We start from the raw sequence: 57,671 nt of genomic DNA, 5'->3' as shown, positions 1-57,671 counted from the left end.
ATCGACACCGCCCACGCCCAGGGCATCCGGGTGATCTTCGACATCGTCATGAACCACCCCGGCTACCTCGACCTCCAGACCGCCAAGGAGCTCAAGGTCGACGTGGTCTACGACGGCTGGGAGAAGACCACCCTCCGCTCGTACCACAACTACATCGACTACAACTCGTTCAAGTTCGCCGACTGGTGGGGCCGCGCCTGGGTGCGGGCGGGCCTGCCCGGCTACATCGACGGCGGCCGGGACGACCTCACCGCCCAGATCGCCTTCCTCCCCGATTTCCGGACCGAGAGCCCGGATCCCGTGAAGCTGCCCAAGTTCCTCAAGGAGAAGCCCGGAACCCGCGCCGTGGACCTGCCCGGCACCACCGTGCGCGGCTATTTGGTTGCTTGGCTTTCCGACTGGGTCCGCCGGTTCGGCGTGGACGGCTTCCGCTGCGACACGGTCAAGCACGTGGAACCCGAGAGCTGGGAAGCCCTGAAGGCCGCCGCCACCCAGGCCCTCGCCGCCTGGAAGGCCGAGCATCCCAAGGAGCGCATCGACGACGCCCCCTTCTGGATGGTGGGCGAGTACTGGGGCCCCAGCGGCCGGGCCCACAAGATGCTCGAGCACGGCTTCGACGCCATGATCAACTTCGAGTTCCAGTCCGAGGAGGGCGGCTTCGCCAAGCCCCGCAAGCTCTTCGCCGACTACGCGAAGCTGGAGTCCGGCCACGCCCCCACCTGGCTCAACTACATCTCCAGCCACGACACGAAGCTCTTCGACCGCGACCGGCTCATCGAGGGCGGCACCGCCCTCCTCCTGTGCCCCGGCGCCGTCCAGATCTTCTACGGCGACGAGACGGCCCGCCCCGAGGGCTTCATGCCGCGGGGGGACACCCAGCAGGCCACCCGGTCCGACATGAACTGGGACAGCGTCGACACGAAGGTCCTCGCGCACTGGCGCAAGCTCGGCACCTTCCGCGCGCGCCACGTCGCCGTGGCCCGCGGGGCCCACAAGGAGCTCTCCGCCTCCCCCTACGTCTTCAGCCGCGTCGAGGGCGCCGACCGCGTCGTGGTCGCCCTGGGCGCCAAGGGCGAGACCAGCGTGCCCGTGGCCGGGGCGTTCGCCGACGGCGACAAGGTCCAGGACGCCTACACCGGCCGCGAATACACGGTCGCCGGCGGCGCCGTGAAGGTCCAGGCCGAGGCCTGCGTCCTCCTCGAACTGATTCGATAAGCAAGGAGAGCCACATGGCAGCCAAACTTCCGAAGGTCGCCTATTTCTGCATGGAATACGCCCTCGAGAGCTCGTTCAAGATCTATGCCGGCGGCCTGGGCATCCTCGCCGGCGACTACTTCAAGGGGGTCAAGGACTACGGATTCCCCATGGTGGGCATCGGCATCCGCTGGAAGCAGGGCTACGGCGAGCAGGTCATCGACAAGGCCACCGGCCGCGTCTACGACGCCTACAAGAACGCCGAACACCCCTTCCTCGAGGACACCGGCGTGACCGTCAAGGTGGAGATCAAGGGCCGGGACGTGGCCATCAAGGTCTGGCGCGTGAAGAGCCACGGCACCGACACCCTCTACCTCCTGGACACGGACCTGGAGGAGAACGACGGCGAGGCCCGGTGGATCACCGGCCAGCTCTACGGCTGGTTCGGCGAGGAGCGCGTGGCCCAGGAGATGGTCCTGGGCATCGGCGGCGTCCGGGCCCTCCAGGCCCTGAAGCTCAAGCCGGACGTCTACCACTTCAACGAGGGCCACGCCCTCTTCGCCGGCTTCGAACTGATGCGCCGCCGCATGGCGCGGGGCGCCGCCTTCCAGGACGCCCTGGCGAAGACCCGCCAGGAGGTGGTCTTCACCACCCACACGCCCATCGTCCAGGGCAACGAGTCCCATCCCATCGAGCGGTTCATGTACATGGGCGCCAACCTGGGCCTGACCCGGGCCCAGCTCGAGCGCCTCGGGGGCTCCCCCTTCAACATGACCGTCGGCGCCCTGCGGCTGTCCCGCATCGCCAACGCCGTGGCCGACCTCCACCGCGTCACCGCCAACGCCATGTGGAAGGGCGTCAAGGGCCGCTGCCCCATCATCGGGATCACCAACGCCATCCACCTGCCCACCTGGGTCGACCGGAAGATGCTCGACCTGGCGGCGGCCGCCACGACCCCGAAGCGGAAGCAGGCCCTCTGGGACCGCCACATGGAGAACAAGCGCCGGCTGGTGGCCTTCGTCGAGGAGCGGAACGGGGTGAAGCTCGATCCCGAGGTGCTCACCATCGGCTTCTCCCGGCGCGCGGCGCCCTACAAGCGCTCCAACTTCATCTTCACGGAGCGGAAGTTCATCGAGCCCCTCCTCAAGGAGGGCCGGCTCCAGATCGTCTTCTCCGGCAAGGCCCACCCCCTGGACGACAACGGCAAGGCCATCGTGGAGGACATCCTCGACATGACCCGCCGGTACCCGGGCCGCGTGGTCTTCCTCGAGAACTACGACATGGAGATCGGGGCCATGCTGACCCGCGGGGCGGACATCTGGCTGAACAACCCCCGCCGCCCCAAGGAGGCCTCCGGCACCTCGGGCATGAAGGCCGCCATGAACGGCGTGCTCAACCTGTCCATCCTCGACGGCTGGTGGCCGGAAGCCTGCCGCCACGGCATCAACGGCTGGAAGTTCGGCGACGGCTTCGAGAGCGCCGACGAGGCCGTCCTGGACCGCCACGACTTCAAGGCCTTCAAGAAGGTCCTGTCCGAGGAGGTCCTTCCGGTCTACTATGGCGACCGGGCCCGCTGGACGGACATGATGACCGCCTCCATCCAGGACACCCGCGAGGCCTTCGGCGTCAAGCGGATGCTCGACGAATACTACCAGCGCATGTACAAGCGCGCCTGATCCGGAAAGGGGCCCCCGATGTCCAGGATCCTCCACCTTCTGGTCGCGGCCGGCGCGGTGCTGGCCCTCATCGGCTGCGGAGGCGGCGGCCCCGGAGGCGGCTCGGCCTCCGGCGGCGGCGGCCTCAGCATCGACGCCGACGCCTCCAAGTCACCGGCCGCGGACGCCGGGTACTACAAGATCCCCAGCACCGTCCTGGGCCCCGTCATCTCCGGCAACACCGTCACCTTCACCTACTGGAACCCCAACGCCTCCAGCGTGACCGCCAATCTCTACAGCGCCTGGGACGATTCCCTGGCCAAGGTCGCGGCCACCATCCCCCTCACCAAGGGGGCCTCCGGCCTCTGGACCAGCGCTCCGGTCGTCCTGCCCGCGCAGGGCTACTACACCTTCAACGTGGGCGGGACGATGGTCCTGGATCCCTACGCCAGGTCCATGGCCCAGTGGTCCCACACCGCGTCCAGCTCCATCTCCGGCGACGCGGTCGGCAAGGGCGCGATCCTCGATCCTGCCCTCACCGGCCCCGACGGGGGATGGGCGGCCACCTCCTACTTCGACGGCTCGCGGATGCGGGACGCCGCGGGCAGCCTGGCCCCCTACGCCTACGCCGGCAACCGGGACGCCATCATCTACGAGGCCGGGATCCGCGACCTCACCGTGGACCCCGCCCTCACGGGCTTCCAGGCCCAGCACCCCTGGGGCACCTACAAGGGCCTCGTGGACATGCTCCCGCACATCCAGAAGCTGGGCGTCACCCACATCCAGCTCCTGTGCCCCCTGGAGAACTACACGTACGACCAGACGAAGGTCGGCACCCGCGAGCTGAACACGGCCCAGGTCACCGGCGCCAACTACAACTGGGGCTACGACCCCCAGGCCTACTTCACCCCCACGGGCATGTACTCCGCCAACCCGAACGACCCGGCGGCCCGCGTCAATGAGCTGAAGACCCTCGTCAACGAGATCCACAAGGCCGGGATGGGCGTGATCCTCGACGTGGTGTACAACCACACCGCCAACGACGCGGTCCTGGGGGACGGCGCCCTGCCCAACTACTGGTACCGCGCCAGCAGCAAGAACGGCGCGGGCAGCCGCGACGTCATGAGCGAGCACAAGATGGTCCGCAAGCTCATCGTGGACTCGGTCGGTTTCTGGACGAAGGAGTACAAGGTCGACGGTTTCCGCTTCGACCTCATGGGGGTGCTGGACACCGTGACGGTCAAGGACGCGTACCTCGCCGCGGCGGCCCTCAATCCCCGGACCCTCTTCCTGGGCGAGGGCTGGAACGGCTTCTACACCGGGGATGCCACCGACTACAACGGCGACCCCGTCGCGGGGGCCGACCAGAACCACGTCTCGGCCTTCGCCGGCCTGAACGTCGCCATGTTCTCCGACAGCTACCGGGACATCTTCAAGAAGGGCGGACTCGCCGAAGGCGCCGCCTTCCTCGCGGACGCCGCCCAGAGCCCGGCGGGCCTCTTCGCCAACATCTCGGGCAGGCCCACCAACTTCACCGCCCCCTCCACCTCGAACGTGGTGAACTACCTGACCTGCCACGACAACCTCTGCCTCTACGACGCCCTCGCCTACGCCCTCAACGCCCCGAAGACGGCCACCGCCGACGCCCAGATCCTCGCCCGGGCCCGCATCGGCTACGCCGCCCTCCTCACCTCCCAGGGCGCCGCCTTCATCCACGCCGGGGACGAGATGTTCCGGACCAAGGAGGCCACCGCGGCGGGGACCACCACCGTCTCCACCACCGGCGGCCGGATCTTCGTCCACAACTCCTACAACGCCTCCGACGCCATCAACCTGGTCAAGTGGTCCAACGTCTACTCGGCGGACCCCATCTCCGGCGCCTTCGCCAACTACGCCACGACCAGCAACGGCTACAAGCTCTACGCCTACGTCCAGGGCCTGATCGCCCTCCGGAAGACCACCAACGCCTTCCGCCTCCCCGACGCCAGCCTCGCCACGAACCTCACGCTCCTCCAGCCCTCCGGCGCGGGCGCGAACATCCTGGCCTTCGGCTACAAGGCGGTCTCCACGGACGGCACGGGCACCTACTACGTCTTCCACAACGCGGACGCGGCCGCCAGGACCTTCACCCTCCCCGCCGCCATCTCCGGCGCCGTCCTCCTCGCCGACGGGGCCTCCGCGGGCACCCTGCCCATCACCGGCTCGACGACGGCCGAGCTCAGCGACGACGGCCTCACCGTCACCGTCCAGCCCCTGAGTTCCGCCATCTACCGGAAATGACCGCCTGAGGGGCTCTGGTATCCTGGGTGCTCCCGCCCACTCCGCCCGACCCCGCCCATGCGCTTACCCGGAATGCCGATCCTCGCCGCCCTGGGCCTCCTGCTGGCCTCCGGGGCGGCGCCCGCCCCCGCCCAGGGGCCCGGGCACGTGCGGGCCCGGGTCTTCGGCTTCCAGGAGGGACTGACGAACCTGTCCGTCCTGGCCGTGGCCCAGGGCAACGACGGCATGATCTACGCGGGCACCGAGGCGGGCCTCTTCCGGTACAACGGGCACCGGTTCGAGCCCCTGGACCTCCCCACCGACTACCGCTTCATCACGTCCCTCCTGCCCGACCCGGAAGAGGGCCTCTGGATCGGGACCCGGCACGGCCTCGGCCTGCTGGATCCCGCGGGCTCCTTCCAGGCCGGCGGAAACCTCCCGGCCGAGCACGTCCGCACCCTCTCCTTCGACGCCCAGGGCGCGCTGTGGGTCCACAGCTTCGGGGCCACCCACCGCCGGGAGCACGCCACCCGGGCCTTCCGGGCCGTGGACCCGCCGAAGGGGGCCGGCCGGATCACCGCCGTGGTGGCCGTCCCGGAGCGCGCCGGCGCCAGGCTCGTGGACCCGGCTGCGATCTGGAACCCGGCGCCGGGCGGCGGGTGGACGCGCGAGTCCCTGCCACCCGGGGCCCGCAACGCCCTCGCCGCCGGGGCCGACGGGGCCGGCTGGACCTGGATCCGCTCCAGCGCCGGCATGTTCAGGCGGGGCCCGGGCGCCGCCGGCTGGGAGCGGGTCCGGGGCGTCTTCGACCAGCCCGCCCCGGACAACCTGCGGATCACCCGCGACCGGGAGGGCTGGCTCTGGGTCAACACCCCGGCGGGCATCGCCCGCTGCAGGGGCCGGGAGGTCCGGCTCGTGAGGCCGGATGCCGGCGGGAACCGGCCCCGGACCGCCATGGTGGACCAGGAGGGCACGCCGTGGCTGGGCGCCACCGGCGTGGTCCAGGTCCTCGGCCGGGGTCTCTGGACCGTCTACGGGGTCGAGGACGGCCTTCCCGACCGGGTGGCCTGGAACGCGGCCCGGGACGCCCGGGGCCGGCTCTGGGCGGCCACGAGCGGGGGCCTCGCCGTCGCCGATGGCGGGCGCTGGCGGACGGTGAGGCTGGGCCATTTCTCCAGGGTCCGGCGCCATCCCGACGGCTCCATGCTGGCGGTGGGCAGCCCCGGAGGCGTCCTCTACCGGGTGGATCCCGACACCCTCGCGGTCGAGGCCCTCCGGGTTCCCAACCTGGCCCCGTCACCCGTCTCCCGCGGCCTGGGCATCGGGGCCGACGGCACCGTCTGGGTCTCCGACTACCAGCAGGGACTCGCCGAAGGCCGGCGCGCCGGCGGAACCTGGACCTGGGGCCCCGTGCGGGTGGACGGCAAGCGCGTGGACGACATCTTCGAGGTGGTCCAGGACGGCCGGGGAGAGGTCTTCCTCTGCACCCGCGCCGGCGTCTATTACCGGGACGGGGGCGCGTGGCGCAGCCTCGGGACCCCCCCCGCCCTCACCCCGCTGGGGGCGGTGCGCGACCCGGCGGGGGACATCTGGGTGGCCTACCTGGAGGACCCCGTCCTCACCCGCCACCGCCGGAGCGGCAACGGCTGGACCTGCGCGGGCACCGTCCGCCCCTTCCTGAACCGGCCCGGCCTCGTGGTCTACGCGCTGGACGCGGACGCCCGCGGCCGCCTCTGGGTCGGGACGAGCCAGGGCCTCGCGCGGCTGGGCCCGGGCGGCACCTCCCTGGAGGCCTGGTTCGCCCCCGGCGAAGGCATCCCCAGCGCCGACGCCACCAGCCAGGGACTCCTCGTGGAGCCGGACGGCTCCCTCTGGTACGGCACCTCCGAGGGCCTCGGCGCCTTCGACACGCGGGCCGAGACGCCCCTGCCGCCCCCGAAGCCGCCCATCCTCCTGGAATGGCGGGCCGGAGGCGCCCTCCTCCCCACCTTCTTCCCGCCGGTGATCCGCGCGGGGCGGCCCCTGGACGCCCGGTTCGGGACGTCCTCCTTCTGCGCCCCCACCTCCCTCACCCTGGAGGCCCGGCTCCCGGGCGTGGATTCCGACTGGGTGCCCGTGGAAGGGCTCCATGTCCGCTACAGCGCCATCCCCCCGGGCCAGCGCGAGCTCGAGGTGCGCCTCGTGCGGAACGGCGTCCCGGCCGGGCGGAGCCTGGTGCTCCCCTTCCGCGTCCTGCCCCACTGGTGGGAGACCTGGTGGGCGCGCGCCGGCGGCGCGCTGGCCGCGACCGCGGCCGTGTGGGCCCTCCTGCGGGCGCGCCACCGCGCCCTCCGGTCCCGGAACGAGGCCCTGGCCTCCGAGGTCGCCCTGCGCACCCGGGAGCTCCGCGAGGCCAACGCGGAACTGGAGCGCGCCTCCCGCGCCAAGGACATGTTCCTGGCCAGCATGAGCCACGAGCTCCGCACGCCGCTGAACGCCATCCTGCTCTACAGCGAGCTGCTCCAGGACGGCGCGCTGGAGCGGAACGACGCGGAGTCCTCCAGCGACCTGCGCAAGATCCAGGCGGCGGGCCGCCATCTCCTGGCCATGATCAACAACGTCCTCGACATGGCCAAGATCGAGGCGGGCATGATGCAGTGCAGCCTCGAGGAGACGGACCTGCCGACCCTGCTGGCCGAGGTCCGCGACACCCTCCTGCCCCTGGCCGACGCCCGGGGCAACCGCCTGGACATCACCTGCCAGCCCGGCCTCCCGGGTCTCGTCACGGATATCACCAAGCTCCGGCAGATCCTCCTCAACCTGGGCGGGAACGCGTGCAAGTTCACCGAGCGCGGCGTGATCCGCCTCGAGGCCCGGGAGGACGGGGACGGCCTCGCCATCGCCGTGGCCGATACGGGGCCGGGCCTGGATCCGGACCAGTTCGGACGCATCTTCGAGGCCTTCGAGCAGGGGGCCCTGGACACGTACCGCCGGCACGGCGGCACGGGCCTCGGCCTCACCATCAGCCAACGGCTCGTCCAGCTCCTGGGCGGCACCCTCGAAGCCTGGAGCGCCCCCGGCGAGGGGGCCCGCTTCACGGTGCGCCTGCCCCGCACCCCGGCCGCGGCCATGGGTGACAAGTAAACATAATTAATAGCAAAAAAAGAGGCTTGCGCAGGCGGGACCCGGGGCCATATTGACCCTGTTCCGCCACCTGACTGCGTCCTCCAGGGCCCGTCCCGGATCCGCGCCCTTCACCGCGAGGCGGTATCCAGCATGGCCACCGCGTTGAAGCCCTCCACCCGGAGGGCGGCCTCAGGCTCATCCCCCCGGACCTGAAGCAGGTGGAGGCCCCGGAAGGGAGGCGTCATGTCCCCTTGGACCGCGAACGTCAGCCTGGGAGCGCCCGTGGCCCGGTCCGGGAACGAAGGCCGGGGCCGCCGCATCCCCATCCTCGCGCCGGTCCCATCCGGGCCGGCCCGGCCGAAACGCCCATGCCCCTGAGCCTCCGCCATGCATCCCTTGGATCTCCTCTTCCGCCGGGTCGTTCCGGCGGCCCTGCTCGGCGGCGCCACCGCGGCCTTGGCCGTGGGCTGGCTCACCCAGCCGGAGGCCCTGCGCCGCGGAGCGGCGCCCGCCCAGCCCCTGCCCTTCTCCCACGAGCAGCACGCCGGCCAGCTGGCGATCCCCTGCCTCTACTGCCACGCCGGGGCCCCGCGCTCGCCGGTGGCCGGCCTTCCGGGGGCCGACCTGTGCATGGGCTGCCACCGGGTCACCCGGGTGGACCGGCCCGCGATCCAGACCCTCGCCCGCATGGCGGAGCGGGGCGAGCCCCTGGCCTGGGTCCGGGTCCACACCCTCCCCGATCACGTGGCCTTCGATCACCGGCCCCACCTGCGCGCCGGCTTCGCCTGCCAGGACTGCCACGGCGACGTGCAGGACATGGTGACCCTGGAACGGCGCATGAACCTGCGGATGGGCGCCTGCCTCGACTGCCACCGCCACCCGGGCCTCCGCGAACCCGCCTCCGGCGCGCCCCCCGCCCGGGGACCCCTTCGGGGACCCGAGCATTGCACCGCCTGCCACCGGTGACCCCATGACCCGACGCGCCCTCCTGCTCGCCCTGGGCTCCGCCCTCGCCCTCCAGATCCTGCGCCGCCTCGGCGGGGAGCCGTCCCCCCCGGCCTCCGAGCCGGCGCCCCCCGCCCCCAAGCCCCGGATCGGGCCCCCCCTCCTCTCGGTGAAACGCCATGCCTGAAGTCATCTCCCGCAGGACCTTCCTGGGCGGCGCGGCCGCGGCGGCGGCCCTCGCCGCGGCCGGCTGCGGGGACCGGCGCCTGGCCGTGCCCCTCGCGCGCCGGACGCCCGAAGCCGTGCCGGGGCTCCCGGTCCACTACGCCTCCACCTGCCCCCTCGGCCAGCGCGCCCTGGCCGTGCTGGTGCGGACCCGGGAGGGCCGCCCCGTCCACATCGCCGGCAACGACGCCCACCCGGACCTGCGGGGCGCCGCCTGCGCCCAGGCCATGGCGGGCATCCAGACCCTCTACGGACCCGGCCGGGTGGACGGCCCCAGGCTGGACGGCGCCCGGGTGGACTGGACCCGCGCGACGGCCGCCCTGCGGGAGGCCCTGGCGCCCCTGCGGGCTGGCGGCAAAGGGCTCCTCCTCATGGGGGCCACCGCCAGCCCCAGCCGCCTGCGCTTCCTCCAGGAGCTGCGGGCGGCGCTGCCGGGCCTGGAGCACCTCGCCTGGGAGCCGGGCCTCGCCCTGGGCGCCCAGGCCGGAGCCCTGGCCGCCTTCGGCCGGGCCGCCCTCCTGCGCCCCGTCCTGGACCGGGCGCGCTGCATCCTCACCCTGGGCGCCGACCCCTTCGACGGGTCCGATCCCGCCGCGGCCCGCGCCTTCGCCGCCGCCCGCCGGGATCCGGCGGCCCCCGTGCGCCTGTGGTCCCTGGAGGGCCCCGTCACCCTCACGGGCTCCAACGCGGACCATCGGCTGGCGGTGCGCCCCTCGCGCCTGGCCGCCGTGGCCTTCGCCCTGGCCCGGGACCTGCACGCGCGCCACGGCCGGCCCCTGCCCCCGGGGGCGGTCCTGCCGGACCTCCCCGCCCCGGAGCTGACGGGCCCGTTCCGGAGCGCCCTCGCGTCGGACCTGGCGGAGGCCGGGCCCCGGGCGGTGGTCCTCTGCGGCGAGGGCCTGCCCCCGGAGACCCAGGTGGCCGCCCACCTCCTCAACGCCATGCTGGGCTCCCGGGCCTTTCGCCTCGAACCGGCCCAGACCCTGGCCGGCCCGGCGGACCTGGACGCCGCCCTGGCCCGGGCCCGGTCGGGGGCCTGCCAGGTGATCCTCGCCTGGGGCGCCAACCCCGCCTACGCCGCCCCGGACGCGGACGGGTGGCGCGCGGCCCTGGCGGCCTCCCCCGCCGCGGTGTGGATCGGGACGGAGGCGGACGAGACCTCCGGGCGCTGCCGCCTCCTCCTGCCGGAGCACCACTGGCTGGAGGCCTGGGGGGACCACCGGGACGGCGGCTACGAACTCCTCCAGCAGCCGGCGGTGGGTCCCCTCTACGACAGCCGCCAGGGGGAGGACATCCTGGCGGCGGCGCTGGCGGAGCCGGGCGCCCCCGCCCCCGCGCACCTGGACCGCATCCGGGCCCGGTGGCGGGCGGAGGTCCACCCCCTGGCCGGGCCCGTGCCCTTCCTCCGCTTCTTCCAGGCGGCCCTCCACGAAGGGGTGGTGGAGGGGCGGCCCGACCCGCCGGCCCCCCCCTTCCGGGGCGGCTGCGTGGCGGAGGCCGTCCGGGCCGCCGCCGCCGCGGCCCCCGCCGGCTTCGACCTCGCCCTCCACGCGGGTCCCGGCGTGGGCGACGGGCGCTTCGGCGCCAGCGGCTGGCTCCAGGAGCTGCCCGACCCCATCCACAAGACCACCTGGGGCGCCCCCCTCCTGATCGCCCCCGCGGACGCCCAGCGCCTGGGGCTGGCCGAGGGGGACCAGGCCTGGATCCAGGCCGGAGGCGTCCGGGTCCTCGCGCCCCTCCACCTCCAGCCCGGCCAGGCGGAGGGCACCCTGGCCCTCGCCCTGGGCTACGGCCGGAAGGCGGGCCCCGCCCGGGGCATCGGCGTCTGCGCCTTCCCCTTCACCGGCCTCCGGGGCCCCTCCCCCTTCCTCGTGACGGGAACGGTCCTCAGCAAGGGCCGCGGCCGCCTGAGCCTGCCCGCCACCCGGGGCCGGGATCCCCTGCCCGGGGAGACTCCCGCCCGCCACCTGCGCCGGGCCGACCTCCCCGGCCTGGTGCGGGAGGACGCCCACCATCCCAGCCTCTACCCTCACCCGGCGCCGGCCGGGCCCCGGTGGGGCATGGCCATCGACCTCACCGCCTGCCTGGGCTGCCCAGGCTGCGTGGTGGCCTGCCAATCCGAGAACAACGTGCCCGTGGTGGGTCCCGAGCAGGTGGCCCGCGGGCGGGAGATGCACTGGCTGCGCATCGACACCGCCTGGGATCCGGAGGGGGCCGTCCACCAGCCCATGCTCTGCCAGCACTGCGGGGACGCCCCCTGCGAGAGCGTGTGCCCGGTCAACGCCACCAACCACAGCCCAGAGGGCCTCAACCAGATGGTCTACAACCGCTGCGTGGGGGTCCGCTACTGCGCCAACAACTGCCCCTACAAGGTCCGGCGGTTCAATTTCCTGGAGTACAACGGGACGAAGGCGGAGCCCGAGCTCCTGGCCTTCAACCCCGATGTCACCGTCCGGCCCCGCGGCGTGATGGAGAAGTGCACCTTCTGCGTCCAGCGCATCCAGGACGCCCACCAGCGGGCCGGGGGAGAGGGCCGTCCCATCCGGGACGGGGAGGTGGTGCCCGCCTGCGCCGCGGCCTGTCCCACCGAGGCCATCGTCTTCGGGGATCTGGCGGACCCCGGCAGCCGCGCCGCCCGGCTCAGCGCCGACCCCCGGGGCTACCACGTCCTCGAGGACCTGGGCACGCGGCCGGCCATCACCTACCTGGCCCGGGTGCGCAACCCGCATCCCGCCCTCTCCGGAGGCCGCCCGTGACCGCCCCGCATCCGGACGCCTCGCCCCTGGCCGCCCTGGACGACCAGGTGCTGGCCCTCGCCGAGGGGCCGGCTCCCGCCTGGTGGAAGCGGGCCCTGGCCTGCACCGCCGCCCTGATGGCCTTCGGCTTCGCCCTCATGGGCTACACCGTCTACGCCGGGATCGGCGTGTGGGGCAACAATTCCCCCGTCTTCTGGGCCTTCGGCATCATCAACTTCGTCTTCTGGGTGGGCATCGGCCACGCGGGCACCCTCATCAGCGCCATCCTCCTCCTCTTCCGCCAGCGCTGGCGGGACGCCATCGCCCGGTTCGCCGAGGCCATGACCATTTTCGCCGTCATCTGCGCCGGCCTCTTCCCCCTCCTCCACGTGGGCCGGCCCTGGCTCGCCTTCTGGCTCTTCCCCTACCCCAACCAGCGGGCCCTCTGGCCCAACTTCCGGAGCCCCCTGGTCTGGGACGTGTTCGCCGTGGGCACCTACTTCACCGTCTCCCTCCTGTTCTGGTACGTGGGCCTCATCCCCGACCTGGCGACCCTGCGGGAGCGGGCGGCGCCCGGGCCCCGCAAGCGCCTCTACACCGTCCTCGCCCTGGGCTGGCGGGGCTCCGCCGCCCACTGGGCCCACCACGGCCGGGCCACCCTCCTCCTCGCGGGCCTCGCCACCGCCCTCGTCATCAGCGTCCACTCCGTGGTGAGCTTCGATTTCGCCGTCTCGGTGGTGCCGGGCTGGCACATGACCCTCTTCCCCCCCTACTTCGTGGCCGGGGCCATCTTCGCGGGCTTCGCCATGGTCATCCTCGTCCTCGCCGCGGCCCGGGAGCGGCTGGGGCTGGGCGGCATCGTCACCTGGGACCACATGGACGCCATGGCCAAGGTCCTCCTGGCCATGAGCTGCCTCATGGCCTACGCCTACCTCATGGAGGGCTTCACTGCCTGGTACAGCCAGGAGGCCCACCTGGCCCGGGTCTTCCGGGCCATGGTCACCGGGCGGTACGGCTGGGCGGGCCTCCTCACCCTGGCCTGCAACGTGGGCGCCCCCCAGCTCCTGTGGTGGCGGCGCTGCCGCCGCAGCTACCGGACCCTGCTGCCCGTGGCGGCCGCCGTCACGGTGGGCATGTGGTTCGAGCGCTTCGTCATCATCGTCATCGGCCTGCACCAGGACTACCTGCCCAGCGCCTCCCGCCCCTTCTCCCCCACCTGGGTCGACCTGGGGATCCTGGCGGGCTCCTTCGGGCTCTTCTTCACGCTGGTGCTCCTCTTCATCCGGTTCCTCCCCATCGTGGCGACCTCCGAGGTGAAGGCCTCTCAGCGGGAGGCCGGCCATGCCTGACACCCATCCCTGGGGCGCCGTCGGCCTCTTCTCCGGCCCCGAGGACCTCCTCGCCGCCGCCCGGGCCCTCCGGGGCCGGGGCCCGCTGGAGGCCTACGCTCCCCACGAGGTCCACGGCCTCCAGGCCGCCCTCGGCCGCCCCGAGGGGCCCCTGGCCCCCCTGGTGGGCCTGGGCGCGGCCCTCGGCGCCGGGGCCGGCTTCCTCCTGGCCTGGTGGACGACGGCCGTGGACTACCCCCTCCGGGTCAGCGGCAAGCCGGAAGGCAGCTGGGTCCCCCTCGTGCCCGTGGTGTTCGAGGTGGCCATCCTCTTCGCGGCGGCCGCCGCGGCCCTGGGCATGCTCCTCCTCCTGAACGGGCTTCCCGCCTTCGGGCACCCCCTGCTGGCGACCCGCGCCATGGCCGCCATCACCCGGGACGGCTACGCGCTCTCCCTGGAAGGGGATCCCGCGGCCTGCGAGGCGGCCCTGCGGGAGGCGGGGGCCCGGGACGTGGAGCGGGTCCGGCTCACCGTCCATCCCCGGCGGCCCGGGGCCGCGCTCCTCGCCGCCGGGGGCGCCGCGGCCGCGGCGGGCCTGCTGGCCTACGGGGCCGTCAAGGTCTACCCGGAGGTCCGGCCCATGGTGCGCATGGAACGCCAGCCCCGCCTGAACCCCCAGGCGCCCAGCCGGTTCTTCCCGGACGGGCGGGGCCAGCGCCCCCCCGTCCCCGGCACGGTGGCCCGGGGGCACATGCCGCCGGGGGCCGCGGGCCTCGAGGAGGCCTCGGGCTTCGCGAACCCCCTCCCCGCCACCGCCGCCGTCCTCGCCGAGGGCCGGGCGGCCTTCCAGGCCCGGTGCGTCGTCTGCCACGGCCCCCTGGGCGACGGCCGCGGCACCCTGGGGAGCGCCTACGGGGCCGCCCCCGCCAACCTCCACACGGACACCGTCCGGGCCTACCCGGACGGCCGCATCTGGTGGGTGGTGCTCAAGGGCCGGAACGCCATGCCCGGCCACGAGGCGGAGCTGGAGGGCACGCGGGCCTGGGCCGTCGTCCACTACGTCCGCGCCCTGCAGCGCGCCCGCCACGCGCCGGACGCCGATCTCCCGGAGGGAACCCCATGACCCGCCTTCTCCGCCTCGCCGCGGCCGCCGGCGCCCTGGGCGCCTACACCGCCTGGCGGGTCGACCCGCTCCGCTTCTGGGGCGCCTGGATCACGGCCTTTCTCTTCCTGCAGACCCTCGTCCTGGGCTGCCTCTTCCAGCCGGCCCTGGAGCACCTGGTGGGCGCCCGCTGGAGCGTGCCCCTCCGCCGGGTGCCGGAGCGCCTGGCCACCTTGGCCTGGCCCCTGGCCCCCGTGGCCGCCTTGGCCCTGGGCGCCCTCGGCCCCCTGTACCCCGGCTGGCCCGCGGGCGGGGCCAAGGCCACCTGGCTCGGGGCGCCGGCCGTCGCCCTGCGGGTGACCCTCGCCATGGGCCTGTGCCTCCTGTCCGCCCAGGTCCTGACGGGCCTCTCCCTGCGCATGGCCGCCGGCGACGCCGCCGTCCATGGCGCCCGCCTGCGCCGCTTCGCGCCGGGCTTCATGGCGCTCTACGCCCTGGTGATCACCCAGACCGCCTACGACTGGGTGGGGGGCCTCACGCCGGCCTGGTACAGCGACCTGCTGGGCGTGTATCTCACCGCCGGCAGCCTCCTGGCGGGCTTCGCCGCGACAACCCTCGCCACCCTGGCCCTGCGCCGCCAGGGGCGGCTCCCCGGCCTCCGCCCCGATCACCTGCACAACCTGGGGGCCTGGCTCTTCGCGTTCACGGCCTTCTGGGCCTACATCGCCTATGCCCAGTACCTGCTCATGTGGTACGGCAACCTGCCGGACGAAGCCGGCTGGTACCTCCTGCGCCTCCAGGGCGGCTGGCGGAAGGCCAGCGTCTGCCTCGCCCTCCTCCGCTTCGCCGTTCCCTTCCTCCTCCTGCTGCCCCGGGCGGCCAAATCGGACCCCCGCCGCCTGGCCGGGGTGGCCCTCCTGGTCCTGGCGGGCCACCTGTTGGACACGGCCTGGCTGGTGCTGCCCTCGGCGGGCCTCCCCCTCCGGTTCGGCTGGCCCGAGGCGGCCATCGCCCTGGCCCTGGGCGGCGCGGGCCTGGCCTGGCTCGGCTGGGCGGACCGCCTCGGGGCCGACCTGCCCCAGGGGGATCCCCGCCTGGCCTCGGGCCTGGGGTTCCGCCTGTGATCCGCCGGGCCGAAACCGCCGCCGCCCTGGGCGGGTGCCTCTGCCTCGCGGGGGTCTTCGCCTTCCTCGTCACGCCCGGCCTGGGCCGGGGCCGGGGCCTGCCCCGGGGGCCCCGGGAGGCCACCGGCTGGCTGGACCCCACGGAGTGCCCGGCCGTGCGCGGCGGCCTGCCCCCGAAGGTGGATCCGGCCACCCTCCTGGACCCGGACCCGGCGGCCCTCGCCGAGGCCCGCCGCACCTACGACCGCCTGTGCGCGGGCTGCCACGGTCCGGCGGGTCGCGGGGACGGACCTGCGGGCCGGGGCCTCGCTCCGCCGCCCCGGGACTTCACCCAGACCGGGGGCTGGAAGCACGGGGCCGACCTCGCCGGCATCCTCCGGACCCTGGAGGAGGGCGTCCCCGGCACCGCCATGGCCCCCTACCGCCACCTGGGGCGCAAGGCCCGGGTGGCCCTGGCCCGGGTCGTCATGGGCCTCGGCCCCTTCGACCACGGCCCCGAGGATCGGGCGACCCTGCTCCGCGCCTTCCAGGCGCCGGAGGGCCGCCTCCCCAACCTGATCCCCGTCTCCCGGGCCATGGCCCGCCTCGCCGCGGAGGCCGCGCCCCCGCCCCCCCTGCCCCGGGCCCCGGCCTGGGCCGTCGCCGACCCGGCCCGGGCCGCCGCGGCCCTGGCCGCCCACCCCGGGGCCCGGGCCTCGGACACCGCCTTGCTCGGCGCCGTGGCCGCCCAGGTCCAGGACAACGGCTTCACCCCCGCCGTGCTGGTGGCCTCCCCCGAGCGCCGGCGCCGGTTCCTCCAGGAGCTCCCATGAAGCACGTCCTCCTCCCGGCCCTCCTCCTGATGTCCCTGCCCGCCCGGGCAAGCCTCGGGGTGGACGAACGCCCCGGGGCCCAGGTCCCCGTCGAACTGATCCTGCGGGACGAGGAAGGCCGCCCGGTGGTGCTGGGCAGCCTCCTGGACAAGCCCGTCCTCCTGACCCTCAACTACTTCCGCTGCGCCGGGGTCTGCACCCCCCAGCTCAACGGCCTCGTGGACGCCCTGGCCCGGAGCCCCGGCGAGCCCGGGGACCGGTTCCACGTCCTCACCGTCAGCTTCGATCCCCGGGACACCCCGGACGTGGCCCGCCGCAAGCGCGACAACTACCTGCAGCAGATCCCCCGCGCGGTGGACCCGGCGTCCTGGCGCTTCCTCACCGGGGACGCGGCGGCCACCCGGGCCCTGGCGGACGCCGTGGGGTTCCGCTTCGAGGCCCAGGGGGAGGACTTCGCCCATCCGGCGGTGGTCACCGTCCTCGCGCCCGGCGGGCGCGTGTCCCGCTACCTCTACGGGCTCACCTACCTGCCCGCGGAACTGCAGATGGCCGCCCAGGAAGCGGCGGGGGGACGCACCGGCCCCACCGTGGCCAAGGCCCTGTCCATCTGCTTCCGCTACGATCCCGCGGCCCGCCGGGACGTGTTCAGCCTCACCCGGTTCTTCGGGATCGTCGGCGTCACGGGCTTCCTCGTCTTCATGATCACCCTGGCCATCCAGGGCCGGCGCCGGAGGCGGACATGAACGCATCCTACCTGGAGGCCGGGCGCGGGCCCGGCGCATGGCTCCTGTCCACCGACCACAAGCGGGTGGGGGTGCTCTACCTGGCCCTCATGTCCGCCCTCTTCCTCACGGGGGCGGGGATCGGCCTGGTCATGCGCCTGGTTCAGCTCTACCGGTTCCAGCACCTCATCACGGCCCAGACCTACAACGCCCTCTTCACCCTGCACGGGGTGATCATGATCTTCCTCTTCGTGATCCCCGGCCTGCCGGCGGTGTTCGGCAACTTCCTCCTGCCCATCCTCATCGGGGCCCGGGACGTGGCCTTCCCGCGCCTGAACCTGGCCTCCTTCTGGTTCTTCGCGGCGGGCACGGCCGTGGCCCTGGCCTCCCTCTTCACCGGGGGCGGGCCCCCGGACACGGGCTGGAGCTTCTACGCCCCCTTCAGCACCCGCACGGGCACCAACGTGAGCCTGGCCGTCTTCGGGGTCTTCCTCCTGGGCTTCTCCTCCATGCTCACGGGCATCAACTTCATCGCCACCATCCACCGCCTCCGGGCGCCGGGCATGACCTTCTTCCGGATGCCCCTGTTCGTCTGGAGCCTCTACGCCACCGGCTGGATCCAGATCCTGGCCACCCCGGTGCTGGCCGTCACCCTGATCCTCGTCATGCTGGAGCGCCTCTTCGGGGTGGGGGTCTTCGACCCCGCCCGGGGCGGCGATCCCCTCCTCTACCAGCACCTCTTCTGGATCTACTCCCACCCGGCCGTGTACATCATGATCGTCCCGGCCATGGGGGCGGTCTCCGAGATCCTGCCCACCTTCGCGCACCGGCCGGTCTTCGGGTACAAGGCCATCGCCCTCTCCAGCCTGGGCATCGCCAGCGTGGGCTCCCTCGTGTGGGGCCACCACATGTTCACCTCGGGCATGAGCGAGACGGGGGACGTGGTGTTTTCCGTGCTCACCATGCTGGTGGCCGTGCCCAGCTCCATCAAGGTCTTCAACTGGGTCGCCACCCTCCACCGCGGCCGCATCGCCTTCGAGCCGCCCCTCCTCTACGCCCTGACCTTCATCTTCCTCTTCGCCGCCGGCGGGATCACGGGGGTGCTGCAGGGGGCCCTCTCCGTCAACGTGCACGTGCACGACACGTACTGGATCGTGGGCCACTTCCACTACGTGATGTTCGGCGGGACGGGCTTCGCCTTCCTCGCCGCAGGGCTCCACTGGTTCCCCAAGATGTCGGGCCGGATGGTGTCCCGCCGCGCGGCCTTCGCCGCCTGGTTCCCCCTCTTCACGGGCTTCAACCTCCTCTACGGCGGGATGCTCGTGGCGGGCTGGATGGGCATGCCCCGGCGCTACTTCCAGCACCTGCCCCGGTACCACGAGCTGCACGTGTGGATCACCGTGGGGAGCTGGCTCCTGGTGGCCGGGCTCCTCCTCTACGTGGGCTGCATCCTCTGGGGCCTCCTCCGGGGCCCCCGGGCCCCCGCCGATCCCTGGGGCGGGTCGACCCTGGAGTGGACCGTGCCCAGCCCCCCGCCCGTGGAGAACTTCGAGGCGATCCCCGAGATCACCGCCGGCCCCTACGCCCTCCACCGGGGGACGCCATGAGCGGCCACGGCGACGCGGACAGCGCCCGCCTGGGCATGTGGCTCTTCCTCGTCACGGAGCTGGTGCTCTTCGGCGGCCTCCTCATGGGGTACGCCTACCTGCGGCACCTGCACCCCCAGGCCTTCCACCGCGCCGGCGGGGCCATGGACGCCCGCCTCGGGGTGGCCAACACCTTCGTGCTCATCACGAGCAGCCTCAGCATGGCCCTGGCCCTGGAGGCCCGGCGCCGGGACCTCGTGCGGCTCTCCCGGAGCTTCCAGGCCCTCACCCTCGTCCTCGGCCTGGCCTTCCTCGCCGTGAAGGCCGTGGAGTGGTCGGTCAAGTTCGGGCACGGCCTCCGGCCGGGCCACCCGCACCTGGCCGCCCTGCCCCCGGGGGAGCAGGTCTTCTTCGGCCTCTACTACACCCTCACGGGCCTCCACGGCCTCCATGTGGTGGCGGGCCTGCTGGTGCTGGGGACCATTCTGGCCCTGCGGCGGGACCGCCCCATCGTCCTGGAATGCGGCGGCCTCTACTGGCACCTGGTGGACATCGTGTGGATCTTCCTCCTCCCCCTCTTCTACCTGGCGGCCTGAATGACACCCTGGTGGATCCCGCCCCTCCGCGTCTGGGCGGCCCTGGCCGCCCTCACCCTCGGCCTCGTCGCCGTGAGCCGCCTGGGCCCGGTGCCGGCCTTCCTCGGCCTCCTCGTCCTGACCCCCGCCAAGGCCTGGCTGGTGCTCCGCCACTTCATGCACCTGAAGCACGAGGGCTTCCTCCTGCGCATGGTGGTCGCGGCGGCCCTGGGGACCCTGCTCATCTACCTCGCGCTCCTCTTCTCGGACGCGGCCTTCCGGTGAGGTGCCCGTGAACGCCCCCCTCTCCCTCGCCGCCGGCGGCACGGACCGGGTCTTCTGGTTCTGGGTGGCCGTCAGCCTCCTTTTCTACGCGGGCCTGACGGCGACCATGGTCGCCTTCGTGGTGCGCTACCGGCGCGGGCGCCCCCACCGGCTGCCGCCCTCCGAGGGCAGCCTCCTCCTGGAGGTCACCTGGACCCTGGTCCCCACGGGGCTCTTCCTGGCCATCTTCGCCTTCGGCTGGACCGACTACCGGCGCATGCGGACCGTGCCCCGGGAGGCCCTCGGGGTGACCGTCACGGGCCGCCAGTGGTCCTGGTCCTTCCGCTACCCCAACGGCAAGGAGACGGCCCGCCTCTATGCCCCCGTGGACCGGCCCATCGGCCTGGACGTCCTCACCGCCGATGTCATCCACGGCTTCTACATCCCCGACTTCCGGCTGAAGGCCGACGCCGTGCCCGGCCACGTGAACCGCACCTGGTTCCAGGCCACCCGGGAGGGCATCTACGACATCCAGTGCACGGTGATCTGCGGGGTGGACCACAGCCGCATGGTGGCCGAGGCGGTCATCGTCCCCGAGGCCGATTTCCGGGCCTGGTACTTCGGCGGCGAGGAGGCCCCCGAACCCCAGGCCCCCCAGCCCCGGGGCCTGGCCCTGCTGCGGGACCACGGCTGCCTGGCCTGCCACACCCTGGACGGCCGCCCCGCCGTGGGCCCCACCTTCAAGGGCCTCCTGGGGCGCACCGAACAGGTGGATACGCCCCGGGGCCTGGAAACCATCCGCGTGGACGAGCGCCGGATCCGCACGGCCATCGTCGACGCCGACCATGCCCCCGTCCACGGCTACCCGCGGGTCATGCCCGCGGCGGCCCTGGGCCCCGACGACCTGGACCGGGCGGTGGGCTTCCTGAAGGGGTGCCGATGAGGCTGCGCGACGGGTTCGCCTTGACCAAATTCACCATCTCCGCCTTCTCGGCCCTGTCTGCGGGGGCGGGCTTCGCCGCGGCCCGCCACGCCCTGGGCGGCGGGGTCCCCCTCGCCGCCCTCCTGCCGCTGGGCGCCGGGACCCTCCTGCTGGCCATGGGGGCCTCGGCCTTCAACGAAGTGCTGGAACGGGACCTGGACGCCCGCATGCGCCGGACCCGGGACCGGCCCGTGGCCCGGGGCGCCCTGGGCCCCTGGGCCGCCTGTGCCATCGCCACCGCCCTCTGCGGCGCGGGGGCGGCGGTCCTGGGGCGGGGGCTCGGTCCCCTGCCCCAGATGCTGGGCCTCGCGGCCCTCGGCTGGTACGTGCTCGTGTACACCCCCCTCAAGCGCCGGTCCCCCTATGCCGTGGTGCCGGGCGCCCTCATCGGGGCCCTGCCCCCGGCCATGGGCTGGACGGCGGCCGGCGGGGGCCCCGTCGAGGCGCCGATCCTCGCCATCGGCCTGGTGTTCTTCCTGTGGCAGGTGCCCCACTTCTGGATGCTGGCCCTCCTGCACGGGCAGGACTACGCGGCGGCGGGCCTGCCCACCCCCCTCGTTCGGTTGGAGGCCCGGGCCGTGCGGCGCCTGGCCTTCGCCTGGGCCTGCGGGACGGCCATCGCCTGCCTGCTCTTGCCCGCCACCGGCGTCGTGGCCCGCCCCCTGGGGCTGGCCATCCTGGGGGCGGGCGCCTGCCTCTGGGTGCTGCGCACCGCCCCCCTCCTGGGCGCCTTCCCGGGACCCCGCACCGTCCGGCGGGCCTTCGGGGATTCGAATTTGTTCATCCTGGAGGTGATGGCGGCCCTGGCCTTGGGCTGAGCCGCCCCAGGATCAGGCGGGCCCGCCGCTGGGCCGTGGCGTAGGCCCACAGCCACTGCCAGAACACGAAGACCCGGTTCCGGAAGTCCACCAGGAGCATGAGGTGGACGAAGAGCCACAGGAGCCAGGCCCCGTACCCCGCGAAGCGGAACGCGCCCAGTTCCGCGATGGCGGCCCCGCGGCCGATGGTCGCCATGGTGCCCCGGTCCCGGTAGCGGAAGGCGCCCCGGGGCCGGCCCGCCAGGTCCGCCCGGATGGCCCGGGCCGCGTAGCGCCCCTCCTGCAGGGCCACGGCCGCCAGCCCGGGGAGAGGTCGTCCCCCCTCCTGGGCGACGGCGGCCAGGTCCCCCAGCACGAAGATCTCCGGATGGCCGGGGGGGGACAGGTCCGGCCCCACCGGCACCCGGCCGGCCTTGTCCAGGGGCACGCCCAGGCAGCGGCCCAGGGGCGAGGCCGCCACCCCCGCCGCCCAGAGCACGGTCCGGGCGGGGATCCGTTCCGCCCCCAGGTCCACCCCCGCCGCGTCCACGCCCGTGACGGCCTGGTCCACCCGCACCTCCACCCCGATGCGGGCCAGGCTCCGCTGGGCGGCCTCCGCCAGGTCCTCCCCGAAGGCCGGCAGGATGCGGGGCCCCGCCTCCACCAGCACCACCCGGGCCCGCTCGGTGCGGATGCGCCGGAAATCCCGGGGCAGGGACAGGCGGGCCATCTCCTTGAGGGTGCCCGCCAGTTCCACCCCGGTGGGGCCGCCGCCCACGATGACGAAGGTGAGCAGGGCCCGGCGCGCCTCCGGATCCGGCTCCCGCTCCGCCCGCTCGAAGGTTTCCAGAAAGCGGTCCCGCACCCGGAGGGCGTCCTGGAGGTCCTTGAGGCCCGGGGCCCAGCGCGCCCAGGCGTCGTGGCCGAAATAGGCGTGGGTGGCCCCCGTGGCCAGGACCAGCACGTCGTAGGGCAGGACGGCCCCGTCCGCGAGGCGCACCGCCCGGGCCGCCGGGTCCAGGTCCACCGCCTCGCCCAGGAGCACCTCCACGTTGGCGGCCCGGTTGAGCAGGCGCCGGATGGGCGACGCGATGTCCTCGGGGGAGAGGGTGGCCGCGGCCACCTGGTAGAGCAGGGGCTGGAACACGTGGTGGTTCTGGCGGTCCACCAGGGTCACCGCGGCCCGGCTCCCGGCCAAGCCCCGGGCGGCCTCCAGCCCGGCGAAGCCCCCGCCGAGGATGAGGATCCGGGGCACGGCGGTGGGCGTTTCCATGCATTCCTCCTCGGGGCACGGCGGCCCCTGGGCCTTGGATGACGCCAGCGGCATCGAAGACGCAGGTTCCGGAGGTCCCATGCGCCCTGTCCCCCTCCTGCTCGCCCTCCTGCTGGCCGCGCCGGCGGCCGCGCGGGACCGCGCCCAGGACGCCCGCATCGAGGCGGCGGCGCGCCGCACCTTCGCCTTCCGCGTCCACCTGCGGGAGGATGCGGTGGACCTCCAGGCCCGGAATGGCGTTGTCACCCTGACGGGCACGGTCTCGGACGGCTTCCACCGCACCCTGGCGGAGGAGACGGTGGCGGGACTGCCGGGCGTTCGCTCCGTGGAAAACCGGCTGAAGGTCCGCCCCGACGCGCCCGCGGAGGCCTCGGACGCTTGGCTCGCCGCACGGGTCCGGGCGGCGCTGCGGTACCGCCGGGACCTGCGGGCGGAGCGCATCGACGTGGAGGTGCGGGAGGGGATCGCCACCCTCTCGGGCTCCGTGCCCGCCGCCCGGGACCGGGACCGGGCCGGGGCCGTCGTCCGGGACGTGGCGGGGGTCCGGGAGGTGCGGAACACCCTCACCCTGGACACGGCCGTCGCGCGTCCCCTAGCCGAGCGCCTGGACGACGCCACCATCACCGCCCAGGTGAAGGTCATGCTCCTCTTCCGCCGGGGGACCCGGACCCTCGCCACCCGGGTGTCCACGTACCGGGGCACCGTCACCCTGTGGGGCACGGCACGGACCGGACAGGAACGCGCCCTGGCGGCCCAGGTGGCCCGGGAGGTCTCGGGGGTCCGGGCGGTCCGCAATCGCATGAAGGTGGCGCAGGGACCGACGCCCGGAGGCAGTTAGGGAATTTTCATACCAACCCGGCACGGCCGGCTTCCCGGTAGGCGCCCAGGGGGCGAGGGTCCCGGGCCCCTGAAAGGACGCCCGAGGGGTGGTAAGCTGGATGAAGGGTGAATCCAAGTGCGCCGATTGCTCCAGATCCTTGGCCTCGCCGTCCTGGCCCTGGTGAGTCCGGTCGGCGGGATTCGCATGGTCGGAGCCCCCGTGGCCTCCGCTTGCCCTTGCGGCTGCGAGGCCGGCACCTGCCCCTGCGGTCACGCCCCTGAAGCCCCCGGGGGCCCGGCCCTCACCGCCGGCCAGCTCCCGGCCCCGGGGACCCCCTGCCGGACGCCCCAGCGCACCTCCGGGCCCGCCGAAACCGGCGCCGCCGAGGCCCCCGCCGCCCCGGCCACGGCGATGCGCGCCTGGCGTTCCCCCGCGGAGCCCGAAGCCCCCCGCCCCCGGCCCTGGCCCGCCACCCTGACCCGGCGCGCCGCCCGACAGGGGCTGCCGCCCAGCCGGCTCCTGTCCAGCCCCACCCCCCTCCCGCCCCGCGTAAATCGAACAGACATACAAGCGACGCTGTCCATCTTCCGCGTTTGAGCCCGGCCGAGGGCCGCGCCTGCCGTTTCGTCCCCTGTTCGCCCAGGGCCCCCGCCCTTCCTTGACACGCCCCGCCCCCGCGGAACCCGCGTCCCACGCGGCGTCCGCGCCGCCGCTCGAGCTCCCCATGTCCGACCCGCAGCCGGCCAGGCCCCTGGCCACCGGCCCCACGCCCCCTGTCCCTGAGGCCGTCCACCCGGCCCCCGGGGCGGGCGCGCCCCTGCCCGGCGCCGAACTCTGGGCTTCCTGCCTCGAGGGCCTGGAGGACGTGGGGAGCGTGGAGGCCGGTTCCTGGAGCGACCCGGCGGCTCCCGACGGCGCCCTGCTCCACCCGCTGCCCGAACTGGGCGGTCGGTTCCAGCAGACCAACCTGCTGGGCGAGGGTTCCTCCGCCCGGGTCTGGCGGGCCTGGGACAGCCTCCTGGAGCGATGGGTGGCCCTGAAGGTCCTCAAGGCCGAGGGTTCCCCCGTGCTCCGGGAGGCCCGGGCCCAGGCCCAGGTGGAGCACCCCAACGTGTGCCGGATCTACGAGGCCGGCAAGGGCTACATCGTCATGGAGCTGGTGGACGGCCCCACCCTGGCCCAGGCGGGCCCGGCCCTGGACCTCCCCCGGAAGCTGGACCTGGTGCGGGAACTGGCCCTGGGCGTGCATGCCGCCCACGCGCGCGGCCTCGTGCACCTGGACCTGAAGCTGGGCAATGTCCTGCTCCAGCGCCGGGAGGACGGGACCTTCCGCCCGGTGGTGGGGGATTTCGGCATGGTGCGGACGGGCCGTCGCGCCGGAGGCCCCTGCCCCATGGGCACGCCGCCCTATACGAGCCCTGAACAGCTGACCGGGGACCCGACCCTCCTCAGCGCCCGCAGCGACGTGTACGCCCTCGGCGTCCTGCTCTATGTCCTCCTGGCCGGCGTCATGCCGTTCGTCGCCACGGATCTGGAGGGCCTCCTGGAGGCCATCCGGGCCGGCCAGCGGATCCCCCTCGCCCAGCGGCGGCCGGACCTGGCGGAGGACCTCGGCCGCATCGTGGAGCGCTGCCTGGCGCGGGACCCCCGGGACCGCTACCCCAGCGCCCGGGCCCTGGCCGAGGACCTGGGCCGGTTCCTGCGCCACGAGCCGGTGGAGGCCATGGGCGGGGGGTGGAGCTACCGGCTGACCCAGTGGGGGCGTCGCCATCGGCGGTTGGCCTGGGGCGTGGGGCTGGGGGCCCTCGTCCTGGCCGCGGGCGGCGGCCTGGTCCTGGCCCGGGTGGCCTACACCGCCGAGCAGGCCGAATGGGACACCCATTTCGTGAAGCGGGTGGAGACCCTGCGGCGCCACCTGGACCGCACCTACCGCCTGCCCCCCCACACCATCGACCTGGACCTGGCCGAGGCCCGGGCCATGCGGGACGGCATCCGCCAGGAGATGGCCCGGCAGGGCCGCGCCGCCCAGGCCCCCGGACACTTGGCCCTCGGCCAGGCCCGCTACCTCCTCGACCCCGAGGACCCGGAGGCCCTGGAGGCGTTCCGCACGGCCTGGAGGCTGGGCCTGCACACGGAACTCGCGCGGAACTGGCTCTCGCTGGCCCTTCTGCAGGAGTACCGCAAGGCCGTGGCCGCCGCCGGGGCCCACCCGGACGCCGCCAAGGCGGCCACGCTCCGGGCCGAGGCCCGCGCGCGCTTCCTGGAACCCGCCCGGGCCATGCTCGTGGGGCGGGGCAGCGAGGACCAGACCCGCCTGCAGCACCTGCTGGAGGTCGCCCAGGTGGACGCCGGGGACCGGGCGACCCTGCTCCGGCTGGCCCGGGCCTACCGGGCGCGGTTCCCCCACGAGCTGGACGCCCTGCTGGAGGAAGCGGATGTGCTGGTCGCCGTGGCCCGGGACGAGGCCAAGCGGGAGGCCCGGACTCCGGACGCCCGCCCCACCGGAGGCGCGCCAACCCCCTGGGCGGAGGCCGAGGCCCTGCTCCAGGCGGCCCTCCGGATCGCCCCCAGCCATCCCCAGGTGTACCGGCGGCTCGCCGAAGGGGTCCTGGAACAGGAGGCCCTGCCGGGGCAGACCCCCGCCGCCCGCCGCGCCCTCCTGGCCCAGTCCCGGCGGTGGCTGGACGGGGGGCTCGCGGTCTCGCCCGCGGACCCGGAGCTGTGGCGCCTCCGCATCCGCCACCAGGTGCGGGCCCTGAACCTCCGCCTGGCCCTGGGCGAGGCGCCCGGGGCCGAGGTCCGGGAGTTGACCGCCCGGTTCACGGACGCCGTGGCCCATCCCGACCGGGCCATCCTGCGGATGGTCGCCCCCTGGCAACCCCTGGCACTGCGGGCGGCCGGGGCCTACGACCTGCGCCTGCCCTTCGACCTGGCGGGCCTGTTCGCCACCGTCGGCGCGGAGGACCTGCCGGATGCCTATTGGTGGCTGGTCAATGCCCAGTTCCAGATGGAAACGGGCCAGGACGCCCGATTTGCCCTGGGGATGGCCGTCCGCCAAGCCGGGATCCGGCCCATCCCCTGGCAGGCCGGATTCAAGCTCGCCCTCACCCGGGCCGAATGGGCCCGCCTCCAGGGCGAGGATGCGGCCCCCAGCCTGGCCGAGGCCGAAGCCATCCTCCAGCGCCGCACCCCGGCCACCGCGCCAGAGCTGCCCAGCGAGACGGACCTCCGCCGAGAGCAGGCGCTGGCCCTGGGGACCGCCAGCGCCTGGTCGGCCCTGGCCGCGGTCCTGGCCCGCCAGGAACCGGCCATGCTGGAGACCCCCCACAGCCTGACAGCCTGCCTGGCCTACCTCCGGGGTCGCCTGGCGGTGGGCCGGCATGATCTCCAAGCGGGCCGCGATCCACGGCCCGCCCTCGCGGGTCTGGTCCCCTGGCTCCAGGCCCGCCTGGACCGGGGCCGGACCACGGGCCGGGCGGAGCTGGAGGCGGGCCTGGCCGAATTGGAGCTCCTCCTGGGCCGGGCGTCCCGATCGGGCCGGACCGCGGCCTACGAGGCGGGGCTGCGGGCCTGCGCCCGGGCCCTGGCCACCTACGGCCCCCCCACCCGGGACGCGCGGCGCGGGGGCACCCCCCACAAGGCCACCGGCGGCGTCCAGGGCCCCTTCCTGTCCGCCCGGATCTGGGTGCTCCGGGGCGAGCTGCTGTTGGCCCTGGCCGAGCAGGAACCGGGAGGCGGCCGGACCCTGGCCGCCCAGGCCCGGGCGGCCTTCCGGGAGGCCGTCGAACGGAACCTCCACCTGGCGCGGGCCGTGGCGCCTTTGGTCGCCCGGGCGCAAATGCGGGCCAACGGCGGGGGGCGGCCATGACCGGCCGCCTGCGTCCCGAACCCCTCCGGCTCACCCTGGAGGCGGGGCCGGGGGCCACCCTCGTCCAGCGGGTGGTCCAGACGGTGATCAAGGCCATCCTGGAGGGGCGCCTCCGTCCCGGCACCGTCCTGCCCGGCTCCCGGGCCCTGGCCACCCTGCTGGGCGTGAACCGCCACACGGTGATCCCCGCCCTCAACGAGCTGGTGGACCAGGGATGGCTGGTCACGGAGCCCAGCCGCGGGACCTTCGTGGCCCTGGAGCTCCCCTCCCAGGCCCGGACGGTGGCTTCGGCGCGGGAGACGGGGGTGGGCTTCGACCTGCCCAGCTTCCTCCTGCCCGCCTCCGTCCCCGATCCCACCACCCTGTTCCTGGCCGATGGCACGCCGGACCCCCGCCTGGCCCCGGCCCAGGAACTTTCCCGGGCCTACCAGCGGGCGCTCCGCCACCACGCCCCCGCCCTCCTCCGGGGCCAGGACCCCCTGGGGCACCCCATCCTCCGGGAGGCGGTGGCGGGCTGGGTGGGGGAGCGCCACGGCCTGGCGGTCTCCCCCGACCGGGTCCTGATCACCCGGGGCAGCAGAGCGGCCCTGGCGATGCTCGTGGCCACCCTCTTCCGGAAGCAGGCCGTGGTGGGCGTCGAATCCCCGGGGAACCGGGCCGCCTGGGACATCTTCCTGGCGGCGGGGCACCTGACCCTCCGTCCCCTGCCCGTGGACGCCGAGGGCCTGGACACCGAAGCCCTGGCGGCCTTGCTGGCCCAGGGCCCGGTGCGCCTCCTCTACCTGACGCCCCGCCGCCAGTTCCCCACCGCGGTGAGCCTCTCCCGCCCCCGGGCCGAGGCCCTCCTCGCCCTCGCGGCCTCCCACCGGGTGGCCATCCTCGAGGACGACTACGACGGGGAATTCGCCTACGGGGATCCGCGTCCCGAGTCCCTGCTCGCCCTGGACCGGACCGGGCAGGTGATCCACCTGGGCTCCCTCTCCCGTCTCCTGACTCCGGGCCTCCGGTTGGGCTACCTGGTGGTTCCCGCCGCCCTGGTGCCCCTCCTCGCCCGGATCAAGCGCCCCCAGGACCTGGGGGACGCTCCCACCGAGCGGGCCGTGGCCGACCTCATCCGGGACGGGGAGCTGGGGGCCCACCTCCGGCGCACGCGCCGGATCTACGAAGGGCGCCGCGACCTGCTCTGCGGCCGGCTCCAGGAGGAGCTCGGCGGGCAACTGGAGGTGGCCGTCCCCACGGGCGGCCTCGGGCTCTGGCTGCGCGCCGCGCCGGGCGTGGACCTGGCGGCCTGGCTCCGCCGGGCCCGGGACCTCGGCCTGCGCTTGCACCCGCCGGACCAGTTCTTCCTGGGCGAGCCGGCGCCCGCCTTCCGCATGGGGTTCTCCCAGGCCACCGAGGAGGAACTGGCTTCGGCCGTGACACGGCTCAAGGCCGCCCTGGGCCGTTCCCGCTGAACCCAGGCGGCCCCCAAACCGGTTGAGCCGCCATCTCGGGACCGGTTGATGGCAAACCCGTCAAATGGCGGGAAGGTCGATTCCGTTCCCGTCTTTCCCGATTCCGGCTTCCCGTGCCCCGTTTCCGCTCCCGGCGCCCACCGCCCGGTCACCCTCCGAGGATACCCATGAGCCATTTCCCCTTGACCTCCCTTGTCCTGGGCTGCCTGATCCTGGCGGGCCCCGGGGCGGCGGCCGCCGAGAAGGCGCCGGCCATCTCCTTCGAGGTGCGGGGCCGGGTGGGCTTCGCCCTCGCCCAGCCCAACAACCTCCAGCGCAACGCCATCGGCCTGGGCTTCGGCGCCACCTTCGCCCTCCCCCTTCCGGGCCGCCTCGGGGTGGAGGTGGGCTACGCCTACAAGCCCGGCAACTACTACCTGGAGACGATCAAGGATCCGCCCGCCACCCTCACCTGGGTGAATCCCTCCACCGGCGTCGCCGCCCAGGTGGCCCCGAATCCCATCGACCGCACCTACGGAGCCTCCGACGCCCGGGTCAACTACCTGGAAGGCCTTTCCGTCCGCGCCTGGTACGAGGGCACCTTCCCCTTCCTGGGCAAGGCCCGGGGCTGGCACGCGGGCCTGCAGATCGGCGGGGCCCAGTTCAAGCATGAGGTGCGGGGCGACATCATGTCCAAGCCCTGGGGCATGGTGACCAGCACCTCGCCCCAGCCCGGGAGCTGGCGGGACAACTACTGGTACGCCCAGAAGAGCCACCAGGTGCCCCTCTCCCCGTACATCGGCCTGAGCACGGAATGGCTGCCCGACACCCGCTTCGAGCTCAACCTCGTGCTCCTGCGCTACCAGAGCCTCAACTACGTGCACGTCACCGGATCAGGCACCTACACCCTGGCCAAGGACAGCGGTTCCACGCCCCGGGCCATCGGCATGATGGCCGCCCCCAACGGGTTCCCGGCCGACCACGTCGACACCCGGCAGCAGATCGCCCCCCATCTCGAAGTGGGTTTCTCCTACCACTTCTAGCCCATCCCTTGTCGAGGAACGAGACCATGTCCAAGCTCCTGTTCAGGCGGGGTACCCTCGCCTTCGCCCTCGCCGCCGGCGGCCAGCTGATGGCCCAGGCCACCACGGGCAACCTGTCCGGCACCGTCACCGACACCGAGGGGAGGCCCGTCAAGGGGGCCCGGATCTCCCTCCAGGCGCCCGAAATGATCGGCGTCCGCGTCGTCACCACCGATGCGAAGGGCCGCTACCGCGCCCCCCTCCTTCCGGTCAGCACCTACACCCTCACGGTGAGCGCCCCCGACTTCCTGGGCAAGACCGCCCACGGGGTCCGCGTGGGCATCGGCGCGGAAGCGGAAACCAACTTCAAGCTCGCGCCCATCGCCCAGGTGGGCGCCAAGGTCGAGGTCATCAGCACCGGGGAGACCCTGGAGGCCATCGAGAACCCCACGGTCTCCACCAACCTCCCCATGGAGACCATGCAGATGCTCGCCGTGGAGCGAACGGCGGACAGCGCCCTGGCCCTCACCCCCGGCTACACCAGCGAGGGCATGCGCGGCAGCTGGAACACCGGCTACACCCTCAACGGCATCGAGACGCGGGACCCCAAGAGCAACATGGCCCTCTACCAGACGGTCCCCGAGGCCATCGAGGAGATCCAGGTGGTGCTCTCGCCCATGCACGCCCGCTACGGCCGTGTGCTCGGCGGCACCGTGAACACCGTCACCAAGTCGGGCTCCAACCAGCTCATCGGGTCCCTCACCATCAACGCCAGCCGCCCCTCCTGGGATTCCAACCGGCACGGCTCCAACCTGTTCGCCAATTCCGCGGGCGCCCTCGGCCTCAACTACTCCGACGACCTGACCCGGACCTACAACTGGACCCTGGGCGGCCCCATCATCCGGGACCGGGTCTGGTTCTTCCTGTCCGGGAAGATCACCCCCGATTCGGGCAACGGGACCTATGGGAACCTCCGGGACCTGGCGCGCCAGCAGGGCATCTGGTCCACCTACGGCGGCTCCTCCCCCCTGTGGACCCTCACGTCGACGGCGGGGAACGCCACCCGGGCCAGCGCCGCCATCGACAACTACCTGGCGGCCGGCCCCGGGGGCGCCTACGTGGCCGGGGGCACGGACCTCATGGACGCGGGCTACACCTACGCCGCCCGCACCCGGACCTCCCAGCAGGACCTGAAGATCACCGCCGCGGTGGCCGAGAACCACGTCGTCTCCCTGGCCATGTTCCGCACCAAGACCACCACCATGGGCTCCCCCGCCGGCGCGCTGAACCGCGAGATGGTGGGCAGCACCAACGCCAACAGCAAGGGCTGGAACCTGGGCTGGAAGGCCATCCTCGGCTCCCGGCTCTCCGCGGAATTCAACCTGACCAGGACGGACCGGGAGCGGCTGGCCTACGCGGGCCCCACCGACAACCCGGTCTCGGTCATCGCCGCCTTCGCCTCGCGCTACAGCCCCACCCTCGGCACCACGGACCTGCAGAACTCCCTGGGCTACGCGTCCGTGCTCCGCTCCACCAACCCCAACTGGCCCGAGGGCAGCGGCGTCAAGAAGATGGACGGCAACCTGCGCTGGTACCTCGAGTTCAAGGGGACCCACGACATCGACGTGGGATTCGACACCGTCCAGAACTACGATTCCTCCAGCCAGAACTTCGGCTCCGCCAACGAGATCATCTACACCGGCGGCTACTACCGCGACACCTCGAAGAGCGCCCTGGACGCCTCGGCCTACCTCTTCCCCACCATGGCCTGGTCGGGCGTGAACAGCTACGGCAACACCACCACGTGGGGCGACGTCTACAGCGGCGTCGGAAGCACCTGGAACCTCCCCATCGGGCCCGCCCCCCTGAAGCTCATCGGGACGGTCAGCCCCGAGCGCGGGCGCACCCGCGCCACCGGGATCTACGTCAACGACGGCTGGACCCTCAGCAAGCGGCTCCACGTCATGCTGGGCCTCCGCTACAACATCTTCAGCGCCGTGGGCAACTCGGGGCTCCGCATCGACAACATGTCGCGGCTCGACCCCCGCCTGATGGTGAAGTTCGATCCCACCGGCGACGGCCGCCAGTACTTCAGCGTCACCCTGGCCCGCTACTCCCAGGAATTCGCGGTCGGTTTCTTCGGCAGCGGCGGCCTGTCCGCGAGCCCCTACAACAACGCGGTGCTCGTGGGCTGGAAGGGCGTCTCCGGCCAGGCGGTCCCCACCGCCGGGACCCCCATCACCGACGCTTCCCAGTACGTGAAGTTCGTGACCTACGCGGACCTCCTCAACCCCGCCAACTGGGACACCACCAACGCCATCAGCTGGAAGAACGACGTCACCCGCAACAAGCTGCTCAACCTGGAAGTCCCCTTCGCCGACGAAGTCACCCTCAACTACACCCGGGCGATCACGAACGGCAGCGTGCGCATCTCCCTGGCCAGGAAGGTCTACCGGAAGGAGTGGAACTCCTACGTCGACACCGGGAAGCTCGACTTCTACTCCCAGTCCGCCAATCCCCTGGGCGGCGCGGGCAAGTCCGCCTACATGCAGAACATCTACTGGACGAGCAGCCCCTTCCACACCACCTACGACACCCTCGAGATGGGCTGGAACCAGAACCTGACGCCCAGGCTCTTCTGGATGGGGACCGTCACCCTGAGCCGCAAGGCCATCGACAAGAACTTCTCCGACGTCTACAACTACGCCTACGTGAAGGCCCTCAACGGCCTGACCGCGGCCAACGAGGACCAGTACGTCACCAAGGGCCTCCAGAGCGAGACCCGCAACATCAGCCTGGGCTTCGGCTACGTCGTCCCCGTGCTCACCGGCACGGTCACCTTCGGACTCAACGGCAACTACTACCTGCCCAACATCATCCCCGGCAGCTCGTACAACGCCCCGGGCCGCAGCTCGACCTACTACGCCATCTGGCCCTCCATGACCGCCGCGGCCAGCCCCTACGGCATCGAGAACATCACCAACGGGACCTATAGCCGGATCTACGGGGACAGCACCTCCTTCCACGCCACCAGCGAGTCCTATTCCCTCTGGAACTTCAAGGTGGGCTTCCGGGCCCCCCTGGGCGTGGGCAAGGCCTGCCTCACCGGCAGCGTCCGGATCCTGAACATCTTCAACCAGAGCGTCTTCAATCCCCCCTACCCCATCACCGGCGACTCGGGCTACTACATGGGGCCCCAGGGCACCCTGCTCCGGGCCTACAGCCCCAGCAACAAGGTGCCCGTCGGCAGCCGCGGCGAGGGGAGCTCCGCCGGCCTCACCTACATCTCCAGCCTCTCTCGGCGGGCCGGTGAAGTCACCTTCGGCCTCACGTTCTGACCCCCTTCCGCGGAGCCCTGCCATGACCCTTCGTTCCCGCCTGTCCGCAGCCCTCCTGGGTACCCTGGCCTGCCTGCCCTCTCCCGCCGCCGAAGGTTGGCTCAACGGTCGCCTCGTGCCGGACCTCCATGGTTCCCTCCTCGTCGCCACCCCGGCCCTGAAGAAGGTCACCGACGCCGACCTGGGCGGCACCCTGGGCGTCAGCCTCGCCTACCGCCTCGAACCGGACAAGGACTACTTCACCCGCCTCAGCCTGACGTTCATCGGTATGCCCGGCCGGCACCAGCACCACACCTCCCCCACCGGCGTCTACCTCCAGGACCGGTCCCCCGACGGGTCCTTCCTCCAGGCCAAGGCCGGGACCACCTCCACCTGGGAGCTCCACACCACCGACCCGTCCCGGATCACCGGGACCAAGTCCTCCCTCACCGACCTCCAGCTGGCCCTGGACATCGTCTTCCCCGCCTTCACGCCGCGCATGAAGGGCTACGTGGGGCTGACCGCGAACCGGTACCACGTGAAGAACACCGGCACGGAGTCCTACTACTTCGCCTCCGACTACGCCAGCAGCTACACCTACCCCTTCAACGGCCGGATCATGCCGCTGAACGTCTTCGCCGTGAAGAACGACAAGGGCATCAAGGGCGGCATCCGGGCCGGCCTGGAATACGCCTTCGACCGCCACTGGAGCGCCGACCTCGCGCTGCAGCTCACCGAGCTCGGGCCCGGCATCGCCGTCACCACGGACACCCTGCCCAACGGCAAGGCCAACTCCAAGAAGAACCCCTTCAACGAGGTCAACCGCGGCCCCGTGAACCCTTCCTGGCTCCAGTTCGGCGCCCGCTACCGCTTCTAGCCCCGCCCCCCGTAGGATTCGCCCGACCATGAGAACGCCCCTGCATCTGCTCCCCCTGCCGGCCCTGCTCGCCGCCCAGTCCCCGGAGGCCCCCAAGCCAGCGCCCGAGGCGCCCCCCGCACTCCGGCCCGGCGAGGCCGAACCCAAGCCCTACGCGAAGGTCGTCACGCCCGACTACCGCACCCAGGCCGGCGTCTTCCGGATCCACACGCTCCGGGGGCGGATCCTGGCGGAGATCCCCCGGGCCCAGCTCGGCAAGGACTTCCTCCTCAGCGTCCGGTTCAAGCGCACCCCCGCGGGGACCACGGCCTTCCCCGGCCAGGAGGTCTGCAGCCAGGTGCTGCGCTTCGAGCTCCGCGAGCACAAGGTCCTGGCGAGGCTCTCCCTCTACCCCACCCTCAGCGACCCCGCCACGCCCTTCGCCCAGGCCGTGGAGGCGCTCAACACCGACCCCATCCTCCTCGCCCTGCCCGTGGAGGCCTTCGGTGCCGACGGCGAACCCGTGGTGGACCTCACCCGGCTCTTCACCACCGACATCGCCGAGATCCCAGTGAAGAAGACGCTGACGGCCGGAGCCCTGGATCCCGGCCGGACCTTCGTCGAGAAGACCGCCGTCTTCCCCGCCAACCTCAACGTGGAGGTCACCCAGACCTTCGGCTACGGCGGCGCCGGCGGCAGCTTCAAGCCCGGCCAGGCGCCCCCCGAGATGCCCCGGACGGCCCTGGTCCACTATGCCCTGGCCAAGCTGCCGGAGACGCCCATGCAGGCCCGCTTCCGGGACGAGCGGGTGGGCTTCTTCAGCCATTCCGTCACCGATTTCGCCGACACCGCCATGGGCGTCCGGACCCGCGACATCATCTCCCGCTGGCGCCTGGAGAAGAAGGACCCGGCCGCCGCGCGGAGCGAGCCCATCAAGCCCATCACCTGGTACGTGGACCCGGCGACCCCCGCCGCCCTGGTCCCCTACGTCAAGCAGGCGGTGGAAGCCTGGGCGCCCGCCTTCGAGGCGGCGGGATTCGTCCACGCCATCCGCTGTCTGGAGGCCCCGGCCGACCCCGCGTGGTCCCCGGAGGACGTCCGCTACTCGGTGATCCGCTGGGTCCCCTCCACGACCCCCAACGCCCGGGGCCCCCGCACCGTCGATCCCCGCAGCGGCGAGATCCTCGTGGCGGACGTGGAGATCTATTCCAACATCGTCAAGCTGGTCACGGAATGGTACTTCACCCAGGTGGGTCCCCTGGATCCCCGGGCCCGGACCCTGCCCCTGCCCGACGAGCTCATGGGCGAGTTGGTGCGCTACGTGGTCTGCCACGAGGTGGGCCATTCCCTGGGCCTCCAGCACAACTTCAAGGCGAGCGCCACCTACCCCGCGGAGAAGCTGCGGGACCGCGCCTGGCTGGAGGAGATGGGCCACACCCCGTCCATCATGGACTACGCCCGTTTCAATTACCTGGTCCAGCCCGAGGACGGGATCCCGCCCGCCCTCCTCATCCCGCGCATCGGCCCCTACGACCGCTTCGCCATCCACTGGGGCTACGCGCCGGTGCCCGGGGCGACCACGCCCCAGGCCGAGGCCCCCACCCTGGACGCCTGGTGCCGCCCCCAGGAAGCCACCCCCTGGCTGCGCTTCTCCACCCCGGATACCCGGGAGACCGATCCCGGCGAGGAGACCGAGGCCGTGGGCGACCAGGATCCGGTGCTCGCGTCCACCCTCGGCATCAAGAACCTCAAGCGGGTGATGGCGATGATCCCCGGGGCCACCCTGAAGGCCGGCCGCGACGTCCAGGACCTCAAACAGATGTACCGCCGGGTCTGGACCCAGTACCACGCCGAGATCAAGCATGTGGCCGCGCTCGTCGGGGGATTCGACAGCGTCCCCCTCCACGGCGCGCGCCCCGGGCCCCGCTTCACCCCGGTCAGCCGGGACCGCCAGCGGGCTGCGATCCGCTTCCTGGACGAGCAGCTCTTCAGGACGCCCACCTGGCTCCTGGACCGGGATCTCCACAACCGCATCGCCCCGGACGGCGGCCTCCAGGAGGTCCTGTCCATCCAGATCCTCGTCCTCTCGGATCTCCTGAGGCGGGCCGAGCGCCTGCAGGACCACATGGCCCTGGAAGGCCCCCAGGCCTACACCGCCGGCGCCATGCTGGCCGACCTGCGGGACGGCCTCTTTTCGGAACTGAAAGCCCCGGCGCCCCGCATCGACCTCTGGCGGCGCAACGCCCAGCGGGCCTACGTGGAGCAGGTCGGCATGCGCCTCAACATGGCCACCCTCAGCGGCAATCCCAACGACAACCGCCTCGCCTACCGCATGGAGTTCAAGACCCTCCTTGCCCGGATCTCCGCCCGCATTCCCGCGGCCAGCGATCCCCTGAGCCGGGCCCACCTGGAGGACCTGAAGGTCCGCATCGAGCGCATCCTCGATCCCAAGGGGCCCGCCTATGCCGGGGGAGGCAGCCAGCCTGCGGCCCCCGCCCCCGCCAAGGACTGATCCCCATCCCCGCGCGGCCCTCCCGGCGGCCTCGGCCGCCGGGGGGGCTGCCCCTGCCCCCTGGAGTGCCCATGTTCCTGCCCCTGCTTCCCCCCGTCCACCAGGCGCCTCCGCCGGCCCAGGCCCGACCCGCCACCAACACCGTTTGCCCGGTCCTCGGGGAGCCCGTGGACGCCGACAGCCCCACCGTGACGGTCCGGGGCCGGCGCTACCGGGTGTGCTGCGAGCCCTGCAAGGCCGATCTCGCGGCCCACCCCGACACCTACCTGGCCTCGGACGGGGTGCCCCGCAACCACCCGCCGGCGCGGACCGCGGCGGCCGCCCCGGCGCCTCCAGCGGCGATCGCCCCCCTGCCCCGGAGCCAGGCCCCCGCCTACCTCCCGCCCCAGGTCGCGGGCCTGCTGTCCGCGCCAGCCAAGGGCCAGGATGGCCATCCCCTCCCCCAGGTGTGGCGGGCGGCCGGCTATGACCGGAGCCGGGGCCTGGCCTCGGCCAGCCTCTTCTACCTGCCCCAGCCGCTGGTGCCCGAAGTCCTCACCGCCTGGAAGGAACGGACGGACGCCACCCTGCGCCCCGCCTCCCCCTACCGGATGGAGGCCGCCGTGACCTGGATGGAGCCCTGCGCCAAGGTGAAGGCCTCGGGCGTCTCCCTCTACCGCATGGGCACCCTCTGCGTGGAGGGCGTCGTGCGGGACGGCGCCGGGCACCCGGTGGCCGCGTTCCGGGCCGAGACCCTGTTCGCCCCGGAGCAGAAGCGCCTGACCCCCGGTCCCAGGGCCGTGGAGGCGATCCTCAAGCAGATCGTGGCCGAGCTCTGAGGGCGGGCGGGACCGGGGCGCGGGGCCCGCCCCGCCGGCCCCGCCCCGGCACGGCCGGTCACCCGTCCTCCTCATCCCCGCCCTCATCCGAGTCCTCGGAATCCCGGCGGGCCTCCCCGAAGCCTTCCATGACGTCGGCCATGGTGCCGTACTCCCGGTCGGGCATCGCCTCCAGCACGTCCATCACGGCGGCTTCGGCGCCCGCGCCGCGGGCGTGGGCGACGAGATCCTGCTTCATGCAGGGGAAGTCGATCCCCTTGAGGTGGGTGGCGAGATTGGAGGGGGACTTGCCCCCGACGCCGCGCGTCATGGCTGCCTCCATCGGCTGGTGGGTTTGAAAGGGCCGCCGGGCGGCGTTCCGCGCCGGGCGGTGCCTATTCGGTGCCCGAGCCCCCTCCGGGGTTTGGGGGTCTTTTCCGGCACGCGGAGGGTGCCGGCGGCACCTCAGGCTGGAGGGTTCCGCCATGGCCCACCGAGCTGACGTCCTGCTGGGCAACAGTCCCTTCGCCTGGGGCCTCGCCGCCTTCGCCGCCGGCGTGGTGCTGGCCACGCCCTACCTCGTCCGGTTCCTGGCGCGCCGCTTCCACGCCTTCTGGGCCCGGCGCACGTCCGCCGCCTTCGCGGAGGGCCTCGCCGCCGCCCTGGAGGGCCTGCGCCTCCCGCTCCTGGCCGGGGCCGCCGCCGGCGCGGGCAGCCTCTTCCTGGACCTGCCGCACCGCGCGGCCCACCTCCTCGCCCACGGGGCCATCCTCGCCCTCCTCGCCCAGGGGGGGATCCTCGGAAACCGGGCCGTGGGACATTGGCTGGGGCGCCACCTCGCCCAGCGCCCCGCGCACCCGGACACCCTCGCCATGACCGCCCCGGTGCTGGGCTTCATCCTCCGCATGGTGCTGTGGACCTTCCTCCTCCTGGTGGCCCTGGACAGCTTCTCCGTCAACCTCAACGCCCTCCTGGCGAGCCTGGGGGTCGGCGGCATCGCCGTGGCCCTGGCCGTGCAGAACATCCTGGGGGACATCTTCGCCTCGCTCTCCATCTCCCTGGACAAACCCTTCGTCCTCGGGGAGTTCATCATCACCGGCGACGTCCTGGGGACCGTGACGGCCATCGGCCTCAAGTCCACCCAGATCCGGAGCCTCTCGGGGGAGCTGGTGGTCGTCTCCAACAACGACCTCCTGAAGAGCCGCATCCGCAACTACTCCCGCATGTCGGAACGGCGCGTGGTCTTCACCTTCGGCGTGGGCCACGAGACGGCCCCCGCGGACGTGGCGTGGATCCCCGGCCAGGTCCGCGACGTCATCCTGGCCCAGGACCGGGTCCGCTTCGACCGGGCCCACTTCTTCCAGTTCGGGGAATCGGCCCTCGTCTTCGAGGTGGTCTATTTCGTGCTCGACCCGGACTACAACCTCTACATGGACATCCAGCAGGCCATCAACGTCGCGCTCCGCCAGGCCTTCCTGGACCGGGGCCTGGCCTTCGCCCAGCCGGTCCGGCGCCTCGTCCCGGGGAAGTAGCTCGACACCGGCCGCGCGGCGGGCATAATGGCCCCACGTCCGCTGGAGGGGTGCCCCATGTTCGTGCTGGTCCTCAACGCCGGCTCCTCGAGCCTCAAGTTCAACCTCTTCGACATGACGAAGGAGGCCTCCATCGCCGAAGGGCAGGCCGAGCGGATCGGCCTGGCGGAGGCGGGGCTGGACTGCACCCTGGCCGGGGAGCGGAAGAAGGAGACCCTGACCCTGCCCAGCCACCGGGAGGCCCTGGAGGCGATCCTGGAGCGGCTGCGGACCGCCGTCCTGCATGAGACGCCCATCCACGCCGTGGGCCACCGGGTGGTCCACGGGGGACCCAAGTACGGCGATTCGGTCCTGGTGACCGAGGAGGTGCTCCGGGACATCGAATCCTTCGCGATGTACGCCCCCCTCCACAACCCCGCCAACGCCCTGGGCATCCGCTGCGCCATGGAGGCCTTCCCCGACGTGCCCCACGTGGCGGTCTTCGACACGGCCTTCCACCACGACATCCCCGACTTCGCCCGCACCTACGGCATCCCCTACGAGCTGAGCCAGAAGTACGGCATCCGCCGCTACGGGTTCCACGGGACCTCCCACGCCTACGTGGCGGCCCGCACCGCCATCCTCCTCTGCCGGCCCCTGCGGAGCCTCAGGATCATCACCTGCCACATCGGCAACGGCACCAGCATCTGCGCGGTCCTCAACGGCAAGAGCATGGACACGAGCATGGGCATGACCCCCCTCCAGGGCGTCATCATGGGCACCCGCTGCGGCACCATCGATCCCAGCGTGGTGGAGATGCTCATGGAATACGAGCACCTGGACTACCACGCCATCACGACCCTCCTCAACAAGAAGTCCGGCCTGCTGGGCATCTCCGGGGTCTCCTCCGACTTCCGGGAGATCGAGCTCGCCGCGGACCGCGGCAATGAGCGCGCCCGCCTCGCCCGGGACCTGCTCACCTACAACGTGCGCCAGTTCATCGGCAGCTACGCCACCGTCCTGGACGGCGTGGACGCCATCACCTTCACGGCCGGCATCGGCACCCACAGCAGCTTCGTCCGGGCCAAGGTCTGCAGCAAGCTCACCTTCCTGGGGGTGAAGCTGGATCCCGAGGCCAACGAGCAGGGCAAGGGCGAGCGCATCATCTCCACCCCCGACAGCCGCGTGGTGGTCACCGTGGTGCCCACCAACGAGGAGCTGATGATCGCCCGCGAAACCGTGCGCTGAGCCGGGCCCGGAGGGAACCATGCGCGAAGAGATCTTCATCAGCCGCCAGGACATCGCCCGGCCCCGCGCGGAGGTGTTCGCCTTCTTTTCCGACCCCGCCAACCTGGAGCGCCTGACCCCGCCCTGGCTGCGCTTCCGCGTCCTCACCCCCGGTCCCCTCCCCCGGGGCGAAGGGGCCGTCTTCGACTACCGCCTCTCCGTCCGGGGCCTGCCCCTGCGGTGGCGGACCCTCATCGAGACCTGGGAGGAGGGCAGCCGCTTCGTGGACCGCCAGCTGGTGGGGCCCTACGCCCTCTGGCACCATACCCACCGCTTCCAGGATCTGCCCGGCGGCGGCACCCGCATCGAGGACCAGGTGCGCTACAAGATCGGCTGGGGCCTCCTCGGGCGGATCGTGACGGCCCTGTGGGTCCGCCGGGACATCGACCGCATCTTCGCCTACCGGCGCGAGGCCATCGCCCGGATCCTGGGCTGAGGGCGGCGCCGGCAAGCACCGGGCCCCTGGACGCGCAGGCGTCCAGGGGCCCGGGCTCCGCGCCGGCGGCTACTTCACCGTGACGAGGCCGTACTGCTCCAGCTCGGCCTTGGCCTTCGCCGGATCCCCCACCACGACCACGGTCTGGTCCTTGGAGGCCAGCCAGGTGCGGCTCACGCGCCGGATGTCGGCGGCGGTCACCGCGTTGACCTTGGGGATGAAGGCCGAGAGGGCCTCGGGCTGCTGGCCGTTGATCCAGTAGGTGGCCAGGGTCCCGGTGAGGGCCTGGAGCATCTCGTTCTGGGCCAGGAAGGTGCCGGCCATGTATCGCTTGGCGCTGACCAGCTCCTCCTCGTGCACGTCCGTGGAGGCCATGCGGTCCATCTCGTAGAAGATCTCGTTCAGGGTGGCCGCCGTGACGTCGTTGCGGACGTCGGCCTGCACCAGGTAGGCCCCGCCCTCCCGCAGGCTGCGCAGGCGCGCCGCGGGCGAGTAGGTGTAGCCCTTGTCCTCCCGGATGTTCCGGGTGATGCGGCTGTGGAAGGAACCGCCCAGGATGATGTTGGCCAGCTGGAAGGGCACGTAGTCGGCGTGGTTGAAGGGGATGGCGGGGCGCCCCACGCGCAGGGTGGACTGCACCGAGCCGGGGCGGGGCACCAGGACGATCTGGCGCGCCGCGGCGGTGGGGGCCGGGGGCACCGGCTTGAGGTCGGGGGCCGTGGCCTTCCAGTCCCCGAAGGCCGCCTCGACGGCCTTGAGGGCCGCCGCCGGCTGCAGGTCCCCGCTCAGCACGAGGAGGGCCCGGCCGGGCTGGAACCGCTCGCCGTGGAGGGCGCGCAGCTGCTCCGGGGTCACCTGCTTCACCAGCTCGGGGGTGATGGCGGTGAACCGGTAGGGGTGCTCCCCGAACAGGGCGGCGAAGAAGGCGCGGTTGGCCTTGAAGCCCGGCTGGGCCTCCTGGGCCTGGAGGCCCTGGAGGGCGTTGGCCTTGGACAGCTCCACCTCCTTCGCGGGGAAGGCCGGGTGGCGGGCCACGTCGGCCAGCAGGTTCACGAGGGTGCCCAGCCCGCTGCTCAGGGCGGTGCCGTGGATCAGCACGGCGTCCGGGCCGGCCCCGGCGGCCAGTTCGCCGCCGATGGCCTGGATCTCCTCGGCGATCTGGCGGGAGCTGCGCCGGGCGGTGCCTTCCGCGAGGAGGCCGGCCATGAAGCTGGACAGGCCCTGGCGGTCCGCGGGATCGGAGGCGTCGCCGCCCCGGACCGCCAGGTAGCTGGCGACCCGCGGCAGGCCCGGGCGCTTCACGATCCAGACCTCCATGCCGTTGGCCAGGGTCTTGCGGGTGAGGTCGATGGGAGGGATGGCCCGGTCGGCGCCGTAGGGCGGCAGCTCCTTGGGCAGGGGTTTCTCGTCCTGGCCGGCGAAGGCGGCGCAGCCCGAGGCGAGGAGGAGGGCGATCAGCGTGGTTCGGGTGCTCATGGGCGTCTCCTCAGGGCTTCGGCGCGGCGGTGTGGTAGTCGATGACGACCCGGTTGGCCCGGGTGAAGTAGGTGGCGGCCACCCGCTTGAGATCGGCGGGGGTCACCCCCTCGATCAGGGCCGGGATGGTGTTCAGCGCCTCGGCGCTGCCCCACAGGGCCTGGCTCTTGGCCAGCGCGTCGGCGCGGCCCAGCGGCGTCTCCAGGCCCGCGTAGAAGTCGGACACCATCTTGGTCCGGGTGCGCTCCAGTTCGGCCTTCCCCACCCCTTCGGCGGCCACGGCCGCCACCTGGGCGTCCACCTCGGCGAGGATCTTGTCCACGTCCACCTGGGGCTTGTACAGGGAGAAGAGGGTCATGAGGGTCTGGCCGTCGAAGTCCCACGGGCCGCCCAGGGGGTTCAGGCCGCCCTGGACGTTGAGGAGGTACTCCTTGCCCTTCACCAGGGACAGGTAGAGGCGGGAGGCGTCGCCCCCGGCCAGGATCTCGGCCAGGACGGCGGCCGGGGCGTGGTCCCTGCTGCCCCGCTCAGGCATCTTCCAGGCCACGGCCAGGGCCGGAACCCGGGCCAGGGGGTCGGTCTTCACCTGCCGGACCTCCTTCGTGTTCAGGGGCTCCTTCAGGTCGGGCACCGCGGGCTTCGGCTGGCTGGGGATGGCGCCGAAGTGCTTCTCGACCAGGGCGAAGACCTCCTCGGCCTTCACGTCGCCGGCGACGGCGATCACGGCGTTGGCGGGGCTGTAGAAGGTGGCGTGGAAGGCCTTCACATCCTGGACCGCGGCGTGGTCCAGGTCCTCGAAGGAGCCGTAGCCGTCATGGGCGTTCTCCCACCGGGCGTAGGCCGCGGCCGGGAGGTCCAGCCAGAAGCTGCCGTAGGGGCGGTTCTTCACGTTGACGCGGATCTCCTCCTTCACCACGTCCCGCTGGTTCTGGAGGTTCTTCTCGGAGAAGTCCAGGTCCTTCATGCGGTCAGCCTCGAGCCAGAGGATGGGCTCCAGGGCCGACGCCGGGGCGCTCTCGATGTAGTTGGTGAAGTCGTAGCGGGTGCTGCCGTTGTTGCGGCCGCCGCCCCCCTGGATGACCCGGTCGAAGGTGCCCTTGGGCGCCACGGGCGTCCCCTCGAACATCATGTGCTCGAAGAGGTGGGCGAACCCGGTCCGGCCCTTGGGCTCCAGGCGCATCCCCACCCGGTAGACGACGCTCACCCCGAGGGTGGGGAGGGCGTGGTCCTCGGAGACGACGACGGTCAGGCCATTGGGGAGCTGCTTCACCGTGACGGGGATGCGCCAGGCGGGACGCGCGGGGCCGCCCGCGGCCAGGGTAAGGCCAGCGAGCAGGAGGACCAGGGAAGGTGATCTCATGCGGGACTCCTGTAAAGAATCGAGGATCTCATGGGAGGGTATCGCTTGGATGATAGCAACCCCCCGCCGGGAGGCCAACCAGCCAACCTACCGCCGCGGCTTCGGATAGTGCCGTTCCAGGCACTCCGGACAGACCCCGTGGGAGAAGGAGGCGGCGGTGCGGCTGGCGATGTAGCTCTCTACCTGCTCCCAGAACCCGCCGTCGTTTCGGATCTTCTTGCAATGGGCGCAGATGGGGATGAGCCCCTGGAGCACGGCCACCTCCTGGCGGGCGCTCCGGGCCCGCACCAGGGCCCGGTGGAGGCGCTTCACGAGGGCGGTGAGGAGCAGGTGGGCGATGAGCCCCGCCGCCGCCGCCGCGAAGAAGACGGCGTAGGCGATGCCCGCCGAGGACCGGGGCATGGGCGCGCCGCGCAGGCCGAAGGCGAGGGCCGCCACCGTGACGGCCAGGTTCACCGCGTACAGGGTCCGGCTGCGCTGGAAGACCCCGGCCATGAGGAGGAGGATCGCGAACACGAAGAGCCGGATCGGGTCCGCGTACCACAGGGACATGGTGCCGAACACCAGGGAGAGGCTGGCGTTGCCCGCGCAGATCACCGCGTCCGCCATGCGGCGGTCCGGCCTCCCGAAGGCCAGGAGGGAGGCCCCCGACAGACAAACCAGGAAGGCCAGGAAGGGCCCGACGAGGAGGACCGGGGGGGTCGTTCCGGCCTGGAATCCCGGCAGGCGCCCGAGGACGATGGCCAGTTCCAGCAGGGCCATGGCCAGGGTGAGGTCCCGCGCCACCCGCCGGAAGAGGGCGTCGATGAGCCGCTGGGGCAGGTCCACCCGCGGGGGCGGGGCCCCCGGCCTCATGGCTTGCCCCCCGCGCGCCCAATCGGCCGTCGCCGGACCTCCGGCAGGCCGGCCCGCGCGCAGAGCCCCGCGTAATCGGCAACGTGGAGGAGGGTGCGGGTGAACTGGAGGAGCACCCCCTCCTCCCGGAGCCGGGCCACGGCCTTGGCCACGGTGACCCGGTGCACCCCCAGGAGGCGGGCCAGGTCGTTCTGGGCCAGGTCGGCCTGGATGCGCACGTCGCCGCCGGGCCCCGGCACGGCGCCCTTCCAGTGGATGAAGTAGACGAGGATGCGGCAGACCCGCTGGAAGTAGTCGAGGGTCAGGCTGTCCTGGAGCCAGACGGAGTACATGCGCACGATCCGGCCCAGGAGGCCCACCATCTCGAGGATCAGGGCCGGATGTTCCCGGGCGATGACCTCCTCCACGATCTCCCGCCGGAAGAAGTAGAGGGTGCAGGGCGTCCGCGCCCAAACGGTCGCCTCGCCGGTGATGCCGGTGGTGAAGGCGCAGGCCTCCCCGAAGAGGCACCCCCGCCCCACCGCGTAGATGACCTTCTCGGGCCCCTCCAGGGTGTAGAGCACGGTGTCCAGCTGGCCTTCCTTGATGTACCAGACCCCGTCGGCGGGCACTTCCATGTCCAGGACGAGGGCGCCCCGCGGATAGTCCACCCGCCGTCCCAGGTGCAGGACGGATTCCCAGGACGCGCAGTGTCCCTCGAAGACGGGAAAGTGGAAGGTCATGGCCGGCTCGGTGCTTCCTATCCTCCCGGGCGGCACCGGGATGTCAAGGCCGGCGGCGGATCACTCGGCCGCCGCACCGGCGACGGCGAGGGGTTCCAGGGCCCGGCCCGCGTTGAAGGCCGCGTAGTTGGCGGCCCAGACGGCGGCCTTGGGGTTCACCTTCTGGAGGGCCTTCCACCACAGCTCGGCGGGGAACCGGTCGAAGGGCGCCAGGGTGCTCAGGATGCCCATGAGGACGACGTTGCTGATCCGGCCGGTGGGGTCCCCCAGGTCCAGGGCCCGGCCGAGGGGGTCCACCTCGATGAGCCGGTAGGCCGCGAGGCGGGCGCGGAGGGCCTCCTGGGAGGGATAGTCCGCGGGGTCCATCCCCTCGGGCACGATGCGCGTCGCGGCCAGCACCAGCGTGCCGCCCGGGCGCAGCAGCTCCAGGAAGCCGGGCCGGAGCACCTCGCTCTGCTCCATGACGATGAGGCAGTCCGCCGTGCCTGGCAGGAGGACGGGGCTGTGCACCTCGCCGCAGCTGAAGGTGCTGATGACCGGGCCGCCCATCTGGGCCATGCCGTGGGTGTCGCCCTTCACGATGTTGCGTTCGCCGTACCCGGCGAGGCTTGCCAGCTGGGCAAGCACCCGGCCAAAGAACAGGTTGCCCTGGCCGCCCACGCCGCGGATGGCCACCGAAAGGCGCGCCGGCAGCTCGCCGAGGGCGGGCACGGAGACCTCGGCCGGCGCGGCCGGGAAGCTGCCGCCCGCGGGCAGGCCCAGGGCCGCCACGTCCACGGGCTTGAGCACGTGGGTGGGGCACATCTGGACGCAGGCCGGGGTGTGGCCGCCGCAGCCGGAGCAGAGGTTGGTGGCCGCGGGGACCCCGCCCTCCCCCAGCGCGAGGCCGGGGCAGACCAGGCACAGGTTGCAGCGCTTGCAGTCCGCCGGGTCCACCTGGACCCGCTGGCGGCTGGGCTTGGACTTCTTGAGGCAGGCCCCGTCCCGGATCACCAGGGTGGTGAAGGCCCCCGCCTCGGCCGCCGCCAGGGCCTTGCGCAGGCCCTCCCGGAGGGCCTTCCGGTCGTAGGCGCCGAGCACCTCCACCCTTGACCCGTGGGCCGCCAGGGAGGCGGGCAAGTCGAAGCCGGGGGCTTCGCCGGCCAGGTTGGCGGGGGACGTGGGGGACGGCTGGCCCCCGGTCATGGCCGTCCATTCGTTGTCCAGGACCACCTTCACCCCCGGCACCTTCCGGTAGACCGTGTTGCGGGTGGCGTCCATGCCCGAATGGCACTCGGTGCTGTCCCCGATCACGCTGATGCACCGCCCGGCCTGCTCCGGGCGGGAGAGGACGTAGCCGATGCGCTTGCTCTCGCTGGCCCCCATGGCCAGGCCCGTGTCCATGGCGTCCATGAAGTACAGGAGGGCGTTGCAGCCGATGTCGCCGAAGACCGCGTCCAGCTTGCCCCGCTTCCGGAGGGCGAGCACCTCCTGGACGAAGGGGCGGTAGGGGCAGCCGGCACAGAGGAGGGGCGGACGGCTGACGGGGGGAAGGCCGGCGTCGACCCGGGGCACCTCAAGGCCAAGGCAGGCGGCGATGCTGGCGGGGTTCCATTCGGTGACGGGGCTGTAGGGCGCCTTCCCCCGCACGGTCAGGCCCGCGCGCTCGCAGGCCTCCTGCAGGAACCGGTAGCCGTCCTCGATGACCACGACCTCCCGCACGGAGGCGCAGAAGCGGCGGATGAGGTCCATGGGCAGCGGATGGCTGAAGCCCAGGGAGAGCACGTCCAGGTCCGCCCCCGTGGCGGCCATCACCTCGCGGACGTACAGGTCGCAGACCCCGTACGTGAGGACGCCGAGGCGCCCCGCCCCGCGGTCCCAGCGGTTGAGGGGGCTCTCCTCGACCATGCGGACCAGGGCCGGCATGCGCTCGGCCAGGACCCGCTGGTACGACTTGACGCACATGTTCGGCAGGACGTTGAAATCCCGGAGACTGGCGGGCATGGCCACGGGCTCGACCTGGCGGCTCGCCGTGAGCCGGACGGAGCCCTCGCTGTGGCAGAGGGCGCCGCTGGGCATGACCACCACCTGGGTCCGGTAGGTCCGGGCCAGGTCGGCGGCCAGGGCCGGGGCCTCCAGCATCTCCTGGTGGTTCCGGGGCTCGAGCACCGGCAGGAAGCAGCTCTCGAAGAGGGGCCGGGGATCGACCACGTGCTGGGTGGAACTGGGCGTGAAATCGCTGGCGATGTAGTAGACCAGGGCCCCCCGCGCCTGGGTGAAGCTGGCGCCGCTGGTGAAGACGTCCCCCGCCTGGAAGAGGCCGGGGATCTTCATGGTCACCACGCAGTCCCGCCCGGCCAGGGTGTGCCCGAAGCCCACCGCCGCGGCCGTGGCCTCGTTCACGGACCAGCCCACGGCCATGCGGTCCTGCACGTGGGCCAGGCCGTCGTCGATGACCTCGGAACTGGGCGTCCCCGGGTAGCCGTCCGCGGCATGGTAGCCCGCGCGGACGCACCCGACCGCGAAGGCGATGTTGCCCTGCAGGACCTCCCGGCGGCCCTCCGGGGCGTCGCACAGCTCAGCGATGACATGGGACATGGAACCACTCCTGGATCTGCCCATTCTTCGGCGTTTCGCCCCCCCCGGACGTAGCAGGGGCTACAGACGGCCCGCCTCGGACCAGGATGTGATGCCGCTCACAGGGGAAGAGGATCTTTTACCTCCTGACGTTCCTCTTGGATGGTTTGTTGCGTCCTGCCAAGGAGGTGCCTTTGGGACGCCCCACGTGCTGGGCCTTCCACAGCAGCATGGGCATGCTCAGGATTCGACCCTGTGTCCCAGCATCCGTCGTCAGGTACTCAGGATGGATTTCACCACGATCCCAAAGGGCATCCAGGAATGCGGTTTCTGACGAGCGCAAAGGCAGAAGTTTTGACAATCCGTGGCGGCAGGTTTCCTGCATCGCCTCCAAGTCCAACTCGGGTCCTCGAACTCGTAGCAGAGGTTCCACCGAATTCCGGAAATCCTGTTTGTCGATGGTGGTGCCGCCGGAATGGACTTTTCTCAGGTCCGTGGTGCGACTCATGGCGCCCATCACCACAAAGGCGAGCCGCAGCTTTTCCAAATCGAGGTCGGGGTGTTCAAAGAGGCCGCAGGCATCGAAGATATCGCGGGATGCCGAACGGTCCAGGAGCGCAGCCAGTTTTCCGCCAGCGAGTTCATGCAGATCCAACGTTGGGACGCTCTTCGCGATGAAGGAGCCCAGCGGTCGTGAGTCAAGACGTTGAATGGGCTCAAGAGGGACACGGTGGATCCAGTTCAGATCCACCTCGAGGTTGCCTCCCTGGCCCTGGGCTCCGACGTATCGGAGCATCCATTTCCTCCCGCGTGTTCCGTCGGTGTTCGCCGGACGGTGAATTCATCGGCTTCGAATACCGCACGGAGTCTGGTTTCCAGCCATGGCCTTTCCTCCTCCATGACCTTGAGATCGCCTGAGCCGATGTAGTTCAGGTCGATGTCCACCGACAGCCGGGGGAGGTCAAAGAGAAATAGATTGAGGGCCGTCCCCCCCTTCAGCACCAGCCTGGAGGCAAGGTCAGGAAGACGGAAAATCGCGTTGAGAAGCCCAATGAGGCGAAGCACTTTTTCCAGAGACTCGGGTCGAAAGCCGGTGGCATTGGCCTCCTGCAGAAGCCGGTCAAAGGAGAGCTTCACTGCGGTTCCTCCCAACGCCTCGATGCTACCCGGTCCGGGACGATCAGGTTCCAGCGCTGGGCCAAGTGGCCGCCTTCACGGGGATCCATGTAGTGAACACCGGTCGGGCGCAGCCTTTCAAGCGAAGCCAGTACTGTTTCATCCACGGATAAAAGGTCCCGGTGCTGCTCCAGAAAATAACCGACCCGGCTCGCCGTGGTCGCATTGGCGAGTCGCTTCACATAAGCAACGACTTCACCAAAGGACAGGATGCTCAGGCCTTCCAGGGATCTCCAGATTTCCTCCCATCCTCCTCCCAGGTCTGGCCGGTCAAGCACATCCACGAACGTCCGTTCCGGAGTGGTAACCAGGATGTCCTGGCCACTTCGATCCATCGTCTGGACGCCGAGGGTCAAGGCCTCGTCGCCCAACGCTTGGGCTGCCTTGATCGGACGAAAATCAATGCCGCGGAAGTGCCATGTCCGCAAGATCCGCTTGGTAACCACCTGGATGGTCTCAAAAGTGGAATACGCCAACCCATGAAGTTCAAGGGCTGAATGGTAGGCCAGGACCCCATCCGGGACACCCTTTGAGGCCACCAGGTAGGTGTCAACGGGGCTGCTTGCCGGTGAGAACCCGGGCCGGACGAATGCATACAGGCCGCGCCGGACCGCGAGCAAGTGCCCCCGGACTTGGTGATAACGCAGCAGTTCTCGCGCGGTATTGGCTGATAGCCCTCGGCCTTTCTGTGCTTCCAGATGGCGGACCAATTCCTCCCGGCGAAAAACCGGGTGCTGAAAGAAAAAGTCCTGGATAGCCGCCACTTGACTCCAGCAATCAATAAGCGTGATTGATTTAGGCCTTTTGATTAATGGAGCCAAGTCTTGTAGAGAGGCCGATGAGCGCCACCCACCCCTTCACCAAGGAAGCAGCTATAAACGATTATTCAATTCCCAATCCCCACGCTTCACGGGTCTGGAGTCGCCCTCTCATCCCATCGCGGACCCGCGCACCCCCTCGCCCCATCCCGGGGTACCCCAACTGAGGAAATCTGCTGAGGAGGCGCGAAAAAAGAAGAAGCCGGAGGGTTTCTCCGGCTTCTAACTTCAATCATTTCTTTGGTAGCCCCACGGGGAATCGAACCCCGGTTTACGCCGTGAGAGGGCGCTGTCCTAACCGCTAGACGATGGAGCCACGGTCGTGACGAATCTTGATCTTACCTGATCCCGGGGAAAAGGCAAGCGGTTTTCAGCCGCGCCTCAGGGTGAGGATCGTGATCTCGGGCGGGGCCCCGAGCCGCACGGGAATGCCGACGACACCCAGGCCGCGGTTCACGTAGAGGGCGTCCCCGCCCTTGCGGTAGAGGCCGGCGGTGTAGGGACCCACGAGCAGGGCGCTGCTCACGCCGGGGATCAGGTTCACCTGGCCCCCGTGGGTGTGGCCGGACAGGGTCAGGCGGGCGCCGGTCTTCCGGGCCAGGTTCCAATCGCTGGGCCGGTGGGACAGGCACAGGCGCCAGGTCCCCGGGGGCAGGCCCCGCACTGCGAGTTCCGGCAGGGGGCCGGGGCCGAAGCGGATGTCCCGGAAGTGGCCATGGCGGGCCATGGGGTCCTGGAGGCCCACCAGGGCGAGGTCATCCCCGTTCCGCCGCACGAGCTCCCAGCGGTTCTCCAGGAGCCGGAAGCCGCCGGCCTCCAGGGTGGCCCAGATGGGCCGGGGATCGGTGAAGTAGTCGTGGTTGCCCAGGATGGCGAAGCGGCCCAGGGGCGCCGGGAAGTCCCGGAACGCGTCGGCCACGGTCTGCGCCTCCTCGGGCAGGCTGTCCACGATGTCCCCGGTGACCAGCAGGAGCTCCGGCCGCTCCGCCTGGACGAGGGCGCGCCACCGGGCCACGACCGCCGGCTTGACCAGGGGACCCGTGTGCAGGTCGCTGATCTGGGCGATGCGGATGCCATCCAGGCCGGGGGGCAGGTCCGGGAAGCGCAGATCCAGGTGGACCACCTCCGGATCCGAAAAGGCCTCCCGCCGCCCATACAGGACGCCAGCGGCCGCGAAGGCGGTCCCCAGGGCCGTCGTCTGGCGCAGGAAGCGCCGGCGGGCCGGGTCCTCCGGCCCGCCGGGGTCCCGGCGGCCATGGCGGGTCCGCCAGAGCAGGGCGGACAGGCCCCACAGCAGCAGGTTCATCACGGTCAGGAGCTGGAAGTAGACCCCCCCCCGCGCCAGGAAGCGGAGCCAGGGGAGGAAGCCGGCCAGCCCTGTCAGCCGAGCGGCCACATAGAGGGCCAGGGGCAGGTGGATCAGCAGCAGGGCGGACGTGACCCACCGGTCGGCCCCCTCCGGCAGGAGCCGGTGGAGGAGCCGCCGGTGGAACACCTGCAGGAGGAGGACGAAGAGGATGAAGATGATGAAGAGCAAGACGGGGGCCTCACATGCCGGGGAACAGGATACCGCGCCCCCGCCCCGGCCTCACTTGGTACCGGCCTGGATGCGGGCGTGGAGGGCCTCCATGCGGCCCACCATGTCGTCGAAGGCCTTGAGGGCGGCCTCGACGGGGGCCGGCGTCGCCAGATCCACCCCGGCGGACTTCAAGGTCTCCAGCGGGAAGCGGCTCCCGCCCGACTTCAGGAAGGCCAGGTAGCGGTCCCGGGCCGCGGGATCCTTGAGGGCGGCCTCCGAGAGGGCCATGGAGCTCACGATGCCGGTGGCGTACTGGTAGACGTAGAAGTTGTAGTAGAAGTGCGGGATCGAGGACCACTCCGTCTTGATGTAGTCGTCGACGCGCATCACGCCCGCGTCGTGACCGTAGTAGAGGCGGGTCAGCTCGAGGTACTTCGCGTCGAGCCAGTCGGCGGTCAGGGACTGCCCCTTCTCCACGTGCTCGTGCATGGCCAGCTCGAAATCGGCGAAGAGGGTCTGGCGGAAGAGGGTCCCGCGCAGGGTCTCCAGGTAGCTGTCCAGGAGGTAGAGCTTGAGGGTGTCGTCCTTGATGGTGTCCATCATGTGGTGCATCAGCAGGTTCTCGTTGAACGTGCTGGCGATCTCCGCGAGGAAGATCGGGTATTCGCCCATGGGCCAGGGCTGGGCGGCGTCGGAGAGCCAGGAGTGCATGGCGTGGCCGAGCTCGTGGGCCAGCGTGGACACTTCGTGGAAGGAACCGTCGTAGTTCATCTTCACGAAGGGATGCACGCCGTGGACGCCGGAGGAGTAGGCCCCGGACTGCTTGCCCTTGTTGGGATAGATGTCGACCCAGCCCTTGGTGAAGGCCTGGCCGATGCCACCGGCGTACTCGGGGCCCAGCGGCGCGGTGGCCTTGAGGACGAGGTCCCGGGCCTCCTCGTAGGTGAACTTGCGGTCCACGGACTTCACCGCGGAGGCGTACACGTCGCCGTACCGCATCTCGGGCAGCCCCAGCATGCGGGCGCGGAGCTTCATGAGGCGCTGGAGGGGGCCCAGGTGGGCCTTCACGGTGGAGACGAGGTTCCGGTAGACGGCGGGGTCGATGGCCTCGGGGTAGAGGGCCGCGTCCAGGCAGGACCCGTACTTCCGGATGCGGGCGTTGAACACGTGCGACTTGACGCTGGCGTCCAGGAGGCTGGCGAAGGTGTTGCGGTACTGGGCCTGTTCCTTGAAGTGCTCCTCCATGACCAGGCGGCGGTCCGCGGGCACCGCCGAGGCGCGATGCTTGTTGTAGGCGGCCGTGTTCAGGACGATCTCCTCCCCGGTGGAGAGCTTCACCTTGCGGTGGGGCATGTCCACGTTGTTGAGCATGCCGGCGGCGTCGGCGGGGGCGTCCATGAAGAGCCCGGCGGTGGCCGCCACCCGCTCCTCGCCCTCGGCCATGATGTGGTCCTTCATGCGGAGGGTGCGCAGGAAGCCCACCTTGCGAGCGGCCAGACGAGGCTCGGCGGCCACGTAGGCCTCCAGCTTCTCCCGCCCGAGGGCCAGGATATCGGGCCCCATGAAGGCCAGGCGGGCCCCCGTCTCCACGAGCACGGCCTGGATCTCGCCCTTCATCTTCTGGTACCGGGGGTCCCCCAGGTCCATGTCGCCCTGGAGGCTGGCGTACTGCATGAGCCGCGTGCCCCGCACCTCGATCTCGTCGAGGCGGGCCACGAAGTCCCCCATGGCCTTGGGCGAGGCGGTCCATCCCTTGGCCAGGGTGTCCAGGGTGGGCACGAGGGCCTTGACCGCCGCGAACTCCCGCCTCCAGGCCGCCTCGTCGGCGAAGAGGTCGGAGGCCTTCCACTTGAAGGCCTCCGGAACCTGGGCGCGCTCGGTGAGGGCGTAGTCGGGAATGGCGGGCGGATTCGCGGTCATCGGGGCTCCGGAAACGATCAGGGCTGTCAGGATCAGCGCGTTGGAACGGGGAAGCATGGACCCTCCTTGGATTGGATCCAGTCTACGGGACCCGGAGGGCCGGCGCGGCACGAAGCTCCTGGCTTGCGAGATTCCATTAATAAATTATATTCGTTTCGGCCCTTCCCGCCACGGAGCTCCCATGCCCCCCCGCCCCCGCCTCCTCGCCCTGGGGCTGATGGCCGCCGCCTCGGCCTTCGCCAACCCCACCTACCCCCTTTCCCGTATCACCAACGCCTCGGGCCAGGCGTGGGTCCTCAGCATCGACGACCTCCTGGTTCCCGTCGGCCTCGTCCGGATCTGGAACAGCAGCCAGGACGTCGCGTTCGCGACCCTCGTCTCCACCAAGGACAAGTTCACGCTGAAGCCCCGGTACAGCTATTACATCGAAGTCTGCCCCTCGCCCAAGGTGCTGAACAAGGGCGTGGCCCTCACCCTGGGCTTCCACGCCCAGCAGACCCGCATGTCCGACTTCACGGTCAATGTGAAGCAGGGCTTCTCCACGAGCAACGGGAGGCTGACGGCGACTGCGCCCCGCCTCGTGGTCGGGGCCACCAAGGGCGCGACCATCAACGTCGCAGGCTTCCAGAACGAAGGCCAGACGTTCATCGAGCTCCACTGAGGGGGGTCCGTCCGGTGAGGGCGCCTGGGTTGGATCCTGCCACCGGGGCGACAGACCAGCGGGACCGTGGCGAGCGCGCCAGGCCTTCCTGGCCCTGCCCGCCCGCAGGTGAGGGGCCCGTTCAGTAGGTCCAGCTGAGGGCGCAGCCGGCCTCCTTGGCCACCTTCTCGGAAAGATCGGGATCGAAGCGGACCCGCAGGTCGGACCCGGCCCGGACCCGGGCGACGGTGCCCTGGGGGCCCCGGTACTCCAGGTGCAGGGGCAGGCTGCCGGGATACATGCGCAGCAGGGGAACCAGGCGATCGGGGTAGTCGCCGGCCGGGACCCGCACGAGGGCGCCGTTGAAGCCCTTGCCCTGGTAGTCGTCCAGGGGTTCCAGGGCGGTGACGAAAAGCTTGATGGTGGTCTGCTCCTCCTCGTCCTCCTCGCCCCCGCCGTTGCCGCCGTTGGCCGTCTCCACCCGCAGTTCGCCGGTCACGCGGAGCAGGGCGTCGGGGAGGGCCAGGTCGCGGTAGAGCTCGAAGGGGCGCATCTTCTTCCGGGTGACGGGGTTGAAGAAGCTCGCCATGAGGAGGCCCTCGATCTTGTCCGTGAGGTCCTCCAGGTTGAGGATGGCCCAGGCCTCCCCCTTCTGGTTCGTCTTGAACTGGACGTTGGTGACCATGACGCCGAGGGTCACCTCCTCCCGGTCCCGGATCCGCCCGGCGGCCACGCCCTCGCGGACCGCGGTGATGGACCCTGCGGTGTGGACCTGCATGGCGTCCTTGAACTCCTCCAGGGGATGGCCCGACACGTAGAGGCCCAGGGACTCCCGCTCGTAGCGCAGCCGCTCCTTCCGGCTCCAGGGCTCCACGTCCTCGGGCACGGCCCAGTTGTCGGCGAGGCTCGCCATCTCGGCCTCGTCGAAGAGGCTGACCATGCCCAGGTCGATGCCGCCCTTCCCTGCGTTCTCCATGGCGGACGGCAGGCCCTCGACGAGGGCGGCGCGGTTGGGCTCCATGGAGTCGAAGGCCCCGGCCTTGATCAGGGCCTCCCACACGCGGCGGTTGGCCTTCTGGAGGTCGGTGGACTTCAGGGCGTGGAAGAAGTCCTTGAAGCCGCCCTCCTGCTCCCGGGCCGCGAGGATGGCCTCGAGGGCCGCCTCGCCGAGGCCCTTGATGGCGGCGAACCCGAAGCGGATCTCGCTGGGCCCGGTGATGGTGAAGTCCAGCTGGCTCGCGTTGATGTCGGGACCCAGGACGGCGATGCCGATCTCGCGGCAGTTCTGGATGTACTTCACGACGTCGTCGGTGCGCTGGGCCTTGGTGGACAGGAGGCCCGCCATGAACTCGGTGCGGAAGTGCGCCTTCAGGTAGGCCGTCTCGTAGGCCACGAGGGCGTAGGCGGCCGAGTGGCTCTTGTTGAAGCCGTAGCCGGCGAAGTACTCGATCAGGTCGAAGAGCTCGGAGACCTTGGCGCGGTCGTAGCCCCGGAGCACGCCCTGCTCGATGAACTTCGTCTTCTCCTTGGCCATCTTCTCCTTGTCCTTCTTGCCCATGGCCCGGCGGAGCATGTCGGCCTCGCCCAGGCTGTAGCCCGCCACGAGGCTGGCGATCTGCATCACCTGCTCCTGGTAGAGGATGACGCCGTAGGTGGGCGCGAGGATGGGCTCGAGGGTCGGGAACATGTACGTCACCGCCTCGCGGCCGTGCCGGCGGTTCACGTAGGTGTCGCCCATGCCGGCCCCGAGGGGGCCCGGGCGGAAGAGGGCGTTGAGGGCGATGAGGTCGTCGAACCGGTCGGGGCGCAGGGCCCGGAGGAGGTTCTTCATGCCGTTCGATTCGAACTGGAAGATGCCGTCCGTGTCGCCCTGGGAGAAGAGCTCGAAGGTCCGCTTGTCGTCGAAGGCGCGGATCTGGTTCATGTCCAGGGGGTGGCCCTGGGTCTGGGCGATGTAGCCCTGGGTCTTGGCGATCTGGGTGAGGGTCTCCAGGCCCAGGAAGTCCATCTTGAGCAGGCCCGCGCGCTCGGCCTCGGTCATGGAGTACTGCACCATCACCTTGCCGTCCTTGTCCTTGGAGAGGGGGGCGAAACGGGTGAGGTCGTCCGGGGCGATGATGACGCCGGCGGCGTGGACGCCGGTGTTCCGGGCCAGGCCCTCCAGCCTCGCGGAGATGTCGAGGATGTTGCGCACCTCGGCGTCCGAGTCGTACAGCTCCTTGAGCTTCTCGCTCTGCTCCAGGGCCTGGCCCACGGTGATGGGCTTGCCGGGCTCCTGGGGCACGAGCTTCGTCAGGTTGTTGGCGAAGGCGAAGTCCTTCTCGAAGACCCGCGCCACGTCCTTGATGACGGCCTTGGTCTTGAGCTGGTTGATGGTCACGATGTTGCTGACCCGGTCCTTGCCGTAGGCCTCGGTCACGTAGTCGATGACCCGCTGGCGCCCGTCCCGGCAGAAGTCGATGTCCACGTCGGGCATGGAGATGCGCTCGGGGTTCAGGAACCGCTCGAAGAGGAGGTCGTACTGCATGGGGTCGATGTCGGTGATCTTCATCGACCAGGCCACGATGCTCCCGGCCGCGCTGCCGCGCCCGGGGCCCACGGGGACGCCCATGTCCCGGGCCTTGGCGATGAAGTCCCAGACCAGGAGGAAGTAGCCGGGGAAGCCCATCTTGAGGATGGTGTCCAGCTCGAACTCCAGGCGGGCCCGGTACTTCTCCTCGGCGTGCTTGAGGGCCCCCTTCTGCCAGAGGGGCCTGCACTCGTCGATGCGCCGCTCGAAGCAGGTCCGGGCGACCTCCACGAAGTAGCTCTCGAGGGTGTGGCCCTGGGGCACGGGGAACTGGGGCGTGATGGGCTTCCGGGTGATGGGGAAGAGGGTGATCTTGGAGGCGATCTCGAGGGTCCGCTCGAGGAACTCCGGGTGGTCCGGGAAGACCGCGGCCATCTCCTCGGGGGACTTCACGTAGAACTGGTCGGTGGAGAACCGCATGCGGCGCTGGTCGCTCTTGAGCCGCTTGGTGCCGATGCACAGCAGGGTGTCGTGGAGGTCCGCGTCGTCGTGGTTGAGGTAGTGGGCGTCGTTGGTGGCGACCAGGGGGATCCCCGTCCGCCGGGAGAGCTCGAGCTGGCTGGGGATGATCAGCCGCTCCGCCTCGAAGCCCTGGTCCTGGATCTCCAGGTAGAAGTCGTCGCCGAAGATGTCCCGGAACTCGCGGGAGACGCGTTCCGCGGCGTCCAGGTTGCCCGAGAGGAGCCGCGCCTGGACCTCGCCCCCGAGGCAGGCCGAGAGGGCCACGAGGCCCTCGCTGTTCTCCCGCAGGAGCTCCTTGTCCACGCGGGGCTTGTAGTAGAACCCTTCCGTGAAGCCCTTCGAGACGAGCTTGGACAGGTTCGCGAAGCCCACGGGGTTCTTGGCCAGGAGCACGAGGTGGTACCCCGCGTCCTTCTGGCCGGAGGGATCGAGGCAGTCCTCCAGGCCCTCCGCGTTGAGGGCGGCGTTGTCCAGCTTGCGGTCGTGGCGCGAGCGCGGGGCCACGTAGACCTCGCACCCGAGGATGGGCTTGACGCCCCAGTTCCCGTCCTTGTCCGCCGTCTTCTCGCAGGCGTCGAACAGCTTCATCATGCCGAACATGTTCCCGTGGTCGGTCACCGCCACGGAGGACATGCCGGTGGCCTTGCACTTCTTGATGAGGTCCGGAATCCGGGTGAGGCCGTCCAGGAGGGAGTATTCGGTGTGGAGGTGGAGGTGCGCGAAGGACATCCGTCCATCATCGCAAGGCCCCGCCCCCCGGGGAACCGCAGCGGCGAACCCATTTCCAACTTCATCGGCGCCATGGGTTGCATACGTCCGCCCGCCCTTCCGGATCGCGCCGTTGCGCGCGGACGTGCCCATCCGAGGGTTGACGGAAGCTATTATTAATTCATATTTGGGCCCCACCTCCCCGAAGGGACCCGCCCATGCGCCTGCGCCTCGCCCGGGGCCTGCTCCTGCTCTGCCTCGCCGCCCCATGCTCTGCCGCCCGGGACCCCTGGACCCGGCAGGACACCCTCTGGGAGCTCTCGTACGTCGCCGTCGTGGCCATGGACT

Annotated in this window: 42 protein-coding genes, 1 tRNA gene and 1 pseudogene (2 of these 44 only partly in view); 31 read left to right on the top strand and 13 right to left on the bottom strand. The window is 71.6% G+C overall.

All coding sequences use genetic code 11. The features are described 5' to 3' along the window. The 17 genes from R2J75_RS04145 to R2J75_RS04065 all read left to right on the top strand — a co-directional run. Positions 1-1,215: the 3' portion of an alpha-amylase family glycosyl hydrolase gene (locus R2J75_RS04145; protein ID WP_243329304.1), read on the top strand. 438 nt of this gene lie to the left of the window's left edge; the window shows 1,215 of its 1,653 coding nt (coding positions 439-1,653); its start codon lies off the left edge, out of view; it ends in the stop codon at positions 1,213-1,215. Positions 1,216-1,229: 14 nt separating this feature from the next. Further along, positions 1,230-2,870, top strand: coding sequence for an alpha-glucan family phosphorylase (gene glgP, locus R2J75_RS04140; RefSeq protein ID WP_316411135.1), 1,641 nt, complete (start codon positions 1,230-1,232; stop codon positions 2,868-2,870). A gap of 18 nt (positions 2,871-2,888) precedes the next feature. Next, positions 2,889-5,129 carry an alpha-amylase family glycosyl hydrolase gene (locus R2J75_RS04135; protein WP_316411134.1) on the top strand — a complete coding sequence of 747 codons (2,241 nt, stop codon included), beginning with the start codon at positions 2,889-2,891 and terminating at the stop codon, positions 5,127-5,129. A gap of 57 nt (positions 5,130-5,186) precedes the next feature. Continuing rightward, complete coding sequence (locus R2J75_RS04130; RefSeq protein ID WP_316411133.1) at positions 5,187-8,231, top strand: ATP-binding protein; 3,045 nt, start codon at positions 5,187-5,189, stop codon at positions 8,229-8,231. A gap of 369 nt (positions 8,232-8,600) precedes the next feature. Then, complete coding sequence (locus R2J75_RS04125; protein ID WP_316411132.1) at positions 8,601-9,179, top strand: cytochrome c3 family protein; 579 nt, start codon at positions 8,601-8,603, stop codon at positions 9,177-9,179. 4 nt (positions 9,180-9,183) lie between these two features. Continuing rightward, a complete protein-coding gene (locus tag R2J75_RS04120) occupies positions 9,184-9,345 on the top strand; it encodes a hypothetical protein (RefSeq protein ID WP_243329299.1) in 162 nt (53 codons plus the stop codon). Then, a complete protein-coding gene (locus R2J75_RS04115; RefSeq protein WP_316411131.1) occupies positions 9,338-12,139 on the top strand; it encodes a 4Fe-4S dicluster domain-containing protein in 2,802 nt (933 codons plus the stop codon). Before R2J75_RS04120 ends, R2J75_RS04115 begins: the two co-directional genes overlap by 8 nt. Then, positions 12,136-13,467: an NrfD/PsrC family molybdoenzyme membrane anchor subunit gene (gene nrfD, locus R2J75_RS04110; protein ID WP_243345722.1), complete on the top strand. Its 1,332-nt coding sequence runs from the start codon at positions 12,136-12,138 to the stop codon at positions 13,465-13,467. Before R2J75_RS04115 ends, nrfD begins: the two co-directional genes overlap by 4 nt. After that, positions 13,460-14,569, top strand: coding sequence for a quinol:electron acceptor oxidoreductase subunit ActD (locus tag R2J75_RS04105; RefSeq protein ID WP_316411130.1), 1,110 nt, complete (start codon positions 13,460-13,462; stop codon positions 14,567-14,569). The genes nrfD and R2J75_RS04105 overlap by 8 nt, the downstream gene beginning before the upstream one ends. Continuing rightward, entirely contained in the window at positions 14,566-15,672 is a 1,107-nt protein-coding gene (locus tag R2J75_RS04100) for a hypothetical protein (protein WP_316411129.1), read from the top strand. Before R2J75_RS04105 ends, R2J75_RS04100 begins: the two co-directional genes overlap by 4 nt. Next, positions 15,669-16,484 (top strand): c-type cytochrome, encoded by an 816-nt coding sequence (locus tag R2J75_RS04095; RefSeq protein ID WP_316411127.1) that lies wholly within the window; start codon positions 15,669-15,671, stop codon positions 16,482-16,484. Before R2J75_RS04100 ends, R2J75_RS04095 begins: the two co-directional genes overlap by 4 nt. Next, entirely contained in the window at positions 16,481-17,227 is a 747-nt protein-coding gene (locus R2J75_RS04090) for an SCO family protein (protein WP_316411126.1), read from the top strand. Before R2J75_RS04095 ends, R2J75_RS04090 begins: the two co-directional genes overlap by 4 nt. Then, complete coding sequence (locus R2J75_RS04085; protein WP_243329296.1) at positions 17,224-18,813, top strand: cytochrome c oxidase subunit I; 1,590 nt, start codon at positions 17,224-17,226, stop codon at positions 18,811-18,813. Before R2J75_RS04090 ends, R2J75_RS04085 begins: the two co-directional genes overlap by 4 nt. Further along, entirely contained in the window at positions 18,810-19,388 is a 579-nt protein-coding gene (locus R2J75_RS04080; RefSeq protein ID WP_316411125.1) for a cytochrome c oxidase subunit 3, read from the top strand. The genes R2J75_RS04085 and R2J75_RS04080 overlap by 4 nt, the downstream gene beginning before the upstream one ends. Continuing rightward, positions 19,389-19,652 carry a cytochrome C oxidase subunit IV family protein gene (locus tag R2J75_RS04075; RefSeq protein ID WP_243329294.1) on the top strand — a complete coding sequence of 88 codons (264 nt, stop codon included), beginning with the start codon at positions 19,389-19,391 and terminating at the stop codon, positions 19,650-19,652. Positions 19,653-19,659: 7 nt separating this feature from the next. Next, positions 19,660-20,574 carry a cytochrome c oxidase subunit II gene (coxB, locus tag R2J75_RS04070; protein ID WP_243329293.1) on the top strand — a complete coding sequence of 305 codons (915 nt, stop codon included), beginning with the start codon at positions 19,660-19,662 and terminating at the stop codon, positions 20,572-20,574. Next, positions 20,571-21,431 carry a protoheme IX farnesyltransferase gene (locus R2J75_RS04065; protein WP_243345713.1) on the top strand — a complete coding sequence of 287 codons (861 nt, stop codon included), beginning with the start codon at positions 20,571-20,573 and terminating at the stop codon, positions 21,429-21,431. The genes coxB and R2J75_RS04065 overlap by 4 nt, the downstream gene beginning before the upstream one ends. Here the strand turns inward: R2J75_RS04065 and R2J75_RS04060 are convergent. Continuing rightward, on the bottom strand, positions 21,394-22,683 hold the full coding sequence (locus tag R2J75_RS04060; RefSeq protein WP_243329291.1) for an NAD(P)/FAD-dependent oxidoreductase: 1,290 nt from the start codon (positions 22,681-22,683) through the stop codon (positions 21,394-21,396). The two genes, R2J75_RS04065 and R2J75_RS04060, sit on opposite strands and share 38 nt — an antisense overlap. Positions 22,684-22,762: 79 nt before the next feature. On the opposite strand from R2J75_RS04060, the gene R2J75_RS04055 reads away from it, so the two are divergent. The 9 genes from R2J75_RS04055 to R2J75_RS04015 all read left to right on the top strand — a co-directional run bounded on the left by R2J75_RS04055 (position 22,763) and on the right by R2J75_RS04015 (position 37,329). After that, positions 22,763-23,521, top strand: coding sequence for a BON domain-containing protein (locus R2J75_RS04055; protein ID WP_316411124.1), 759 nt, complete (start codon positions 22,763-22,765; stop codon positions 23,519-23,521). 126 nt (positions 23,522-23,647) lie between these two features. Further along, positions 23,648-24,100, top strand: coding sequence for a hypothetical protein (locus tag R2J75_RS04050; protein ID WP_316411123.1), 453 nt, complete (start codon positions 23,648-23,650; stop codon positions 24,098-24,100). Positions 24,101-24,227: 127 nt separating this feature from the next. Then, positions 24,228-27,371 (top strand): serine/threonine-protein kinase, encoded by a 3,144-nt coding sequence (locus tag R2J75_RS04045; RefSeq protein ID WP_316411122.1) that lies wholly within the window; start codon positions 24,228-24,230, stop codon positions 27,369-27,371. Continuing rightward, positions 27,368-28,825, top strand: coding sequence for an aminotransferase-like domain-containing protein (locus tag R2J75_RS04040; protein WP_243329287.1), 1,458 nt, complete (start codon positions 27,368-27,370; stop codon positions 28,823-28,825). Before R2J75_RS04045 ends, R2J75_RS04040 begins: the two co-directional genes overlap by 4 nt. Positions 28,826-28,992: 167 nt before the next feature. Then, positions 28,993-29,847: a hypothetical protein gene (locus R2J75_RS04035; protein ID WP_243329286.1), complete on the top strand. Its 855-nt coding sequence runs from the start codon at positions 28,993-28,995 to the stop codon at positions 29,845-29,847. Between the two features lie 26 nt (positions 29,848-29,873). Then, positions 29,874-33,164, top strand: coding sequence for a TonB-dependent receptor (locus R2J75_RS04030; RefSeq protein WP_243345710.1), 3,291 nt, complete (start codon positions 29,874-29,876; stop codon positions 33,162-33,164). Positions 33,165-33,186: 22 nt separating this feature from the next. Continuing rightward, a complete protein-coding gene (locus tag R2J75_RS04025) occupies positions 33,187-34,020 on the top strand; it encodes a hypothetical protein (protein ID WP_243329284.1) in 834 nt (277 codons plus the stop codon). A 28-nt stretch (positions 34,021-34,048) separates the two neighbouring features. After that, positions 34,049-36,511, top strand: a complete 2,463-nt coding sequence (locus R2J75_RS04020) for a zinc-dependent metalloprotease (RefSeq protein ID WP_316411120.1) — start codon at positions 34,049-34,051, stop codon at positions 36,509-36,511. Positions 36,512-36,582: 71 nt separating this feature from the next. Next, entirely contained in the window at positions 36,583-37,329 is a 747-nt protein-coding gene (locus tag R2J75_RS04015) for a hypothetical protein (protein WP_243345708.1), read from the top strand. 58 nt (positions 37,330-37,387) lie between these two features. On the opposite strand, the gene R2J75_RS04010 is transcribed toward R2J75_RS04015, so the two are convergent. Next, positions 37,388-37,639: a DUF2795 domain-containing protein gene (locus R2J75_RS04010; RefSeq protein ID WP_243345707.1), complete on the bottom strand. Its 252-nt coding sequence runs from the start codon at positions 37,637-37,639 to the stop codon at positions 37,388-37,390. Positions 37,640-37,793: 154 nt separating this feature from the next. Between R2J75_RS04010 and R2J75_RS04005 the strand changes: the two genes are divergently transcribed. The 3 genes from R2J75_RS04005 to R2J75_RS03995 are packed head-to-tail and all read left to right on the top strand — an operon-like array spanning position 37,794 to position 40,542. Then, positions 37,794-38,840, top strand: a complete 1,047-nt coding sequence (locus R2J75_RS04005) for a mechanosensitive ion channel family protein (protein ID WP_243329280.1) — start codon at positions 37,794-37,796, stop codon at positions 38,838-38,840. Between the two features lie 57 nt (positions 38,841-38,897). Further along, on the top strand, positions 38,898-40,067 hold the full coding sequence (locus R2J75_RS04000; RefSeq protein ID WP_243329279.1) for an acetate/propionate family kinase: 1,170 nt from the start codon (positions 38,898-38,900) through the stop codon (positions 40,065-40,067). A 19-nt stretch (positions 40,068-40,086) separates the two neighbouring features. Next, on the top strand, positions 40,087-40,542 hold the full coding sequence (locus R2J75_RS03995) for an SRPBCC family protein (RefSeq protein WP_243329278.1): 456 nt from the start codon (positions 40,087-40,089) through the stop codon (positions 40,540-40,542). A gap of 69 nt (positions 40,543-40,611) precedes the next feature. On the opposite strand, the gene R2J75_RS03990 is transcribed toward R2J75_RS03995, so the two are convergent. The 10 genes and pseudogenes from R2J75_RS03990 to pepF form a co-directional block, all read right to left on the bottom strand. Further along, complete coding sequence (locus R2J75_RS03990) at positions 40,612-42,018, bottom strand: M16 family metallopeptidase (RefSeq protein WP_316411117.1); 1,407 nt, start codon at positions 42,016-42,018, stop codon at positions 40,612-40,614. A gap of 10 nt (positions 42,019-42,028) precedes the next feature. Continuing rightward, the gene (locus R2J75_RS03985; RefSeq protein ID WP_316411116.1) at positions 42,029-43,378 is read right to left on the bottom strand and encodes a M16 family metallopeptidase; all 1,350 of its coding nucleotides are present in this window, start codon (positions 43,376-43,378) and stop codon (positions 42,029-42,031) included. 87 nt (positions 43,379-43,465) lie between these two features. Beyond that, positions 43,466-44,233 carry a hypothetical protein gene (locus tag R2J75_RS03980; protein WP_316411115.1) on the bottom strand — a complete coding sequence of 256 codons (768 nt, stop codon included), beginning with the start codon at positions 44,231-44,233 and terminating at the stop codon, positions 43,466-43,468. After that, entirely contained in the window at positions 44,230-44,955 is a 726-nt protein-coding gene (locus tag R2J75_RS03975; protein WP_243329274.1) for a Crp/Fnr family transcriptional regulator, read from the bottom strand. Before R2J75_RS03975 ends, R2J75_RS03980 begins: the two co-directional genes overlap by 4 nt. Before the next feature lie 60 nt (positions 44,956-45,015). Next, complete coding sequence (locus R2J75_RS03970) at positions 45,016-47,532, bottom strand: 2-oxoacid:acceptor oxidoreductase family protein (RefSeq protein WP_243329273.1); 2,517 nt, start codon at positions 47,530-47,532, stop codon at positions 45,016-45,018. 118 nt (positions 47,533-47,650) lie between these two features. Then, a pseudogene (locus R2J75_RS03965) lies at positions 47,651-48,513 on the bottom strand (nucleotidyl transferase AbiEii/AbiGii toxin family protein). 131 nt (positions 48,514-48,644) lie between these two features. Further along, entirely contained in the window at positions 48,645-49,451 is an 807-nt protein-coding gene (locus tag R2J75_RS03960) for a type IV toxin-antitoxin system AbiEi family antitoxin domain-containing protein (protein WP_243329272.1), read from the bottom strand. A 295-nt stretch (positions 49,452-49,746) separates the two neighbouring features. Beyond that, a tRNA-Glu gene (locus tag R2J75_RS03955) sits at positions 49,747-49,821 on the bottom strand. 54 nt (positions 49,822-49,875) lie between these two features. After that, the gene (locus R2J75_RS03950) at positions 49,876-51,042 is read right to left on the bottom strand and encodes a metallophosphoesterase (protein ID WP_243329271.1); all 1,167 of its coding nucleotides are present in this window, start codon (positions 51,040-51,042) and stop codon (positions 49,876-49,878) included. A 51-nt stretch (positions 51,043-51,093) separates the two neighbouring features. Beyond that, positions 51,094-52,944, bottom strand: a complete 1,851-nt coding sequence (pepF, locus tag R2J75_RS03945) for an oligoendopeptidase F (RefSeq protein ID WP_243329270.1) — start codon at positions 52,942-52,944, stop codon at positions 51,094-51,096. Between the two features lie 181 nt (positions 52,945-53,125). Here pepF and R2J75_RS03940 point away from each other — a divergent pair, with 181 nt between their 5' ends. Beyond that, a complete protein-coding gene (locus R2J75_RS03940; RefSeq protein WP_316411114.1) occupies positions 53,126-53,605 on the top strand; it encodes a hypothetical protein in 480 nt (159 codons plus the stop codon). Between the two features lie 121 nt (positions 53,606-53,726). Here the strand turns inward: R2J75_RS03940 and dnaE are convergent, their stop codons facing one another. Then, positions 53,727-57,344: a DNA polymerase III subunit alpha gene (gene dnaE, locus R2J75_RS03935; RefSeq protein ID WP_243345697.1), complete on the bottom strand. Its 3,618-nt coding sequence runs from the start codon at positions 57,342-57,344 to the stop codon at positions 53,727-53,729. A 197-nt stretch (positions 57,345-57,541) separates the two neighbouring features. Here dnaE and R2J75_RS03930 point away from each other — a divergent pair, with 197 nt between their 5' ends. Continuing rightward, positions 57,542-57,671: the beginning of a hypothetical protein gene (locus R2J75_RS03930; RefSeq protein ID WP_243329267.1), read on the top strand. The gene runs 239 nt beyond the window's last position; the window shows 130 of its 369 coding nt (coding positions 1-130); the start codon lies at positions 57,542-57,544; the stop codon falls past the right edge of the window.

It is taken from the genome of Mesoterricola sediminis (assembly GCF_030295425.1).
GTDB lineage: Bacteria > Acidobacteriota > Holophagae > Holophagales > Holophagaceae > Mesoterricola > Mesoterricola sediminis.
The sequence above is the reverse complement of the archived record's forward strand: the minus strand, read 5'-3'. Positions and strand labels throughout refer to the sequence as shown.

Excerpts from the sequence above, each read along its gene's own strand:
- glgP (WP_316411135.1), top strand. The coding sequence starts at position 1,230 with ATGGCAGCCAAACTTCCGAAGGTCGCCTATTTCTGCATGGAATACGCC.
- R2J75_RS04135 (WP_316411134.1), top strand. The coding sequence starts at position 2,889 with ATGTCCAGGATCCTCCACCTTCTGGTCGCGGCCGGCGCGGTGCTGGCC.
- R2J75_RS04130 (WP_316411133.1), top strand. The coding sequence starts at position 5,187 with ATGCGCTTACCCGGAATGCCGATCCTCGCCGCCCTGGGCCTCCTGCTG.
- R2J75_RS04125 (WP_316411132.1), top strand. The coding sequence starts at position 8,601 with ATGCATCCCTTGGATCTCCTCTTCCGCCGGGTCGTTCCGGCGGCCCTG.
- R2J75_RS04120 (WP_243329299.1), top strand. The coding sequence starts at position 9,184 with ATGACCCGACGCGCCCTCCTGCTCGCCCTGGGCTCCGCCCTCGCCCTC.
- R2J75_RS04115 (WP_316411131.1), top strand. The coding sequence starts at position 9,338 with ATGCCTGAAGTCATCTCCCGCAGGACCTTCCTGGGCGGCGCGGCCGCG.
- R2J75_RS04105 (WP_316411130.1), top strand. The coding sequence starts at position 13,460 with ATGCCTGACACCCATCCCTGGGGCGCCGTCGGCCTCTTCTCCGGCCCC.
- R2J75_RS04100 (WP_316411129.1), top strand. The coding sequence starts at position 14,566 with ATGACCCGCCTTCTCCGCCTCGCCGCGGCCGCCGGCGCCCTGGGCGCC.
- R2J75_RS04090 (WP_316411126.1), top strand. The coding sequence starts at position 16,481 with ATGAAGCACGTCCTCCTCCCGGCCCTCCTCCTGATGTCCCTGCCCGCC.
- R2J75_RS04085 (WP_243329296.1), top strand. The coding sequence starts at position 17,224 with ATGAACGCATCCTACCTGGAGGCCGGGCGCGGGCCCGGCGCATGGCTC.
- R2J75_RS04080 (WP_316411125.1), top strand. The coding sequence starts at position 18,810 with ATGAGCGGCCACGGCGACGCGGACAGCGCCCGCCTGGGCATGTGGCTC.
- R2J75_RS04075 (WP_243329294.1), top strand. The coding sequence starts at position 19,389 with ATGACACCCTGGTGGATCCCGCCCCTCCGCGTCTGGGCGGCCCTGGCC.
- R2J75_RS04065 (WP_243345713.1), top strand. The coding sequence starts at position 20,571 with ATGAGGCTGCGCGACGGGTTCGCCTTGACCAAATTCACCATCTCCGCC.
- R2J75_RS04060 (WP_243329291.1), bottom strand. The coding sequence starts at position 22,683 with ATGGAAACGCCCACCGCCGTGCCCCGGATCCTCATCCTCGGCGGGGGC.
- R2J75_RS04055 (WP_316411124.1), top strand. The coding sequence starts at position 22,763 with ATGCGCCCTGTCCCCCTCCTGCTCGCCCTCCTGCTGGCCGCGCCGGCG.
- R2J75_RS04045 (WP_316411122.1), top strand. The coding sequence starts at position 24,228 with ATGTCCGACCCGCAGCCGGCCAGGCCCCTGGCCACCGGCCCCACGCCC.
- R2J75_RS04040 (WP_243329287.1), top strand. The coding sequence starts at position 27,368 with ATGACCGGCCGCCTGCGTCCCGAACCCCTCCGGCTCACCCTGGAGGCG.
- R2J75_RS04035 (WP_243329286.1), top strand. The coding sequence starts at position 28,993 with ATGAGCCATTTCCCCTTGACCTCCCTTGTCCTGGGCTGCCTGATCCTG.
- R2J75_RS04030 (WP_243345710.1), top strand. The coding sequence starts at position 29,874 with ATGTCCAAGCTCCTGTTCAGGCGGGGTACCCTCGCCTTCGCCCTCGCC.
- R2J75_RS04025 (WP_243329284.1), top strand. The coding sequence starts at position 33,187 with ATGACCCTTCGTTCCCGCCTGTCCGCAGCCCTCCTGGGTACCCTGGCC.
- R2J75_RS04020 (WP_316411120.1), top strand. The coding sequence starts at position 34,049 with ATGAGAACGCCCCTGCATCTGCTCCCCCTGCCGGCCCTGCTCGCCGCC.
- R2J75_RS04015 (WP_243345708.1), top strand. The coding sequence starts at position 36,583 with ATGTTCCTGCCCCTGCTTCCCCCCGTCCACCAGGCGCCTCCGCCGGCC.
- R2J75_RS04010 (WP_243345707.1), bottom strand. The coding sequence starts at position 37,639 with ATGACGCGCGGCGTCGGGGGCAAGTCCCCCTCCAATCTCGCCACCCAC.
- R2J75_RS04005 (WP_243329280.1), top strand. The coding sequence starts at position 37,794 with ATGGCCCACCGAGCTGACGTCCTGCTGGGCAACAGTCCCTTCGCCTGG.
- R2J75_RS04000 (WP_243329279.1), top strand. The coding sequence starts at position 38,898 with ATGTTCGTGCTGGTCCTCAACGCCGGCTCCTCGAGCCTCAAGTTCAAC.
- R2J75_RS03995 (WP_243329278.1), top strand. The coding sequence starts at position 40,087 with ATGCGCGAAGAGATCTTCATCAGCCGCCAGGACATCGCCCGGCCCCGC.
- R2J75_RS03990 (WP_316411117.1), bottom strand. The coding sequence starts at position 42,018 with ATGAGCACCCGAACCACGCTGATCGCCCTCCTCCTCGCCTCGGGCTGC.
- R2J75_RS03985 (WP_316411116.1), bottom strand. The coding sequence starts at position 43,378 with ATGAGATCACCTTCCCTGGTCCTCCTGCTCGCTGGCCTTACCCTGGCC.
- R2J75_RS03980 (WP_316411115.1), bottom strand. The coding sequence starts at position 44,233 with ATGAGGCCGGGGGCCCCGCCCCCGCGGGTGGACCTGCCCCAGCGGCTC.
- R2J75_RS03975 (WP_243329274.1), bottom strand. The coding sequence starts at position 44,955 with ATGACCTTCCACTTTCCCGTCTTCGAGGGACACTGCGCGTCCTGGGAA.
- R2J75_RS03970 (WP_243329273.1), bottom strand. The coding sequence starts at position 47,532 with ATGTCCCATGTCATCGCTGAGCTGTGCGACGCCCCGGAGGGCCGCCGG.
- pepF (WP_243329270.1), bottom strand. The coding sequence starts at position 52,944 with ATGACCGCGAATCCGCCCGCCATTCCCGACTACGCCCTCACCGAGCGC.
- R2J75_RS03940 (WP_316411114.1), top strand. The coding sequence starts at position 53,126 with ATGCCCCCCCGCCCCCGCCTCCTCGCCCTGGGGCTGATGGCCGCCGCC.
- dnaE (WP_243345697.1), bottom strand. The coding sequence starts at position 57,344 with ATGTCCTTCGCGCACCTCCACCTCCACACCGAATACTCCCTCCTGGAC.